Below are 57,671 nucleotides of genomic sequence, written 5' to 3'. Positions count from 1 at the left end.
GCGAATGGCTGGAGCGGGTTGCGTCCGCGGCGTCGGGGTTAGCCCGCGATAATCGCCGCGTCCGCGTCGCCGGCCAGCAACAAGTGGAGCAGTCCGGGGGCCGGGCGGGCGATGGCATGGATGCCGAGCGCTTCGAGCGCCGGCGTCGAGGCGCGATCGACGTCGTTCAGGCGAATGCGCAGGCGGGTGCCGTGTCGGCTTGCGGTCCGGATATTGTCCGGGCCGCCGAGCGCGGCGAGCGTGGCGGGCGTGAGTTGGACGTCGGTGTTGGCGATGCTGGTCGCGATCGACGCGTGCTGGTCGGCAACGGGCACCGAGCCGCTGGCGGCGATCGCATCGCGGATCTCCACCGCGACCGAGTCCGCGATCGGACCGAGGACGATCTGCAGCGCATTCGCCGAGGGCCGGATCAGGCCGCGCGCGCCGAGTGCCTTGAGCCGTGGTTCGTCGACCAGTTTCTGGTTCGCGACGATCAGCCGCAACCGCGTCGTACAGGCGCCGACACTGGTGAGGTTGGCAGCCCCACCCAGCGCTTCGGCGAAGGCCGCACCGCGTTCGCTCTTGGCGACGACAACGGCCGCGACCGGTACGTCACGCTCGCGGCCCGGGGTCGGCAAATCGAGGCGTTTGATGACGGTCCGGAACAGGACGTAGTAGATCGCGGCATAGGCGAGGCCGACCGGGATCAGCAGCAGCGGCTTGGTCGCCTTGCCGTAGTTCAGCACGTAGTCGAACAGCCCGGCCGAGAAGCCGAACCCGAGCTTCACGCGGAGCGCGTTCATCAGCGCCATCGACAGCCCGGTGAGCACCGCATGGATAGCGTAGAGCACCGGTGCAAGGAACATGAAGCTGAACTCGATCGGCTCGGTCACGCCGGTCAGCGCAGAGGTGAGCGCGAGGCTCAGCAGCATGCCGCCGACCGCTTTGCGACGCTCGGGCAACGCGGCGTGGTACATCGCGAGACACGCGGCGGGCAGGCCGAACATCATGATGGGGAAGAACCCGGCCATGAAGGCGCCCGCGGTCGGATCGCCGGCGAAGAAGCGGCGAAGGTCACCCGTCGTCCCGTGGTAATCGCCGGCGACGAACCAGACGATGTTGTTGAGCAGATGGTGCAGCCCCGTGACGAGCAGCAATCGGTTGAGCAACCCGAACGCGAACAGGCCGAACCCGCCGGCGCCGCTGATCCCGTAGCTCAGCGCGTCGATACCTGTGCTGAGCGCACCGAAACCGAGCCCAACGATCAGGCCGAGCGCAAGTCCCGCAAGCCCGCTGACGATCGGGACGAACCGGCGACCGCCGAAGAAGGCGAGATATTCGGGCAACGCGATAGTCGAGAAGCGGTTGTAGAAACTGCCGCCGATCAGGCCCGAGAGGATGCCGATCGGTACGTCGAGCCGCGCGATCGCCTTGGCTTTCCACGCCGCGGTGGCGAGCGCGATCGTGTCGCCGGTGAACCCCTTGAGCGCATCGACGGGGACGGTCATCAGGGCCTGCGCGCCCTGCGTCGTGACGAGGTAGCAGACGACGCCCGCGAGACACGCGGCGCCGTTGCCGTCGCGCGCGAAGCCAGTGGCGACGCCGATCGCGAAGAGCAGGCCGAGATGCGAGAAGATCGCGTCGCCGGCCGCGCTGAGCACCGCGATGTCGAGCAGGTCGGGCTGGCCGAGTCGCAGCAGCAGCCCGGCGACGGGCAGCACCGCGATCGGCAGCATGAGCGCGCGGCCGAGCGGCTGGAGGGCTTCGAGCAGCGACTTCATGGGCGGAACTCCCGGGCGAGCGTTCGCACGTCCGCGGCTGAAATGCAGTTGAGCGCGGCGGCGGCATGCGCGCGGCAGGCGTCGATCGTGAGCGTCGCGACCAGTGCCTTGATTTCGGGCACGAGCGCTGGTGCGGACGAGAGTTCGGTGACGCCGAGCCCGATCAGGATCGGCACGGCGAGCGGATCGGAGGCGAGGCTCCCGCACACGCCGGTCCATTTGCTGTGGACCGCACCGCCTTTGCAGGTCCGCGCGATCAGGCGGAGCACGGCGGGATGGAGCCCATCAAGGTCGCTCGCCACCGCCGGATTGCCGCGGTCCATCGCGAGCGCGTATTGCGTCAGGTCGTTGGTGCCGATCGAGAGGAAATCGGCTTCGCTGGCGAGCAGGTCGGCGGTGATCGCGGCGGCGGGCGTCTCGATCATGATGCCCAGTGCGATCGGATCGGTGTGGCCGGTCGCGGCGGCTGCGGCGTCGAGGGCGGTGCGGACCGCGCGGAGCTCGGCGAGGCTCGCGATCATCGGGACCATGATCCGGCACTGGCCGGCGGGGCGGACCGCGAGGATCGCGCGCAGCTGTGCGTCGAGCATCTCGGGATGCGCTAGGCCGACGCGGATGCCGCGCAGGCCTAGCGCCGGGTTTTCTTCGGCTGCGATGGGGAGGTACGGCGCGGGCTTGTCGCCGCCGATGTCGAGCAGGCGGACGATCAGCGGGCGACCGTCGAGGGTGTCGGCGATGCGCTGGTAATCGGCGGTCTGTTCCGCGACGCTGGGCGCGCTGTCGCGTTCGAGGAACAGGAATTCGGTGCGGAGCAGTCCGCAGCCTTCGGCGCCGTTGCGGACCGCGGCTTCGGCATCGTCGGCAGACCCGAGATTGGCGAACGCTTCGATCCGGACGCCGTCCTGCGTGCGGCATTCGCGCGCGGCGTTGGCGAGCGCGGCGCGGCGGCGTTCGGTCTGCGCGTCGAACGCGGTTTGGGCGGTCGCGATCGTTCCGGCATCGGGGGCGACGTGGAGCAGGCCGGCACCGGCGTCGAGGATCAGCGGGGTATCCGCGGCGATCTCAGCGAGTGCGGGGCCGACTGCGACCAGGGCGGGCAGGCCCATGGTCGCAGCGAGGATCGCGACGTGCGACGTCGGCCCGCCGCGCTCGACGCAGAAGCCGACGATCGACGCGGTGTCGAGACCGAGCAGATGCGAGGGGAGCAGGTCGTCCGCCAGCAGGATCGTGCCGGGCGGGAAGCTGAGGCGTTCGTCGAGGTCTTCGCCGGCGAGCGCGCGGAGCACCTGGCGTTCGAGATCGAGCATGTCGTCGGCGCGTTCGGCGAGGCGCGCGTCGCCGGTGGCGTGGAGCGCGTCGGCCTGCGCACGGATCGCGGTGCGCCAGGCGTAGGCGGCGCTGTCGCCTTGCGCGATCGCGGCGTGGGCGTCTTCGGTCAGCGTCGGGTCGTCGAGCAGCGCAGTATGCGCGGACAGGATCGCGCGCTCGGCGCCGGTCGCTGTGGCCGATTTTGCGGCGAGGCGGGTCGCGACAGTGGCGAGCGCTTCGTCGAGAGCGGCGCGTTCGGTGGTCGGGTCGGCGCCTTCGCGAATGACGGCGATCTCGGCGAGGCGGAAGAGGCCGGCCTGGCCGATCGCGATTCCGGGGGATGCGGTGACGCCGGGGAGGCGGCCGTCGGCGGGTAGCGTTGCAACCTGAGTTCGCGCAGCTGCCTGTTCCCCCGGGGAGGCGGGAGCCCAGGACCCAGCAGCGCCATCGTTCGTGACTCCTCGGCCCCCGCCCCCGCGGGGGAACGAGGATAGGGACGGTACTGCTGCCGGTGGCGCAATTCCGCCCGCCCCGGGCTTCTCGCCCATGCCGCCGAGGATCAGGTCGCCGATCGCGGCAAGCGCGTCGGCGGCGTCGGGACCGGTGGCGGCGAGCGTGATTTCGTCGCCGAGCTTTACGCCGAGCGCCATCAGCGCGACCGGGCTGCGGACGTTGCCCTCGCGCTCATCCTTAGTGATCTTAACGTCGGCAACGAACTTGCGCGCGATCTCGCCGATCCGCGCCGCGGGGCGCGCATGGATGCCGTGCACCAACGGCATGACGATCGTGCGGCGGACGGTGTCGCCCTCGACGATCGGCATGTCGGCGGCGTCCGCGCGAAGCTCGAGCGTCATCATCGCCGCGCCGACGCCGACCAGTCGATCGGTCTCGCGACGGACGATCGTGAAGCGTTCCGGGTTGGTGACGATGACCGGCGTGATCACCGCACGCGCCTCGCAGACCAGCAGGTCGAGGTCGAAGCGGATCAGCGGATCGCCGCGATCGACGGTCATGCCTTCGCTCACGCATGCGTTGAACCCGCGACCGCCGAGCGCCACCGTGTCGAGCCCGATGTGCATCAGTATCTCGGCGCCCTCGGCGGTGCGCAGCGTGATCGCATGGCCGCTGGCATGGACGCTCAGCACGACCGCATCACACGGCGCATGCAGGCAATCGCCGGTCGGGTCGACCGCGATCCCGTCGCCCATCATCCGTTCGGCGAAGACCGGGTCGGGGACGGCCTCGAGCGGCGATGCCCAGCCCTGGAGGGGCGACGTCAGGATGATCGGCTTCATGGTCTAGTTCCCCTGTATCGCGAGGGGGCCCGCCACCAGTCGTCCGCCGATCCAGGTGCCCGCGGGCCTTAGGTCGGCGGTGAGCGCTACCCAGTCAGCGCGCAAACCAGGGGCGAGCGCGCCGCGTTCGTGCGAAAGGCCCAGGAACGCGGCGGGGTAGGTCGCCGCCATCGCCGCGGCGGTCGGCACGTCGGCCTGCGTCCGCGCGACCAGGTTGCGGACCGCGCCGGCCATGTCGAGATCGGAGCCGGCAAGCGTCCCGTCCTCGCCGAAGCATTTGCCGTCCTCGACATGGATCAGCCGCCCTTGCAGGCGGAAATCCTTGTCGACAGCGCCGACCGACGGCATCGCGTCGCTGACCAGCATCAGCCGGTCGTGCGGGCGGGCGTTGAGCGCGAGGCGGAGCGCGGCGTCGTGGACGTGGAGGCCATCGGCGATCAGACCGCAATAGGCGCTGCGGTCGTCGAGTGCGGCGCCGACCACGCCCGGCGCGCGGTGCAGCAACGGCGACATCGCATTGAACAGATGCGTGATGCCCGTCATCCCGGCGGCGAGCGCAGCGACGATCGTCTCGTAATCGGCGTCGGTATGGCCGGCGCTGACGATCACCCCGCCTGCGACCAATCGCGCGATCGAGGCGGGATCGGTCAGTTCTGGCGCGAGCGTCACCATCACGCGGCCCTTGCGCGGCCGGATCAGCAGCTCGATCATGGCATCGTCGAGCAGGCGAAACTTGGCCGGGTCGTGAATGCCCTTGCGCGACGGATTGATCCAGGGACCTTCGATATGCGCGCCGACCACACCGGGAACGCCCGCCAGAACTGCGGCGTCCATCGCGTCGAGCGTCGCGGCGATCACGTCGGGCGTATCGCTGATCAGCGTCGGCATGAACGCGGTCGTGCCGTAGGGCGCGTGCGCCGCACCGATCGCGGCGATCCCTGCGACGGTCGGCTCGTCGTTGAGCAGAACGCCGCCGCCGCCGTTGACCTGGGTATCGATGAAACCGGGGAGCAGCCAGCCGCCTGCGAGGTCGATGGCATCAGTGGCCCGAGTGTCCACGCCTGTGATCGAGACGATCCGGTCGCCATCGATCGTGATCGTCGCACCGTTCAGCAGCGCGTCCGGGGTGACGATTGTGCCGTTTGCGAACTGCATCTGGAGGCCGCTCATACCGTCTTGGTGACCTTGCTCAGGTGGCGCGGCGCGTCGGGGTCGAGGCCTCGCCGCAGCGAGAGCGAATTGGCCATGCGGTAGAAGCTCTGGATCATGAGGATCGGTTCGATTGCAGGATGCGCGGTGAAGGCGGCGGGCGCGCTTGCCCCGTCAGCCTTGGCGTCCGCGAGGCACAACACGGCACCGCGCGCGCGGAACTCCGCTGCCGCGTCCCGCACGCCGTCGCCGGCGGTGTCCGATGTGGCGAACGCGATTACTGGAAAGCCGTCGTTGACGATCGCCATCGGCCCGTGGCGGACTTCTGCGGCGCTGAACGCCTCGGCATGCAGTGCGCAGGTTTCCTTCAGCTTCAACGCGGCTTCCTGCGCGATCCCGTAGCCATAGCCGCGGCCGATCACGAACAGGTTGTTGGCATCGGCGAGCGAGTCGACCACCGATGTCCAGTCCGCCTCGAACGCGCGCGACAGCAGCGTCGGCAGCGCGTCGATCGCCTCGGCAAGCGCCGCATTCGCCGACCACGCCGCGGTCAGCGCCGCGAACGCCGCCAGCGCGCAGATATAGGACTTGGTCGCGGCGACGGATTTCTCAGGGCCAGCCTTCAGCGCGATCATCGTATCGGCCATCTCGGCGAGCGGCGACGCCTCGTCGTTGACGAACGCGACGACATGCGCGCCCGCGTCGCGATATGCCGTTACGGTCGCGAGCAGATCGGGGCTGCGACCGCTCTGCGACACCGCGATCACGAGTGCGGTGCCGGGCGCCATCGGTGCGGCATAGACCGACGATACCGACGGCGCGGCGGAGGCAACGGGCACGCCGAGCAGCGTTTCGATCAGATATTTGCCGTAGGTGGCGGCATGATCGGACGAGCCGCGCGCGCAGGTGACGACCACGGCAGGGGGTGCGGCCCGCAGCCGTTCGCCCAGTGCCGCGAGCGCCGCGCGATTGGCGTCGAGCAGACGCGCAACGGCGGCGGCTGCTTCGGCGGCCTCGCTGAACATCAGCGTCTGCGGCAACGCCGCGGTGGTCGCGGTATCGATAGTCTCAGTCACGGTAAGCCCCCCGGCCGGCGTACGTGCCAGCGTCAGATGTCGTTCAATTCGGCGACGAGATCATATGCGTCGCCACGGTAGTAGGATTGGGTGAATTCGGCCGCACGCCCGTCGCGCAGGAAGCCGCGGCGCTCGATGAACAGACCGGCATGGCCTGCATCGACACCGAGCATCTTGGCGTGTTCGGGGCTGAAATGAACCGCGCGCAGGCGTTGCAGCGCGCGCACCGGACGGTTTCCCGCAGCTTCGAGCGCCTGGTAGAGCGAGGCGTCGACCGCGTCGATGGATGGCAGGCAATAGCCGGCGATGGTCGAATATTCGAGCGCCATCGCCACGTCGTCGGCATAGCGCAGGCGTTGGAACCTGTAGACGGTCGACCCCGGCGAAAGCCCGAGCGACAGCGATTCCTCGGGGGTTACCATGCCGGTGGTGCGGCTGACCCACGCACTGCTCGGCGTGCGACCGCGCGCGGTCATGTCTTCCGAGAAGGACGACAGTTTCGAGAAGCTCTTCTCGACCCGGGTGGCGACGAACGTGCCGGCGCCGCGGCGACGCGTGAGCAGGCCTTCCTCGACCAGTCCGCCGATCGCCTTGCGCACGGTGATGCGTGACACGTCGTATTCGACCGCCAGATCGCGTTCTGCCGGCAGCGCGTCGTCCTTTGCCAGCACGTTGCGGTTGATCGCGTCGCGGATCAGCTGCTGGAGCTGGACGTACAGGGGAGCGGGGTTGCCGTCCCGGAATCTGCCGATGCTCGTTGAAAAGGACATGAAGGCGACTTCCCCTGATGCCGGAGCGGACCTCGCATGAAGAGGGGGCCCAGCAACCGATTATTGATACGTTATGAATTGGTATTGTTCAAGTGTGTTTGCCAATACCCCTGCGCGCCGCGGTCTTGAGGGCGCGGACACTGGCTTCGTCGGTACGGCGGCGTCCCGGAGCGGTAAAGCCGAACCTGCGTTCTCGCGCCGTATCGACGCCACCGGTGTCATCGCCCGGATCGGCCACGCTGCATGATGCATGCACTTCGCCGAGGCCGATATCGAGGAACGCGCCGACATTGCTCGCGGTGATCCCGCTGCCAGGGAGGATGACGATGCGACCTGCCGCGCGCTGGTGCAACGCCGCCAGCATCGAAACGCCGTCGATCGCCCGGGGTTCGCCACCGGATGTCAGGATCCGATCGAAGCCCAGTGCGATCGCGGCGTCGAGGGCGTCGGGCATATCAGCGCACAGGTCGATCACGCGGTGCAGCGTCAGCGACAAGGGGGCTCCACGGATGTCGCCCAAAGCCCGCGCGTGCGCTACTAGCCGGGAAAGCAAGGCGATATCGAGCCGGTGGTCCGCGCTGCTGGCACCGATCACGACGCCGGCCAGCCCCGCCTCGGCGGCGGTGGTGATATCGTCGGCGATCATCGCGGCCTCGCGCGCGGCGTAGTGGAAACCCCCTTCGCGCGGGCGCGCAAGCATATGAACAGGGAGCGGCGTCGTTCGGGCCATCGCGATCAGCGACCGGGGCGGCGTCAGGCCACCCAGGCTAAGCGCAGCGCACAGTTCGATGCGGTCCGCGCCGCCGGAAACCGCCGCGTCGAGCCCTGCCGCGGTATCGACGCACACTTCCAGGATCATGACCCGGCCTCCCATTGGTCGCAACATTCTTGCGTTTGATCGATCGAATCGGCAGCTTCAATCCCTATTTTTCCCGGATTGGGTCAGCAATGGTACTATAACTTCTGATTCATGCTTTTTCGGGGTTCCTGCGGAGTTCGCCACGCCGAGTTTTCAAGCCGATGAAAACAAACGATATCCGCGATAGCGCCCAGCGTCACCCAACTGTAATTTTCAATGGATTCGGAAAATAAATTGGTTATATATCTGCGCCATCAGGTCGCGTTTGAAAGAACCAAAGCAATACCGCGCGGGAAATGATCGAGGCGGCGTGAATCGTTCACGCTGGGGTGGCGCTGCGGCGTCGATTAGGAAGGGGCTTTGACGATGGTTTTCGGTAAGCAGGTTTTGTTGGCATCGAGTGCCGTGATCTTCGTGGCGGCGACGCCCGCGGCGTTCGCTCAGGCCGAGTCCGCACCATCGACGGCGCCCGCCGCTGCCGCGCAGGATGCGGCACCCGCAGCCGCGCAGGGTGACGACATCGTCGTCACCGGTATCCGCGGCAGCCTGCGCAGCGCGATCGCCGTCAAGCGCAACGCCAACGCCGTCGTCGACGTGATCTCGGCCGAGGACATCGGCAAGTTCCCCGATCGCAACGTCGCTGAATCGCTGTCGCACATCCCCGGCGTCAGCATCGATCGTCGCTTCGGCGAGGGCGAGAAGGTCGCGATCCTCGGCACCGATCCCGCGCTGAACCGCATGCTGCTCGATGGCCACGCGCTCGCGTCGGCCGACTGGGGTGGCAACGACAATGATCCGTCGAGCCGCACCTTCAACTATTCGCTGCTCGCACCCGAGCTGGTCGACCGCCTCGAGGTCTACAAGTCGCCCGAGCCGCGCATCGAGGAAGGCAGCCTCGGCGGTACGGTCATCGTCCGCACGCGCCGTCCGCTCGACCTGAAGGCCAACGCGATCTTCGCGTCGGGCGGCTATTCGTACAACGACCGTTCGGACAAGGGCAATGTCCGCGGCTCGGGCCTGTACAGCTGGAAGAACAAGGACGAGACGTTCGGCGTCCTCGTCGCCGCGACCTACGACAAGCAGAGCTTGACCCGCGCCGGCGTCGAGTTCTTTGGCTACGACAACGTCGCACCGAATGCCGACGGCACCTACAACAGCCCGTTCGTCAACCGCGCCGCCGACGGCACGCTGAGCCTCAAGAGCCCCGGCGCGACGATCACCGGCGGCACGATTTCGGACCTTTACAAGGCGGCGTCGCCGTTCGGCATCAACTACGCCTATTTCCAGCAAACGCGCGAGCGCAAGAGCGTGTCGGGGACGGTCCAGTATCGGCCGACGTCCGACCTGACGTTCACGCTCAACGGCCTGCACATCAACGGCAACTACAACAACTACAGCCAGTCGATGTACACGATCCCCGGCGCGTGGACCGGCGACGTGCTGCAATCGGCGAACATCAGCAACGGCGTGGTCAACGCAGCCTCGTTCGGCGCGGCGCGGAGCCAGTCGGCGCAGCTCGACACGCTGGTGCGTAAAACCAAGCTGAAGACCGACAACATCAACTTCTTTGCTGATTACGAGGGCGATGGCGGCGCCAAGGTGTCGTTCGCGGGCGGCTGGAGCAAGGCGGTCGGCGGGCGTAATCCCGAATATCTGTTCAACGTCCAGACCAAGCTGCCCTACAGCTATGCCTTCACGAACAACACCTCGACGGTGAACTTCGTCGGCGATCAGACCAACCCTGCGAACTATTTCACCAACCCCAACAACAATCCCGCGCAGATCGAAGGCCGTCCGGTCATCATCAACGGGACGCAGCTGAACGCCGCGCAGATCGGTGGCCAGGATTTCAGCGTCACCACCGATCGCGACATCTTCGGCGGCTATGACGCGACCATCCCGGTTGAGTTCGGTCCCTTCAAGGAGATCATGCTCGGCAGCCGCGTGACCGATCACGTCAACCGGGTCGATGCGCGGGGCATCAACACGTACCTGACCAGCTCGCGGACGATCGCGCAGCTCGGCGCTACCGCGCTGGTCACGCCGGACGGCACGTTCGACGGCAGCGGCGGCATGGGCAATGCGACGTCGTATCTGAACCTGCCGCAGCAATCGGTGATCGATATCCTGTCGGGTGCGATCAACACGCCGCTCATCACCAAGGTCGGCGCGTCGACCAAGGTCCGGGAAACGGTCATCGCCTCCTATGCGCAGGCGAATTTTGACCAGGGCGGGTTCCGCGGTAACATCGGTGGTCGCATGGTCTACACCCGCGACATCTCGAACTATGCGACCACGCCGAGCGCGCAGGTCAACCCGCAGCCGGTGCCGACCCGCACCTCGACCGACTATCTGAAGTTCCTGCCGAGCCTCAACATCGCCTACTCGGTGTCGCCGACGGTAATCGTGCGTGGCGCGGTGGCCAAGGTGATCTCGCGGCCGCGCTATCAGGATCTCGCAGCGGCGACCACGCTCAACGACGTCACGCTCGACGGCGGCGGCGGCAACCCGAACCTGAAGCCGTATGAATCGACCAACTACGAGTTGACCGCGGAATGGTATCCGCGCTCGGGCACGCTGCTGGCGGTCGAGCTGTTCCGTCGCGACATCAAGAACTACATCATCAGCTTCCGCCAGAACGTCGACTATTTCAACGCGCTTCAGAACCGGATCACTCCGTACAACGTCAGCCAGCCGATCAACGGCGCCAAGGCCAAGGTCAACGGCGTGCTCGTTTCGGGCCAGGCGGAGATCTGGGGCGGGTTCGGCCTCCAGGCGAACTATTCGTACCAGGACAGCAGCACCTCGTCGGTCGACGTGACCGGCACGGAACTGAACCTGCCGTATCTGTCGAAGCACACGGTCAACGTGATCCCGTATTTCGAGAGCGGCCCGTTCCAGGCACGCCTGAGCTACAACTACCGCACCGCGTATTTCCGGACGATCGGTCGTCTGGGTTCGCGCGAGATGGTGGCACCGTACAACCAGCTCGATTTCTCGGCCGGATTCAACGTGACGCCAGCGGTGACGCTGTCGGTCAACGCGCAGAACCTGCTCGACGAGACCTATCTCCAGTATAACGCGACGCCGGATCGTCCGACCGCGTTCTACAAGAACGGCCGGACGTTCTCGGCATCGCTCTCGTTCCGGATGTAGGCTGGACGACGCGGCTGGCGACGATGTGGCGCGTATTGAGGCGCGCCACATTGTCGCGAACGAAAGTATAAAGTCACGGCATGATATCGGGATGTATCAGGACAATGCGGCGGCGGATCTGGCACAGAAGTGCCGGGTTCGCTTCGGCCGTCCTGATGCTGCTGCCGTCCCCGGTCTGGGCCGAGCGGATCGATCTCGATGCGGGCTGGACGTTCTGGCTGGCAAAGGACGCGCCGGCCGATCCGGCGTGGCTGAAGTCCGATCCCGCGAAGGTCGAAAGCGTCAGCGTCCCGCATAGCTGGCCGCTGTCGCGCGGTGTCGGGTCGGAGGGCGTCGGCTGGTATGCGCGGACGCTGGTCGTGCCCAAGGCGATCGTCGGCAAGCATCTCGAACTGCATTTCGACGCGGTGTTCTACGCGGCGCGTGTTTGGGTAAACGGAACGCTCGTCGGCACGCACGAGGGCGGGCACACCGCGTTCGATATCGACGTCTCGAAGGTGTTGAGGCCGGGCGCGAACCGGATCGTCGTCGCGGCCGATGACCGGCCGGGGTTCGTGACGATTCCTGGCTATGCGATGCGTCTCCAAGCCTCGGGGAACGTCTGGTACGACTGGTGGCACAGCGGCGGGATCACGCGCGACGTGTCGCTGCGGATAGCCGAGGGCGGGCTGATCCGCCGCCAGCGTATCCGCCAGGTCCTGAAGCCCGACAGCGCGACCGTCACGAGTGGCGTCGCGATCGAGAATGTCGATGCGACTCCGCACACCTATTCCCTGACGTCCGTCGCGATCGATCCCGATGGCCGCGAGGTCGCGCGCGGTGAAAAGAGCGTGACGGTGGCCGCGTCGTCGACCGCTACGCCCGACGCTGCGCTGACGATCGCCAGGCCGCAACTGTGGCAGATCGGTGCGGGGAAGCTCTACCGGATCGTCGCCGAACTGCGCGACGAGAAGGGCGTGGTGCTCGACCGGCGCGAGGTCACCGTCGGTCTGCGCACGCTCGCGCTCCGTGACCGGAAACTCTACGTCAACGGTGTCGCGGTGCGGCTGACCGGGGTGACGCGGCACGAGGATTCGCCGTGGGAAGGCGCCGCCGAAACGCGCGGCACGATCCTCCACGACATGCGCGATCTGAACGCGCTGCACGTCACGCTGACACGGCCGGTGCATTATCCGCAGCCGCAGAGCGTGTTCGACGCCGCCGACCGTGCGGGCATGCTCCTCGTTCCCGAAATCCCGATCTGGCAGATGACCGCGGCGCAACTGGGCGATCCGCGGCTGCTGGTGCGTGCCAAAGCGATGATGGCCGAGATGATCGCCGAGAGCGGCAATCATCCAAGCGTGCTCGCGTGGAGCGTGATGAACGAGAGCGAGGCCGCGACGCCGCAGGGGCTCGCGTTCGTGAAGGCGATGAAGGCGCATATCAACGCGATCGATCCGGGCCGGTTCGTGACCTTCGCGGATTCGCAGATCGCGGAGCGTGCCGTACGCGTGCCCGCCCTGGTCGAGGCGGATTTCGTGATGGCCAATGCCTATTTCGGCACCTGGAGCGGCGCCGCGGGCAAAGTCGGCCCGTGGCTCGACGCGTTCGACAAGGCGTATCCCGACCGGATGCTGGTCATCTCCGAATTCGGCTGGCCCGGGCCGTTCTCGCACGATTCCGCGAGCGCGGACGTCGCGCGCACCGAAAACCTCAAGGACCAGCTCGCGGCGTTCGCGACGCGGCCCTGGGTCGGCGGCGCGATCTTCTGGAGCTATGCGGACTACCGCTCGAACAAGAACCTGTTTGCCGGCATGGCCGATGGCTATGTCGATCACGGCCTCGTCGATGCGGATCGCCAGCGCCGCCCGAGCTATTTCGCGTGGGAAGCCGCCAACCGCGACGTCTCCGCGAAGGTCGACCTGACGATGGCGGGCGAGACGCCGACCGGCTTCACCGCCACCGTCATGGGCGCGGCAAAGGCTGCATTGCCGTCCTATCCGCTGGTCGGCGCGCGGCTGCACTGGCGCGCGATCGGCGGCGATCGCGTCGTGCTCGGCGAGGGCGAACAGGCGCTTCCGGTCATCGCACCGGGCGGCACCGCGACGGTGTCCGCGGCCTGGACCGGTCGTCTTACGCCCGTCACGGTGACCGTCGATATCCTCACCGCGGAGGGTGCCCGCGCAGGCGGCGTCGTCCGCGACTACGAACCGTTCAAGGCCGGCTCCGCCGTCTATCCACCCGATCCAGCGCAATTGCCGAAGGACCCTAAATGATCCGTCTCCGCCCTCTGGTGCTCGCGCTGCTGATGTCCTCGACCGCGGCGGTGGCCGAAGGGCCGAAGCTGATCCCGATGCCGGCGTCGATCGAGCCTCACGCCGGCACGCTGACGATCGGCGAAGGGGCCGGGATCGTCGCTACCGATGCCGGGACGAAGACTGCGGCCAAGCTGCTCGCGCAACAGGTCAAGGTCGTGCGCGGGCTCTCGCTCGCCAGCCACGCCGGCACCGGCCCGATCCGCTTCGTGCGCGATGCGAGCGTGGCGGGTGACGAGGCCTACACGCTGACTGTCGATGCGAAGGGCGTGACGATCGCGGCGAGCGGCGATGCGGGCCTCGTCCACGGCGCGATGACGCTGGCGCAGTTGCTCAGCCCCGATGCGGCGGTCGGCAAGCCCGTGACGCTGGCGGCGATGACGATCCGCGATGCGCCGCGCTTCAAGTGGCGCGGGCTGATGATCGATCCGGCGCGGCATTTCGTGCCGATGGCAACGTTGTACGCGATGGTCGATCAGCTCGCGGCGCAGAAGATGAACGTGCTGCATCTCCATCTGACCGACGATCAGGGCTGGCGCGTCGAGATCAAGCGCTATCCCGACCTGACCCGGATCGGCGCGTGGCGGACGCCGCCGTCTGCGGGTGGTGCGCCGGGCGAGAAGGTCGGCGGGTTCTACACGCAGGCCGAGCTGAAGGCGCTGGTCGCCTATGCGCAGGAGCGCGCGATCACGATCATGCCCGAGATCGACCTGCCCGGCCATGCGCAGGCGGCGGTCGCGTCGTATCCGGCCGAAGTCGGCGTGCTCGGCGATCGGCCCGCGGTCGGGCACGACTGGGGCGTGAACCCGTGGCTGTTCAGCCCGGAGGATCGCAGCTTGACCTTCATCAAGCACGTGCTCGACGAGCTGATGGAGGTGTTCCCGTCGCAGTTCATCCATCTCGGCGGCGACGAGGCGGTCAAGGACCAGTGGGAGCGCTCGCCCGCGGTGCAGGCCAAGATGAAGGCGCTCGGGTTGAAGACCGAGATGCAGATGCAGAGCTGGATGATCGACCAGCTCGGCGAGTATCTCGCCAAGCACGGCCGCCGGCTGATCGGCTGGGACGAGATCCTCGAGGGTGGCTTGCCGCCATCGGCCTCGGTGATGTCGTGGCGTGGCGAGAAGGGGGCTGTCGATGCGGCCAACCAGGGGCATGACGTGGTGCTGAGCCCGGCGCCGATCCTGTATCTCGACAGCTTGCAGAGCAATCGCAGCGACGAGCCGCCGGGCCGTATCTCGAACGGCGATGCGATCGTGCCGCTCGCGCGGCTCTACGCGTACGAGCCCGAGCCGGCGGGGCTGGCGCCCGACAAGGCGAAGCATGTGCTGGGCGCGCAGATCAACGCATTCAGCGAATATCTGGTGACGCCCGAGCAGCTTCAGCACGCGACCTTCCCGCGGCTGTCGGCGCTCGCCGAGCGGACCTGGTCGCCGAAGTCCGCGCGTAATTTCGACGACTTCGTGGCGCGGCTCGAGCCGCAGATGGGGCGTTATGCCCGCGCTGGTATCGCCGCGGCGGACAGCGCGTTCGCGGTCGACTTCGCGATCCAGGGCACGCGCAGCGATGCGTTGCGTCGCGGCAAGGTGCCCGTGACGCTGGCGACGCAGACCGGCTACGGCACAATCCGCTACACGCTCGACGGCAAGGCGCCGACCGCGCGGTCTAAGGCCTATGCCACGCCGTTGTCGCTCAGGCCGGGGACCACTGTCCGTGCGGCGGCCTTCACCAGCGACGGTCGCCCGACCGCGGAGCCGCGGCTGTTCGAGACGAGCCGGGTCGCGCTGCTGCGCCGGTCGAGTTCGGAGCTGGTCGCGTGCCCCGATGGCGCGATCGGGCTGCGCGTGCCGCTGACGTCGGAGGCGACGGGGAATACGCCGGTATTCAACGTCAACATCTTCGACACGTGCACGATGTACCCGGCCGCACCGCTGGATGTAGCGCGGAGCTTCACCGTCGATGTCGCGCGGTTGCCGCGGCATTACGGGCTGGCACATGACGAGAAGGCGCTGCGGCGGCATTATGCGGTGACGACGTACGGCGAGCTCGTGGTGCGCACCGGCGGCTGCACGGGCACGATCGCGGCGACCTTCCCGCTGCCGAACCCGGCGACGAGCCCGAACCGCATGACCTTCCGCGGCACGCTGCCCGAGGGGAAGGGCGATGCGGACATCTGCCTGTTGTTCACCGCGTCGATGGAGTCGCCGTTCTACGCGGTCGAATCGATGCAACTGTCGGAGAAGAAGTGATGCGGCGCACGGCTGTTCTGCTGCTCGCCGCGATCGTTGCGACGCCCGTCTGGGCGGCACCACGCACCAGCGTCGTGCTCGACAACGGCTGGTCGATGCGGATCGATCCAACCGATACCGCAGCAGCCAAGGCGCATCCGAAGGCGGCACGCTGGCTGCGGGCGACCGTGCCGGGCAGCGCGCAGACCGACCTGATGGCCGCGAAGATCGTCCCCGATCCGTACAAGGGCCTGAAAGAGGCGAAGATCCAGTGGGTCGGGCTGACCGACTGGCAGTATCACACCGACGTGCGCGCGACGCCCGAACTGCTGGCGCGCGATCATATCGACCTGGTGTTCGATGGCCTGGATACCTTTGCCGAGGTGCGGTTGAACGGGACCAAGCTACTCGCCGCGGACAATGCGCATCGGCGCTGGCGCGTACCGGTCAAGGCGGTGCTGAAGCCGGGGGCGAACGAGCTGCTCGTCACTTTTCGGTCGCCGATCCGGACGTTGCAGCCGATGGTGCTGAAGGCGAAGAACCCGCTGCCCGGCGAATATGATTCGATCTACGGCGACGAGCCGATGGGCAAGCAGACCTCGCCCTATATCCGCAAGCCGAAGTATCAATATGGCTGGGACTGGGGTCCCCGCATCGTCACGCAGGGGATCTGGCGCCCGGCGCGGATCGAGGCGTGGGACGACGCGCGGATCGAGGCGTTTCGGGTTACGCAGGAAGGGCTGACCAAGTCCGAAGCGCGGTTGTCCGCCGAACTCGACGTGGTCGCGGGCGAAGAGCGGCCGGTTACCGTGCAGGTCGCGGTCACGGGGCCAGACGGCCAAGTCACGCAAGCAGCGCGGACCGTCACCGTCGAGGCGGGCGCTAGCCACGTCGCGGTACCGGTGAGCGTCGCCAATCCGCAGCGCTGGTTCCCCGCGGGCTATGGCGCGCAACCGCTCTATACCGTGAAGGCGACGCTGACCGACGGAACCACGACGATCGACACCGCGCAGCGCCGCACCGGCCTGCGCACCGTCGAACTGCGTCGCGAAAAGGACGCACAGGGGCGGGGCTTCGCGTTCGTCGTCAACGGCATTCCGGTGTTCGCCAAGGGCGCGAACCTGATCCCGTTCGACATGTTTCCCGCGCGCGTGCCCGAGAGCCAGATCCGCACCGTGATGGCCGGCGCGCGCGACGCCAACATGAACATGATCCGCGTGTGGGGCGGCGGCTATTATCTCGACGATGCGTTCTACGATCTCGCCGACCAGATGGGCTTGATGGTGTGGCAGGACTTCATGTTCGGCGGCGCCGTCACGCCGCCCGATCGCGAGTTCCGCGAGACTGTCCGCATCGAGGCGGAGGAACAGGTCGACCGGCTCCAGGCGCATCCCTCGATCGTGCTGTGGTCGGGCAACAACGAAGTGCTCAGCGGCTGGGCGAACTGGTCCGACCGGATCGCGTTCAAGAAGGCGGTCGGCGCGGACGAGCAGGAGCGGATCGGCGTCGGCATGGCGGTGATCTTCGACCGCGTGCTGCGCGATGCCGCCGAACGCCGCGATCCCGACGCGGTCTATTGGCCGGGCTCGCCGAGCAGCAATTACGAGGACAAACCGGACATCGACCCGGACGGCGACCGCCATTACTGGGACGTCTGGGGCGGCAAGAAACCGGTCGAGGCGTATCTCGACAGCTGCCCGCGGTTCATGTCCGAATACGGTCTGCAGTCGATGCCCGAGATGAAGACGATCCGGACGTTCGCGACCGACGCCGACTTCTCGCCGACCTCGCCAGTGATGAAGGCGCACCAGAAGTTCCTGAAAGGCGAGGGCAACGACCGGCTGCTGTTCTACATCCGCGAGAAATACCGCGAGCCGCGCGACTTCGCCGAGTTCGTGTATCTGAGCCAGGTGATGCAGGCCGAGGGGATCGAACTCGCCGCGCTGCACCACCGCGCGTGTCGGCCGGTGACGATGGGATCGCTGTTCTGGCAGATCAACGACGTCTGGCCGGGGGCGTCGTGGGCCAGCATCGATTATTACGGCCGCTGGAAGGCGCTGCAATTCCGCGCGCGGCATTTCTATGCGCCGCTGGCGATCGCCGCCGAGCGCAAGGACGGCGCCACCAAGGTGAGCCTGATCTCAGACGCGACGGTGCCGACCGAGGCGAAGTGGCGCGTGCGGACGCTCGATGTCGACGGCAAGGTCGTCGCGACACGCGAGGAGGCTGCGACGTTGGCGCCCTTGTCCGCGACGGCGGTGGCGACGCTGCCCGATGCGACGCTGTTCGCGGGTGGCGATCCGACGCGGACGATCGCGGTGGCGGAGTTGCTGGTGGACGGCCGCGTGACGTCGCGCGTGCTGGTGTCGGCGGCACCCAAGACGATGACGCTCCCCGATCCGGGACTGACCGCGACCTGGGATGGTGACCGCCTGACGCTGACCGCCAGCAAGCTCGCCCGCGCGGTATGGCTCGATTTCGGCAAGGTCGAGGCGACGCCGTCCGACAATGCGTTCGATCTGCTGCCGGGGGAGAGTGTTACGGTGACTGTTGCTTCGAAGGCGTCGGCTGCGGTGCTGCGGCGTGCCTTGTCGGTCCGGACACTGGCCGGTGTCGCGGCGGTGAAGTCGTGATGCGCAACCATGCCACCACCGCCTCGTCATCCCAGCGAACGCTGGGATCCAGAGTTACGGACGACGACGCCCTTGGCTCTGGATCCTGGGTCGAGCCCAGGATGACGGAGGGGGGGAGGGGTCGCCTCTCGACCCGGCTTGCCCAACTCGCGTTCGTGCCCGGCCTGTTGCTCGCGTCGTCGGCGCTTGCGCAGACGGTCGATCCGGCGTTGCGGGGCATGACGCTCGACGAGAAGGCGGCGCAGTTGCAGAGCGTCGCGCCGGCGATCCCGCGGCTGAACCTGCCCGCGTATGATTACTGGAACGAGGGGCTGCACGGGCTCGCGCGCAACGGCGTGGCGACGGTGTTTCCGCAGGCGATCGGTCTCGCCGCGACGTGGGACGAGGCGCTACTCAAGCGCGTCGGCGACGTCGTGTCGATCGAGGCGCGCGCGAAGTCGAACGCGCTGCCGGCGGGCGACCGCGAACGCTATCAGGGGCTGACGATCTGGTCGCCCAACATCAACATCTTCCGCGATCCGCGCTGGGGTCGTGGACAGGAGACGTATGGCGAGGATCCGTATCTGACGGGGCGGCTCGGCGTCGCGTTCATCGGCGGGTTGCAGGGGCCCGACCTCGCGCACCCGAAGGTCATCGCCACGCCGAAGCATCTCGCCGCGCACAGCGGACCCGAGGCGGGGCGCGACGGGTTCGACGTCGACATCTCGCCGCACGACCGCGAGGCGACGTTCCTCCCGGCGTTCCGGATGGCGCTGACCGAGGGCAAGGCGCTGTCGACGATGTGCGCGTACAACGCGATCCACGGCGTTCCCGTGTGCGCGTCGGAGCCGTTGCTGACCGAGACGGTGCGGAAGCAATGGGGCTTCAAGGGGCTGATCGTGTCCGACTGCGATGCGGTCGGGAATATCTCGAACTACCATTATTATCGGCCCGATACTGCGAGCGGATCGGCGGCGGCGATTTCCGCTGGCATGGATTTCAACTGCGGGAAGACCTACGCGGCGCTTGGCGATGCGGTGCGGCGGGGGCTGGTGCCCGAGGCGACGCTCGACGCAAGCTTGGCGCGGACGTTCGCGGTGCGGCGGATGCTTGGCGGGGCGTTCGGGACGACGAGCCCGTGGGACAGGATTAAGCCGACCGAGTTCGACACGCCTGCGCACCGCGCGCTGGCGCTGGAGGCGGCACGGAAGGCGATGGTGCTCGTCCAGAACAACGGCGTGCTGCCGCTGAAACCATCGGCGAAGATCGCGGTGATCGGGCCGAATGCCGACAGCGTCGACGTGCTGGAGGCGAATTATCACGGCACGGCCGCGGCGCCGGTCACGCCGCTGGCGGCGCTGCGGACGGCGTTTGCAGGCGTACGGTATGCCCAAGGATCGAGCATCGCCGAGGGCGTGCCCGTGCCGGTGCCCGACACTGCGCTGTCGCTGCGCGGCGAGTATTTTCGGGGAAGCGATTTCACGGGTACGCCGGTGGTACGGGCGGATCGCACGATTGACTTCGACTGGGATCGCACCGCGCCTGCGCCGGGGATCGATCCGGCGGCGTTCTCGGTGCGCTGGACCGGCACGATCACCGCGCCGGCTGCCGGCGAGTATGTGTTCCGGCTCGACGTGCCGCGGTGTTTCGACTGCAAGGGGCATGATCCTGCGCGGTTGTGGATCGACGGCAAACCGGTCGCCGACGACGATGGCAGCGGCAAGAATGTCGAGGCGGCGGTAACGCTGGCCGCGGGCCCACATGCGATCCGCGTCGAACTGGCGCATAGCGGCGAGGATCAGGGGCTGCGGCTGACCTGGACCGCCCCGGCCAATGCGCAGGTTGCCGAGGCGGTCGCCGCCGCGAAGGACGCCGATGCGATCGTCGCGTTCGTCGGGCTGTCGCCCGCGGTCGAGGGCGAGGCGTTGCAGATCGAGGTGGCCGGGTTCTCGGGCGGCGATCGGACCGATATCGGGCTTCCCGCCGCGCAGGTGCGTCTGCTCGAAGCGGCCAGGGCGACCGGCAAGCCGCTGGTCGTCGTGCTGATGACCGGCAGCGCGGTGGCGATGACCTGGGCGAAGGCGCATGCCGATGCGATCCTGGTCGGCTGGTATCCGGGGCAGGCCGGCGGGCAGGCGATCGCCGATACGCTGGTTGGCAGGAACAATCCGGGCGGGCGACTGCCGGTGACGTTCTACGCAAAGACGCGCGATCTGCCCGCGTTCATCGACTACAACATGCGCGAGCGGACCTATCGCTACTTCACCGGCACGCCGCTGTGGGGCTTCGGGCACGGGTTGAGCTATACGCAGTTCACTTATGCCATGCCCAAACTCGCGCGCAGTACGATAGCCGCTGGCGAGAGCTTCACCGTCGAGGTGCCGGTGCGCAATGCCGGCAAGGTCGCTGGTGACGAAGTGGTGCAGGCGTATCTCGTGCCGCCGGAGCCGGCGGTGAAGCCGCGCTTCAACGATCCCGTCCTCCAGCGCCAACTGGTCGGGTTCAGGCGTGAGACGGTAAAGCCGGGCCAGACGGCGCGCGTGGCCTTTACGATCGATCCTCGCGGCATGAGCAGCGTCGATGCGGCGGGAACGCGCCGCGTCGTACCGGGCGAATACCGGCTGCATATCGGTGGCGGCCAGCCTGGCGACGGACCGGGTGTCGATACCGTCTTCACCGTGACGGGAACGCAGGATTTGCCGAAATGATCGATCGCCGGATGCTTATCGCGGGTGCTGCGGCACTCGGGCTCGCGGGACCGCTGCGGGCGGCCGCACCGCCGTTCGTCAGCAAGCGCCCGAAGCTTGGCGATCGCCGCTATACCAGCCACGCGGTCGAGGCGGAGGTCGCGCGCGTGTCGGCGAAGATCGGCGATTCCGAACTCGCGTGGATGTTCGGCAATTGCTATCCGAACACGCTCGACACGACGGTGTTCATGGGCGCGGTCGACGGCAAGCCCGATGCGTTCGTCATCACTGGCGACATCGACTGCATGTGGCTGCGCGACAGCTCGGCGCAGGTCCATCCGTATCTGCCGCTGGCGAAGCGCGACCCCGCGTTGCGGACGCTATTTCGCGGGCTGATCGCGCGGCAGGCGCGGTGCATCCTGATCGATCCCTATGCCAACGCGTTCATGCACCACCCCTCGGCGAAGACCAATCTGAGCTGGTCGCTGACCGACGACACGGTGATGAAGCCGGGCGTCGGCGAGCGCAAATGGGAGATAGATTCGCTCTGCTACCCGATGTGGATCGCGCACGCCTATTGGCAGGCGACCGGCGATACCGCGCCGTTCGATGCGCTGTGGGCGGATGGCGCGCGCGCGTCTATCCGGACGTTCCGCGAGCAGCAGCGCAAGGACGGGCCGGGGCCGTATCGCTTCCGCCGGTCGTCGCCGATCGTCGGCGAAAGCATGCCGCTCGATGGCTATGGTCCGCCGTCGCGACCGGTCGGCCTGATCCATTGCGGGTTCCGGCCGTCGGACGATGCGTGCGTGCTCCCGTTCCTGATCCCGTCGAACATCTTCGCGGTCCATGCGCTGCGGCAACTGGCGGAACTCGCGACACGCGCCCGGCCCGACGCGGCGCTGGCGGCGGATGCATCTGCGCTGGCGGACGAGATCGAGGCAGCGCTGCGGCTGCACGGCATGACCAAAGGCGCGGACGGCCAGCCGGTCTGGGCGTATGAGGTCGACGGCTATGGCAACGCGATCTTCATGGACGACGCCAACGTGCCGAGCCTGTCGGGGCTGGCGTATCTCGGCGCGGTGAAGGCCGACGATCCGCTCTGGCGGCGCACCGCGGCGCGCGCGTGGAGCAAGGACAACGCGTATTTCTTCACCGGCAAGGCGGCGGAGGGGATCGGCAGTCCGCATACGGGCTTGCGCGAGATCTGGCCGATGTCGATCGTGATGCACGCGTTGAACGCGCTTGAGACTGGCGACGACGCGACCGTCGCGCGGTCGCTCGCCGCGTTGAAGACGACGCATGGCGGCACCGGGTTCATGCACGAATCCTTCAACCAGGACGACGGCGCGAAATTTACCCGCGCCTGGTTCGCCTGGGCCAACGGGCTGTTCGGCGAGCTGGTCGTCGACATCGCCGCCAAAAATCCCGCCCTTCTAGGAGTCCGCGCATGATCTCCCGCCGTATGCTCCTCGCCGGTAGCGGCGCGCTTGCGCTGACCGCGCGCACGACCTTCGCCGCCACGCCGCGCACCACGACGGCGCCCGACCTGTTCGTCGGCACCGGCGGCCACGGCCACACCTATCCGGGCGCGACGCTGCCCTTCGGAATGGTGCAGCTCAGCCCCGATACCGATGTCGAGCGCTGGGATGCATGTTCGGGGTATCACCGCACCGATACGTCGATCATGGGGTTCAGCCATACGCATCTGTCGGGTACCGGGATCGGCGACATGCTCGATGTGCTGGTGGTGCCGAACCGGGGCCCAGTGCAGCTGATTCCGGGCACGCTTGCCGATCCCGATGCGGGGTATCGCCAGCGCTTCTCCGCCGAGCATGCCGACCCGGGTTATTACCGCGTGATGCTGGAATCGGGCGTGCGCGCGGAGCTGACCGCGACCGAGCGGACCGGCATCCAGCGCCACGTCTTTCCGGCGGGCGCGGGGCATATCCTCGTCAACCTGTCGCACCTGATTCTCGACAAGTCCGACCAGGGTGTGCTGATCGACGACGCGTCGCTGAATGTCGACGACACCGGCATGCTGACCGGCAGCCGGCGCGTGTTTCGCTGGGCGAAGGGCCGGCGGATCCACTTTGCGATGCAGTTGTCGCGCAAGCCCGATCGGATCGTGTTCTACGGCGATGGCGACGTCGCGCAGCCAGCGGGCGCGAAGGGCGTCGCGGGCAAGCGCGTCAAGGCGGTGCTGCACTACGACGACGCTGGCACTGCGCCGATCGTGATCCGCACCGGCATCTCCGCGGTCGACGTCGCGGGTGCGCGCGCAAACCTCGCCGCCGAGGCGCGGCATTGGGATTTCGACCGCTACCGTGCCGAGGCGACCAAGCTTTGGGCGCCTGCGCTCGCCGCGGTCACCGTCGAGGGCGGAACACCCGCGCAGCGCACGATCATGGCGAGCGCGCTGTACCATGCGCAGCTTGCGCCGACGCTCTTCTCCGATGTCGACGGACGCTATGTCGGGCTCGACCGGCAGGTGCACACGGTCACCGGCAAGGACCGTGCGTACAGCACCTATTCGATGTGGGACACGTATCGCGCGCTGCATCCGCTGCTCACGCTGATCGAGCCCGAGCGGACTGCGGAACTCGTCGGCGACCTGCTCCGGCAGACGCAGCAGAGCCCCTACGGGCCGCCGGTCTGGCCGTTGCAGGGGATCGAGACGGGGTGCATGATCGGCTGGCATTCGGTGTCGGTGATGGCCGAGGCGCGCGCAAAGGGCGTACCCGCGAACTATGCCGCGGCGTGGCCGAACGTGCGGCGCCGCTCGTTCGATTTCGCGATGCCCAATCTCGACAACAGTCTCGGGATCAAGCCGTACGACACGATGGGCTACATCCCCGCCGACACGGTGTTCGAGTCGGTCTCGCGCACGCTCGAATATGCGTATGACGATTACGCCTCGGCGCATCTGGCGGATGCTGCGGGCGCGACCGCCGATGCCGCACGGTTGCGCAAGCGCAGCGGCAACTGGCGTAACGTGTTCGATGCGTCGATCGGGTTCGCGCGGCCGAAGCTCGCGGACGGGACATGGACCACGCCGTACGATCCGATCGCGCTGGGTCATTCGAGCAAGTGGCGCGATTATACCGAGAGCAATGGCTGGCAGGCGACATTCCTCAACCAGCACGACGTGTACGGCCTGATCGCGGCGATGGGCGGCGATGCGAAGTTCGAGGCGAAGCTCGACGGGTTGTTCAACGCGCCGTCGATCCTGCCGAAGGACGCGCCGCCCGACATCAGCGGACTGGTCGGGCAATATGCGCACGGCAACGAGCCGAGCCATCACGTCGCGTATATGTACGCGTATTGCGGTGCTGCCTGGAAGACGCAGGCGATGGTCCGCCGGCTGCTGACCGAGATGTACAGGGACGATCCCGACGGCATCATCGGTAACGACGATTGCGGGCAGATGAGCGCGTGGTTCGTGCTGAGTGCGCTCGGGCTGTATCCGGTCGATCCGGTGAGCGCGAACTATGTGCTGGGCTCGCCGCTGTTCGACCGGGCCGAGATGCGCGTCGGCAACGGCAGGACGCTGGTCGTCGAGGCGCGCGGCAATGCGGCGGATCGGCCTTACGTGCAGTCGGTGACGTGGAACGGTCGGCCCTGGACGAAGAGCTGGATCGCGCATGCCGATATCGTCCGCGGCGGCCGGCTCGTGTTCGAGATGGGCGACAAGCCCAACCATAATTTTGGCCGTGCGCCTGCCGATCGGCCGCCAGCAACCACCGGAGTTTCGCGATGACCTTGGATATGAATCGCCGCGCGTTGATCGCCGGAACGCTTGCCACCGCTGCGGCTGGTCGGGCGAACGCCGCGGCCCCGGTCGGCGCACCCGCCCCCTGGGGTGCGACGCCTAGCGTCCGCCAACTCGCCTGGCACAAGCGCGAGCGCTACGGCTTCGTCCACTTCACGCTGAACACCTGGACCGACAAGGAATGGGGCTATGGCGACGAGGACCCGAAGCTGTTCAACCCGACCGCGTTCGATCCCGACCAGATCGTCGCGGCGGCCAAGAGCGCGGGGCTGACCGGCCTCGTCCTGACCGCCAAGCATCATGACGGCTTCTGCCTCTGGCCGACCAAACTGACCGAGCATTGCATCCGCAACAGTCCATATAAAGGCGGCAAGGGCGATATCGTCCGCGAAATGGGCGACGCGTGCCGACGCGGCGGGATCTCCTACGGCCTGTATCTGTCGCCCTGGGATCGCAACCGCGCCGACTATGGCACCCCCGCGTACGTCGAGTATTTCCGCGCGCAGCTGACCGATCTCTGCACCAATTACGGCGAGCTCTTCGAAGTCTGGTTCGATGGCGCGAACGGCGGCGACGGCTATTACGGCGGCGCGCGCGAGGCACGGAAGATCGATGCGCCGAAATATTACAACTGGCCGTCGATCATCGCGCTGGTCCATAAATTGCAGCCGATGGCGTGCACCTTCGATCCGCTCGGCGCGGATATCCGCTGGGTCGGCAACGAGGACGGCCACGCGGGCGATCCGTGCTGGCCGACCATGCCGAACCATCCGTATGTCCAGTCCGAGGGCAATTCGGGCGTGCGCGGGGCGCCGCTCTGGTGGCCGGCGGAGACCAACACGTCGATCCGTCCCGGCTGGTTCTATCATGCCGACGAGGATCTCCAAGTGAAGTCGCCGCAGCGGCTGATGCAGTTCCACGACGAGTCGGTCGGGCGCGGCACCAACATGATGCTCAACCTGCCGCCCGATCGCCGTGGGCTGATCGCGGAGCCCGATCTCGCGTCGCTGAAAGCGTTCGGCGATGCGTTGCGGGCGAGCTTCAAGACCGATCTGGCGAAGGGCGCGGTGGCGAGCGGTCCGTCGCGCGGGGCCCGGTTCGCGCCGGCCAACGTGCTTGACGGCAATCGCGAGACGTATTGGAGTGTGCCCGATGCGGTGAAGACGCCGTCGCTGGTGCTCGACCTGCCGCCGGGGCGCCGGTTCGACCTGATCCGGATCCGCGAGGCGCTCGACCTGGGTGTCCGCGTGACGAAGTTCGCGATCGATGTGGCGGACGCGAAGGGCGCGTGGGGCGAGGTCGCGGTGCACGAGTGCATCGGCGCGCAGCGGATCATCCGCCTGCCCGAGCCGGTGACGGCGCGGCGCGTGCGGTTGCGGATCGTCGAGGCGCCGGCATGCCCGGCGATCACCGAGCTGTCACTGTTCCTGAGCGTTCCGCCGGTCGCGATCGCGGCATCGCAGGCGAAGGGCAACAAGATCATAGCGAAGACCGGGTGGACGATCGTCAGCGCGATCCAGCACACTCTGGCGATGAAGGCGGGCAAGCCCGATTTCGAGGGGGAGAAATCATTGGCGGGTGTGGTGAAGCCCGGATTGCCCGGTGCGGAGGCGGTGCTCGACGACGACCTTGCCACCGTCTGGACGACGCCCGCGCCGACCCCGACGAGCATCGTGATGCTGATGATCGACATGGGCAAAGCGGAGCAGGTCGCCGGGTTCAGCCTGACGCCGACCCGCCAGGCGCTGCCCGACGCGGGCCCGCCGGGGCGCTACAGCGTCGAGACGAGCGAGGACGGCAGGACCTGGACGCCGGCGGACGAGGGCGAGTTCGGCAACATCGCCTATGCGCGCGCCACGCAGCGCATCACCTTCGCGAAGGCTCGGCAGGCGCGGTACCTGATGCTGGGGTTCACGACGGTGGCGACCGCGCAGCCGAAGATGGCGATCGCGGGGATTGGGGCGTTCCGGCCGTAAGGGTCGGAGCAGGCGGCACCACGTCACCGCTATCTCCGTTACCCCGGACTGGTTCCGGGGTCCACCGTTCCGCGGGCTCGATAAGCGTGATCAAGCGGAGCGGTGGATGCCGGAACAAGCCCGGCATGACGGGGGCATAGGGCGGTTTCTCTCAACCCCGTCATCCTGACGAAAGTCAGGATCCAGAGTACGGGACGGCACGCGTGTGGCTCTGGGTCCTGACTTTCGTCAGGATGACGGACGTTTGAGGAGGACCGCCTGTCGGCACAGGGCTGGGCTAGCCGGCTCCGATCGGGCATGGCTTCCCGCGACAACACGGGTGAGCGTACAGATGGACCAATCAGCTACCATGCCGCGGATCGCGGGGCCCGAGGATCATGTGGTCGTCGTCGGGGGCGGCTTTTCGGGCGCGTTGTTCGCGGTCAATCTGATGCGGCATGAGGGGCCGCGCGTGACCTTGATCGAGCGGCGCGACCGGCAGCTTGCGCGCGGTGTCGCGTATAGTGCCGCGCATCCCGATCACCTGCTCAACGTCCGCGCGGGGAACATGAGCGCGCTGCCCGACGATCCCGACCACTTCGTCCGCTGGCTGGAGGCGCACGGCAAGGGCGACCGCAAGACCTTCGTGCCCCGCACCACCTATGGCGCGTATCTGCGCGAACTGCTCGATGCGGCGATCGCGGAGTCGGACGGCCGGCTGGTGCATGTCGAGGGCGAGGTCTGCGCGATCGATCCGGTCGAGGGCGACGGCGTGACGCTGACGATGGCGGATGGACGCAAGATCGCCGCCGATACCGCGGTGCTCGCGCTTGGCAATTTGCCACCGCACACGCCGCCGGGGTTGAAGCCGGACGCGTTGCCGACCGGTGTCTATTACGCGGACCCGTGGGCGGCCAACCTCGCCGAGGGGCTTGGCGCGGACGATACCGTCGTGCTGGTCGGAACGGGGCTGACCGCGATCGACGCGGCGTTGCTGCTCGATGCGCAGGGGTTCGCCGGACATATCCTGGCGATGTCGCGGCGCGGGTTGTCGCCGCGACGGCATGTCGATGGCGCGCCTGCGCACCGCGGCGTTTCGGATAAGCCGCAGGGCGGGCTGACCGACCTCGTCCGCTATGTTCGTGCACGTGCCGCCGAAGAGGGCTGGCGCTGCGCTGTCGACGAGCTGCGGCCGGTCACGCAGATGCTGTGGGCGGCGGCGTCGCAGGAGGTGCGCGGGCGCTTCCTTCGCCATTTACGCCCGTATTGGGACGTCCACCGCCACCGGCTCGCACCGGCGGTGGCGGACCGGGTCGAGGCACTCGTCGCGACCGGGCGTCTGACCTTCACGGCGGGAAAGATCGTCTCCGCCGAAGCCGACGGGACGCAGGCAAAGTTGACGTGGCGGCCTCGCGGCGAGACCGACCCGGTCGTCACGCGCGCCGCGCGGATCGTCAATTGCACCGGGCCGCAGGGTGACCTGTTGCGCTCGGAAGAGCCGCTCGTGAAGCACCTGCTAACCGCCGGTGCGATCCGGCCCGATCCGTTGCGGCTCGGCGTCGACGTCGATGCGCAGTCACGCGCGATCCGTGCGGACGGGACCCCCGACGACAGGATCCACTGCATCGGGCCGATGACCCGCGGCGGGCTGTGGGAAGTCGTCGCGGTGCCCGATATCCGCGTGCAGAGCTGGGATCTCGCGCGCCGCCTGTCGAACGCGCAATGGGTTGGTGGCGAAGGTCTTTGACCGCGATCCGGCAGTTTTTTGCGGGCGATGCGGCGGGTGCCATCGTGCTGCTCGCCGCGGCGATAGCGGCACTGATCGTTGCAAATTCACCGTTCGCGCCGACGTACTTCGCGACACTGCACCACGTAGTCGGCGGGATGAGCGTCCATCACTGGATCGACGACGGCGCGATGGCGCTGTTCTTCCTGCTGATCGGACTGGAGGTGAAGAGCGAGTTCGTCTCGGGGCATCTCTCGACCTGGGGCGAGCGCATCATGCCCGGTGCGGCGGCGCTCGCGGGCATGGCGGTGCCGGCGGCCCTCTATGTCCTGGTCAACATGGGAACGCCCGCCAATCTGCGCGGCTGGGCGATCCCGGCGGCGACCGACATCGCGTTCGCGCTGGGCATCCTCGCGCTGCTCGGCTCGCGTGTGCCGACCTCGCTGAAGGTTCTGCTGACGGCGATCGCGGTGATCGACGACCTGCTCGCGATCCTGGTCATCGCGCTGTTCTACACCGGCCATATCGCGCTGCTGCCGTTGCTTGCGGCGGGCTTGGGGCTCGGCGTACTCGTCATCCTGAACCTGTCGGGCGTGCGGTCGCTGGTGCCGTATCTGCTGATCGGCGCCGGCATCTGGTACGGCGTCTTGCTGTCGGGCGTCCATGCGACGCTCGCCGGCGTGGCGGTCGCGTTGACGATCCCGCTGCGGACGGGGGACGGCCAGCCGCCGCTGAAACGTCTCGAACACGCACTCCAGCCCTGGTCGAGTTTCCTGATCGTGCCGGCGTTCGGGTTCGCCAACGCCGGCATCGCGTTCGGCGGGATGGTGGCGTCGGACGTGATCGCGCCGCTGCCGGTCGGGATCATGCTGGGACTGTTCCTCGGCAAACAGATCGGCATCTTCGCGACGATCCGCGGTCTCGTGACGTTCCGGCTAGCCGATGCGCCCAGGAACGCGAGCTGGACGCAGGTGTACGGCATGGCGGTGCTGTGCGGGATCGGTTTCACGATGAGCCTGTTCATTGGTGGCCTCGCCTTCGCCGGCGCACCGCACGCGATGGACGCGGTGAAGGTCGGCGTGTTCGCGGGTTCGATCCTGTCGGGCGTCGCCGGCTGGCTGATCCTTCGCCGCACAGCACAGTGAGCCAGTGATGCTGATCGGCACTGAGCAGGCACTACCCCGGCGGAGGCCGGGGCCCAGTTGGGCAACGATGCTATCGACTGGTGCGCTTTGTTACAGCGACCTTTCCACCTGGGCCCCGGCCTCCGCCGGGGTGGTGCATCTTTGCCAGTACGGTAGCCGTCGATAATTCCGACAATACTACGCGAAACATATGCTCCGGCCCGGCAATCGATCTCGAATTGCTACGTCACCGGAGCCTAATTGCCAGTCCTCGCGAACCGCCATCCTTTCGGCGGCACGCGCATGGGGACCGCAATGCACATTCTTCGTTTCACCGCCGCCGCCGGACTTCTCGCCGGTATCGCCACGCCCGCGTTCGCACAGGACACCGCGCCGCCGTCACCCGTGACCGTCTCCGGTTCGGTGACGCTCGCGACCGACTACCGCCTGCGCGGCGTGTCGCAGTCGGACAAGGACGGCGCGATCCAGGGCGGGCTGACGATTTCGCACGAGAGCGGCGTGTATGTCGGCGCATGGGGCTCGAACCTGTCGGGCTGGGGCACGTTCGGCGGCTCGAACATGGAGCTCGACCTGATCGGCGGCTACAAGCACAAGCTCGCGGACAACGCGACGATCGACGTCGGCCTGACCTGGTACATGTATCCGGGTGGCGCCTCGAAGACGGACTATGCCGAGCCCTATGTGAAGCTCAGCGGCACGACCGGTCCCGCGACACTGACCGCGAGCGCGTTCTACGCGCCGAAGCAGCAGGCGCTCGGCAAATGGTATCGCACCGGCGCCGACGCGGCGGCGGGTGTCTACACCAATCCCGGCGACAAGAAGGACAACCTCTACCTCACCGGCGACGGCGCGTTCGCGATCTCCGGCACGCCGGTCACCGCCAAGGCGCATATCGGCCATAGCTGGGGCAATGACGGGCTCGGCCCCAACGCGACCAGCGCGGCGCCGACCGGCGACTATTGGGATTGGTCGCTCGGTGCGGACACTACGTATAAAAACCTGACGCTGAACGTGAGCTATGTCGACACCGACATCACGCGTCGCAGTGCTGCGTATCTCCAGCCTAGCTTCAGCCGCGGCCAGGACGGAACCGGATCGATCGCCGACGGCACGATCGTCGCCTCGCTCACCGCCGCCTTCTGAAGGATCGACCGATGCAGGATCTACTCTGGATAGCGTTCATGGTCGGACTGGTGGCGGCGACGCTCGCCTATGTCCGCCTTTGCGACAACGCCTGAGCCCATGAGGACACCATCATGACCCTCGACCTCTGGCTCGCCGCGATCGTCGCGCTCGGGCTGCTGTTTTACCTCGTGGCGGTGCTCATCCGCCCCGAACGCTTTTAGGAGCGCGTCCTCATGACATTCGAAGGATGGATCCTCATCCTGGGCTTCGTCGGCATCCTGCTGGCGTTGACCAAACCCGTCGGCCTGTGGCTGTTCGCCTTGTACGAAGGTCGCCGCACCCCGATCCACGCAATCCTCGGCCCCGTCGAGATCGGCTTCTACAAGCTCAGCGGCATCGATCCGAAACAGGAGCAGGGCTGGCGCCGCTACGCGCTGCACATGATCGTGTTCAACGCCGTGCTGATGGCGCTGACCTACGCGGTGCTGCGTCTGCAGGGCGTCCTGCCCGGCAACCCGCAGGGGCTGGCAGGGCTCAGCCCCCATCTCGCGTTCAACACCGCGATCAGCTTCACGGCGAACACCAACTGGCAGAGCTATGCCGGTGAATCGACTATGTCGAACTTCAGCCAGATGTTCGGCCTGACGATCCACAACTTCCTGTCGGCGGCGACCGGCATCGCGCTCGCGTTTGCGCTGTTCCGCGGGTTCGCGCGTAGGTCGAGTGCGACGATCGGCAATTTCTGGGCCGACATGACGCGCGTCACGCTGTACGTGCTGCTGCCGATCTGCGTCGTCATTACGATCTTCTACATCGCCAGTGGCGTGCCGCAGACGATGGCCGGCACGGTCGACATCACCACGCTCGAAGGGCTCAAGCAGACGCTGACGCTCGGGCCGGTGGCAAGCCAGGAAGCGATCAAGATGCTCGGCACCAATGGTGGCGGCTTCTTCAACGCGAACTCGGCGCATCCGTTCGAGAACCCGACCGCGCTAGTCAACCTCGTGCAGATGCTGTCGATCTTTGTCATCGGCTTCGGCCTGACCTGGACGTTCGGCAAGGCCGTCGGCAACACGAAACAAGGCTGGGCGATCCTCTCGGCGATGCTCGTGCTGTTCCTTGCCGGCGTCACGATCACCTATGCCCAGGAAGCCGCGGGCAACCCGATCCTCCACCAGATCGGCGTCGCGGGCGGCAACATGGAAGGCAAGGAGGTCCGCTTCGGGATCGCCGCGTCCGCCCTGTTCTCGGTCGTCACCACCGCCGCATCGTGCGGCGCGGTCAACGCGATGCACGACAGCTTCACGGCACTCGGCGGCATGATCCCGCTGCTCAACATGCAGCTCGGCGAAGTCGTCATCGGCGGCGTCGGCGCGGGCATCTACGGCTTCCTGCTGTTCGCGATCCTCGCGGTGTTCGTCGCAGGGCTGATGGTCGGCCGCACGCCCGAATATGTCGGCAAGAAGATCGAGGCGCGCGAAGTGAAACTGGCGGTGCTGGCGATCGCCATCCTGCCGCTCGTCATCCTCGGCTTCACCGCGCTCAGCGCCGTGCTGACCGACGGGCTCGCCGGGCCGCTCAACAAGGGGCCGCACGGGTTCAGCGAGATCCTCTACGCGTTCACCAGCGCGGTCGGTAACAACGGGTCGGCCTTTGCCGGTCTGACTGCCAACACGCCCTATTACAACGGCTTGCTCGGGGTCGCGATGTGGCTCGGGCGCTTCTTCATCATCGTGCCGATGCTCGCTATCGCCGGTGGTCTCGCGGCCAAGAAATACACGCCGGAGAGTTCAGGCTCGTTCCCGACGACGGGCGCACTGTGGGTCGGCCTGCTGGTCGGGATCATCCTGATCGTCGGTGGCCTGACCTTCCTGCCGAGCCTCGCGCTCGGTCCCATCGCCGATCATCTCGCGATGATCAGCGGCAAAACCTTCTGACGGGACAAGCCAAAATGGCACGCACCCCTACCAAGTCGCTGTTTACGGCCGACTTGATCGTTCCCGCGATCGGCGACGCTTTCCGGAAACTCGACCCAAGGCAGTTGATCCGCAACCCGGTGATGTTCGTCACCGCCGTCGTCGCCACGCTGTTGACGATCCTCGTCAACGTCGGCGGCGACGGGCTGTCGGTCGGCTTCAAGATACAGCTGGTGATCTGGCTGTGGCTGACCGTGCTGTTCGGCACCTTCGCCGAAGCGCTTGCCGAAGGCCGCGGCAAGGCGCAGGCCGCGTCGCTCCGCGCGACCAAGGCCGAACTGACCGCCCGCCGCATGAAGGGCGACCAGGTCGAGTCCGTCCCTGCGAGCATGCTCCGCGCGGGCGATATCGTCCTGGTGACGATGGGAGACCTGATCCCGGCCGACGGCGAAGTCGTCTGGGGCGTCGCCTCGGTCAACGAAGCCGCGATCACCGGCGAGAGCGCGCCGGTGATCCGCGAGGCGGGCGGCGATCGCTCGGCGGTGACCGCGGGCACGCGCGTCATCTCCGACGAGATCCGCGTGAAGGTCACCGCCAATCCCGGCGAAGGCTTTCTCGACCGGATGATCGCGTTGGTCGAGGGCGCCGAGCGACAGAAGACGCCGAACGAGATCGCGCTGACGTTGCTGCTCGTCGGCCTGACGATCATCTTCCTGATCGCGGTCGGGACGATCCCCGGTTTCGCCAGCTATGCGGGTGGCCGCGTGCCGGTCGCGATCCTCGCGGCGCTGCTGATCACGCTGATCCCGACGACGATCGCGGCGCTGCTGTCGGCGATCGGGATCGCGGGCATGGACCGACTGGTGCGCTTCAACGTGCTGGCGAAGTCGGGGCGTGCGGTCGAGGCGGCGGGCGATATCGACGTCCTGCTGCTCGACAAGACCGGCACGATCACGATCGGCGATCGTCAGGCGAGCGAATTTCGCTCGGTCGGCGGCACGCGTGACGAGGACCTTGCCGAGGCGGCGTTGCTCGCCAGCCTCGCCGACGAAACGCCCGAGGGCCGCTCGATCGTCGTGCTGGCGCGCGAGAAGTTCGGGGTTACGACCAGCGAACTGCCGGGCGATGCGGAGGTGATTCCGTTCACCGCGCAGACGCGCATCTCGGGCGTGATCGTCGGTGGTTCGCTGATCCAGAAGGGGGCGGTCGACTCGATCTTGAAGGCCAATCCGGGGGCAGGGGCGACCGCCGCCGCGACCGAACTGCGCCGGATCACCGACGAGATCGCCCGCGCCGGCGGCACGCCGCTGGCGGTTGCCCGTGACGGCCGTTTGCTCGGCGCGATCTTCCTCAAGGACGTGGTGAAGGCTGGCATCCGCGAACGCTTCGGTGAGCTGCGCGCGATGGGCATCCGCACGGTGATGATCACCGGCGACAACCCGCTCACCGCCGCCGCGATCGCCGCAGAGGCCGGCGTCGACGACTTCCTCGCGCAGGCGACGCCCGAGGACAAGCTCGACCTGATCCGCAAGGAACAGCAGGGTGGGCGGCTGGTCGCGATGTGCGGCGACGGCACCAACGACGCGCCGGCTCTGGCGCAGGCGGACGTAGGCGTGGCGATGAACACCGGCACGCAGGCCGCGCGCGAGGCGGGCAACATGGTCGACCTCGACAGCGATCCGACCAAGCTGATCGAGATCGTCGGCCTCGGGAAGCAGCTGCTGATGACCCGCGGTGCGCTGACCACCTTCTCGGTGGCGAACGACGTCGCGAAGTATTTCGCGATCATCCCGGCGATGTTCGTCGCGCTCTATCCGGGGCTCGGCGTGCTCAACGTGATGCGGCTTGGGTCGCCCGAAAGCGCGATCCTGTCGGCGATCATCTTCAACGCGATCATCATCCCGATGCTGGTGCCGCTCGCGCTGAAGGGCGTGGCGTACAAGCCGATGGCGGCGGGCCCGCTGCTCGCGCGCAACCTGGCGGTTTATGGGCTGGGGGGGCTGATCGCGCCGTTCGTGGGGATCAAGCTGATCGACATTCTCGTCGGCGCGCTGGGGCTGGCATGATGACTGAGGCTAACCCGTGGCGTGCACATGCGCCCTCGCACCGACCCCCAACACCACCCCGGCGAAGGCCGGGGCCCAGGTGGAAAGGTTGCGGTAACGAAGCGCACCCGTCGTTAGCAACGTCACCCAACTGGACCCCGGCCTTCGCCGGGGAGGTGCCTGGCAGGCGTGGGAGAGATGCGATGCGTGCCGCCCTCACCCCAAAGCAATGTTCACCCGCGAAGGCGGGTGCCCAGACTGGGTCCCCACCTTCGTGGGGACACATGGAGACGACAGAATGAACTCCGATTTCACCTCCGCCCTCCGCCCGGCGTTCGTCATGACGATCCTGTTCGCGCTGCTGCTCGGGATCGTCTATCCCCTCGCCATGACCGGGATCGGACAGGCCATCTTCCCTAGCCAAGCGAACGGCAGCCTCGTCATGGCCAACGGCAAGGCGATCGGCTCGACCGTCGTCGGCCAGGCCTTCACCACCGACCGCTATTTCCAGACGCGTCCGTCTGCAGCGGGCAAGGGCTATGACGGGCTGGCCTCGTCCGGTTCGAACTACGGCCCGATCAGCCAGGCGCTCGTCGACCGCACCAAGGCCGACGTCGCCAAGCGTCGCGCAGAAGGCGTGACCGGGCTACTGCCTGCCGATCTCGCCACCGCATCGGGTTCGGGCCTCGACCCCGACCTATCGCCAGCCTCTGCCTACGCACAGGTCGATCGCGTCGCACGCACCCGTGGCCTTCCAGCCGACAAGGTCCGCGTGCTCGTCACCGCCAACGTCGACGGCCCGCTGCTCGGCATTCTCGGCGAGCCGCGCGTGAACGTCTTCGCCCTCAATCGCGCCCTCGACGCAACGCGTTGAACGACGACACGCGACCATCCCCCGAGGCCCTTCTGCGACAGGCGTCGCAGGAGGGTCGCGGCCGTCTGAAGATCTTCCTCGGCGCCGCCCCCGGTGTCGGGAAAACCTACGAGATGCTCTCCGAAGGCGCCGAACGTCGCCGCGCCGGCGTCGACGTCGTCATCGGCGTGGTCGAGACGCACGGCCGCGTCGAAACCGAAGCGCTCACGCGAGGCCACGAGATCGTCCCGCGAAAGGCCATCCCCTACGAAGGCCGCACGCTCGACGAGATGGACCTCGACGCCATCCTCGAACGCGCGCCCACGCTCGTCCTCGTTGACGAACTCGCCCACACCAACGCACCCGGCAGCCGCCACCCGAAACGCTATCAGGACGTCGAGGAACTGCTCGCCGCGGGCATCGACGTCTATTCGACGATCAACATCCAGCATATCGAGAGCCTCAACGACGTCGTCGCCTCGTTCACGCGCGTCCGTGTCCGCGAGACCGTCCCCGACAGCATCGTCGAGGCCGCTGAGATCGAAGTCGTCGACATACCCCCCGACGAACTGATCGAGCGGCTGAAGGCGGGCAAGGTCTACCTTCCCCACGAAGCCACGCGGGCGCTCGCGCACTTCTTCTCCAAGTCGAACCTCTCGGCCTTACGCGAACTCGCGCTCCGCCGCGCTGCGCAAGCCGTCGATGCGCAGATGCTCGAACACGTCCGCGCGCTCGGTGTCGGCGGCACCTGGGCGGGCGGCGAGCGGATCGTCGTCGCGATCAGCGAACTGTCCGGCGCGCTCGGCCTTGTCCGCGCCACCAAGCGGATCGCCGACGCGATGCACGCGCCCTGGACCGCGGTGTATATCGAGACGCCGCGCGCGCAGACCTTCGGCGAGCCCGAGCACCGGCAGCTTGCCGCGGTCTTCAACCTGGCGACGCAACTCGGTGGCGACGTCGCGACCGTCCCCGCGACGTCGGTAGTCGACGGCCTCAAGACTTTCACCACCGAGGCGCGCGCGACGCAGCTCGTCGTCGGCAAGTCGACCCGCTCGCGCTGGTTCGAACTCCGTCACGGCTCGGTCGTCGACCAGATGGTCCGCGAGTCGCCGGGGATCGCCGTGCATGTCCTGCCGATGGACCCGCCCACCGCGCCCCGCGGAACGCGCGTGCGGACCGGCGGATGGGGCAGCAAGTCTGGCTACGCGTGGACGACGGCGATGGTCGCGGGCATTACCGGCGTCGCGAGCGCGCTGTTCCACATCCTCAACCTCGGCAACGTCGCGCTGCTCTATCTGCTCCCGGTGATGGCCGCGGCGAGCCTGTTCGGCCTGCGCACCGGACTGTTCGCAGGCGTCGTTTCGTCGATCGCGTACAACTTCTTCTTCCTGCCGCCGACCGGCACGCTGACGATCAACAATCCCGAGAACGTGATCTCGATCCTCGTGCTGCTCGGCATCGCGTTCGTGACGAGCCAGCTCACGTCGCGGGTCCGCGCGCAGGCCGACATCGCCGCCGCCAGCGCCCGCACCAACGCAGCACTTGCCGGCTTTCTGCGCCAGCTGACGTCGCTCAACGACCCGGTCGCGCTGGCCCGCGCGATCTGCGAGGAAATCGGGCGGCTGTTCGGCGTGCGCGCGGTGATCCTCGTCGCGGAGGATCCGGGCCTCGCGGTGCAGGCGGCGAACGGCGCGGATTACCGGCTCGAGACGATGGAGATGGCTGCCGCGCAATGGGCCTACGACACTGGCACGCCGGCGGGCCGCGGGTCCAGCACGCTGGCGGCATCGGAGTGGTTCTTCCAGCCGCTGCGCTCGGGCGAGCGGACGCTGGCGGTGCTAGGGTTGGCTCGGGAAGCGGGTGGCGATCCGGTGCGGTCGGACCAGTTGCCGTTGCTCATGAGCCTCGTCGATCAGGCCTCCCTCGTGCTCGAACGCGCGCGGCTGGAAGTCGAGATGCGCGACGTCGATGCAGTGCGTGAACGCGATCGGTTGCGGCAGGCGTTGCTGTCGTCGGTAAGCCACGACCTGCGCACGCCACTGACGTCGGTGATGGCGGCCGCCGCCGAGTTGCACCGCGGCGTCACGCCGGAGCTGATCGACACGATCGAGACCGAGGCGGCGCGGCTCAATCGCTTCGTCGGCAACCTGCTCGATATGGCGCGTGTCGAGGCGGGCGCACTCCGGTTGCGGCTCGAACCGACCGATCTCACCGATGCGGTGGCGGGCGCGGTCCACGACACGAAGCGCGTGCTCGACGGCCATGCGATCGAGCTCGACGTCGCGCCCAACCTGCCTTTGGTCCGCGTCGATCCGCAACTGCTGCACCATTGCCTGCTCAACCTGCTCGACAATGCCGGGCGCTATGCCGATCCGGGGACGCCGATCGTCGTGCGCGCCGAACATCGGTTCGGGCTGCTCCGGCTGTCTGTGATCGACCAGGGGCCCGGCCTGCCACCCGGCCGCGAGAAGGAGGTATTCGAGACGTTCCGTCGCCTCGAAGGCTCCGACCGCGCGATCGGCGGCACCGGGCTCGGGCTTGCGATCGTGAAAGCGTTCGCCGAAGCGATGGGCATGACCGTCGAAGCCAGCAACCGCGAAGACCTGACCGGCGCACGGTTCAGCCTGTGCTTCCCCGTGGCCCTGCTCGTCCGCGACACCGATGGAGCGAATCTATGAGCGCGCAAACGGTCCTGATCGTCGATGACGAACTGCATATCCGGCGATTGTTGAAGAACACGCTGGAACGGGCGGGATACGGTGTCGAGGAGGCGGTAGACGCGCGCGAGGCGCTGCGGATTGCGGGGAGCCGGCCGTTGACCGCGGTACTGCTAGACCTGGGGCTGCCCGACCGCGACGGGCTCGAACTGGTGCCGCTGCTGAAGAAGCTCGGCGATCCGATCATCCTGGTGGTCTCCGCGCGCGAGGCGACCGACCAGAAGGTTGCCGCGCTCGACCTCGGGGCTGAGGATTATGTGACGAAGCCGTTCGATACCGAAGAACTGCTCGCCCGGTTGCGGGTGGCGTTGCGGGGGCGTGGTGAGGCGACATCGCGGCCGACGATCCTGCGGGCGCATGGGGTGGAGATCGACTTCGAACACCGCCTCGTCCGGCGCGGGAACGAGGAAGCGCATCTGACGCGCAAGGAGTTCGACGTGCTGTCGGCGCTGGCGGCGCATCCGGGGCGGGTGGTTACGCACCAGCGGATCCTCGAGGCGGCATGGCCTACCGACCACGACCGCCGCATCGAGTATCTCCGCATCGTCGTGCGTAACTTGCGGCAGAAGCTGGAGGGGACGGGGGGCGTCGGCACGGTGATCGCGAACGAACTTGGGATCGGATACCGGCTGCTCGTCGACGCCTGAGTTGAGAAAACTTGTTTTCCCGCGAAGGCGGGGATCCAGACTGGGCTCCCGCCTTCGCGGGAGAACAAGGAAGTGGTCGGTTCGCTGGTAAATGCGCGTAGCCAACCGTCACCAACGAAAGCTGGGGGATCCCCGCAACAGGTCACCCCTGCCGCGCGAGGTCCCGGCTTTCGCCGGGATGACGGGGTTGCGCACTATGTGAACACTATGGCTCCCCCCGTTATCGATCTCGAACGCTTATGCCGCATCCGATAGCTGGAGTGTCGCATGACCGACGCCCACCGCCTCCGCACCGATCTCAGCCTCCGCGCGAGCGGAATCCTGTCGCTCGCGATCGCCTTCACCGCGATCTACACGCTCGCCCGTCTCGATCAGCAAACCGGCGCACTCGCATTTCTGCTCGCCACGATCGGCTTCCTCTGCGCGAGTGCTGGCGCGATGTTGGTGGTCGTCGGTGGGCAAATCCACGACCCGGTCAGGATCAGCGCCCGCTGGCAACGCGCCGCGCGATAGAGCGCGCGCGCCGCGGGACCTGTCGACGCGCGCGTGTGCCGTCACTATGCTACCGCATTGCAGCATGATAACGACGAGGGAGCACTCTGCATGATCGGTCGACGCGAAGTAGTAACCGCGCTGGGTCTGTTGGGTGTCCTCCCGCAGGCCGCCGCAGCAATGCGTACGGTGCCCGGCAAGGCCGAGCCGTTCTCGTGGGATGCGCTCCAGCAGCGCGCCGCGACGCTGGCCACCAAGCCATACAGTGCCCCTGCCAAGGTCGCCGCAGCCGCCGCGATCGATTACGACAAGGTCGGCAGCATCCGCTTCCGCGCGGACAAGACGCTGGCGGGCGGTATCCGCCTGTTCCCGCTCGGTCGCTATGCGCCGATGCCGGTGGCGATCAACGTCGTCGAGGGCGGTGAGGCGCGCCGTATCGAATTTTCGCGCGACCTGTTCGAGGCGGAAGAGGGCCATGCCGCCGCGCTCGGCATCGCCGGGTTCCGGGCGATGGCACCGGGCGGGACCAGCGACTGGATGGCGTTCCAGGGTGCCTCCTATTTCCGCACTGCAGGCGCGCAGGACCAATATGGCCTGTCCGCACGCGGGCTCGCGATCAACACCGGGCTGCCGGGCCGCGAGGAATTCCCCGACTTCACCGAATTCTGGATCGAGCGGACCGGCGCGGACGCGTACACGATCTATGCGCTGATGGACGGCGCCAGCGTCACCGGCGCGTACCGCATCCAGTCGCGCCACGTCGCTGGCGCAGGCGTCGAGCAGCAGGTTTCGTCCGTGCTCAACGTCCGCCGCGACATCGAGCGGCTCGGCATCGCGCCTGCGACGAGCATGTTCTGGTACGGCGAAGGCAACCGCGCCGCCGCGGTCGACTGGCGTCCCGAAATCCACGATTCGGACGGTCTGGCGCTGCTCACCGGCGCCGGCGAACGCATCTGGCGGCCGCTCAACAATCCGCCGCACGACACGCTGGACAGTTTCGCGGATCAGGCGCCGAAGGGCTTCGGGTTGATCCAGCGCGACCGGAATTTCGATCACTATCAGGACGACGGTGCGTTCTACGATCGCAGGCCGAACCTGTGGATTCAGCCGCAGGGTGACTGGGGCAAGGGCGCAGTGATGCTCTATGCTTTCCCGACCAACAGCGAGACGGTCGACAATGTCGTCTCGTTTTGGACTCCGGCAGCGCCTGCGAAGGCGGGGCAGCGGTTGCAGTTCGATTACTCGCTGTCGTGGAAATCGACCGATCCGACCGCCGTCGCCGCGACCGCGCACGTCGTCGATTGCTGGCAGGGCGTCGCCGGCCGACCGGGCGCCGAGCCGGTGAAGGGCGCGCGAAAGCTTGTGGTCGATTTCATCGGTGACGGTCTTGCCGGCCTCGACCGGCAAAGCGGCGTGACCGCCAAGATCGACGTCGTCCGCGGCAAGGTGCTCGCCAATGCGGCCTATCCCGTCGTCGGCCAGAAGAACCGCTGGCGCGTCACCGCCGACGTGGCTCCCGATGCACAAGGACCGGCGGACGTCAGGCTGTTCCTCACGCGGGGCGGTCGTGCGCTCAGTGAAACTGTCCTTACGCCGATATTCTGATGCCCGCGCTTCCTGCAATGATGCCCGGCGAAACGCCGATCGAGATGCTACCGCAGCGTTTCGACGGGCCGCCGCCACCCTGGTCCGCACCCGAGCCGGGACCGGGGATGGTCGTGTCGTCCGACGACATGCTCGCGCGCCGGATCATGCTCGTGCTGATGACCGGCCTGCTGGCGACCGCGGCGTCGTCGGCAGTGCAGGAATCGCTGCTCGCGGATGGGCTGAGCTTCTGGGATGTGGCGTTGCTGGCGCTGTTCTTCCCGTTGTTCGCGTGGATTTCGTTTGGATTCATGAACGCCGCGATCGGCTTCGTGCTGTTGATGACCGGCGGGCATCCGGGGTTCGTGCCGACCCCGCGACAATCGGAACCGCTCGAGGGGCGCACCGCGATCCTGATGCCGGTCCACAACGAGGACATCGATGCGGTGTTCGAGCGGATCGCGTGGATGGCGCGCGCGATCGCCGCGGGCGGTGTCGCCGACCGGTTCGACATCTTCATCCTGAGCGATTCGGGCGAAGCGGCGGAGGCGGCCGAGGTTGCGGCGTGGGAGCGACTCGCGCCGACGCTCGACTGCGCGCTCTATTACCGTCGCCGGACCGAGAATGTCGGGCGCAAGCCGGGCAACGTCGCGGAGTGGATTCGGCGGTTCGGCGGCGGCTATCGCTACATGCTGATGCTCGACGCGGATAGCCTGATGGGCGGCAACACGATCATCGGCATGGCGCAGGTGCTCGAACGGCGGCCGGCTGTGGCGCTGCTCCAAACCGTGCCCGCGGTGATCAACGGCGTGACGTTCTTCCAGCGCTGGATGCAGTTCGCCAGCCGGTTGTACGGCCCGATCTCGACCGCGGGCCTCGTCTGGTGGTCGGGCTCGGAGGCAACTTTCTGGGGGCATAATGCGCTGATTCGGATCGAGGCGTTCGCGTCGAGTTGCGGGCTACCGGATCTGCCCGGGCGCGCACCGTTCGGCGGCGTCATCATGAGCCACGACATGGTCGAGGCAGCGCTGCTGCGGCGGCGCGGCTGGCGTGTGCACATGCTGATGACCGAGGAGACGTTCGAGGAATATCCCCCGACGCTGATCGACGCGGCGGTGCGCGACCGGCGCTGGGCGCAGGGTAATATCCAGCATCTGAGCCTGCTGACGTCGTCGGGGTTCCATTGGGTCAGCCGGCTGCAACTGCTGATGGGCGCGTCGGCGTTCATCACCTCGCCAGTCTGGCTGCTGATGATCGCGACGAGCGTGGTGCAGGCGCTGATCGGCGAGCGCAACATCGTCGAGGCGCAGACCTCGCTGCAGGTGCTGTTCGTCACGCTGTTGTTGCTGTTCGGACCGAAGCTGTTGAGCGTGATCTGGGCGTTTTCGAATGCGGAGCGTCGCGAGGGGTTCGGCGGGCGGCGCGGGATCGTCCGCTCGGTGCTGGTCGACGTGCCGTTCTCTATGCTGTCCGCGCCGGTGATCGCGCTGACGCAGACGATTGATCTGGCCGGGATCCTGATGGGCCGGAAGTCCGGCTGGGCGCCGCAGAACCGTGATGCACACGAGCTGTCGCTGGCGGACGTGATGCCGCGCTATCGCTGGCATGTCGGGGTGGGCGTGGCGCTGCTCGCGGTCACGCCGTTCGCGCCGGTCACCGCGGCGTGGCTTGCGCCCGTAACGTTGGGGCTGTTGCTCAGTCCGTTCCTGACGATGCTGACGGCGAGCGAGAAGGCGGGGCGGTGGGCGCTGTCGCACGGGATGTTCGTGGAACCCGGCGAGCATGTGTCGGTGCTGTCGCGACCGTCGTTGCCGGCGCACAGCGGCTAACCCAGGTCATCCTGACGAAAGTCAGGACCCAGGGTAATCGAGCGTCACCCGTCTTGGCTCTGGATGCTGACTTTCGTCAGGATGACGGTGGGTTACGCCCTGTGTCCGCTCAGCTCCGCCCCCGCGTCGACCGCGAATCGTCGGTTCCAGATCGTCGCCGAGGCGGACACCGCGGTCACCACTAGGAACGCCAGCGTGAAGTCCGTCAGCGCCGGCCTAGTCGCGCCGGTGCCCAGCATCCCGACGTGCAGCGACGCCGCCCCCACGCAGATGCCTAGCGACAGCATCAGTTGCTGGAACGTCGCGTAGAAGCTGGTCGCGCTGCTCATCCGCGACGACGGAATCTCGTCATACGCGATCGTGTTGTACGCCGAGAACTGGAACGACATGAAGAAGCCCGAGATCATCAGCACGCCGAAGATCGCGGGGATCGGCCAGTCGGGGCGGAACAGGCCGGCGACCGCATAGCCCGAACTCGCGCAGAGCCCGCCGACGATCAGGCTGTTGCGGAATCCAAAGCGCCTGAGCACGCGCGGGGCGAGGCTCTTCATCATCAGCGAGCCGATCGCGCCGGCGATCGTGATCGCGCCGCTCGCCGCCGCGGTCATTCCGAAACCCAATTGGAGCATCATCGGCAACAGGAAAGGCTGCGCGCCCTGCGTGATGCGGGTCAGCGATCCGCCGATCACCGACAGCCGGAAGGTCGGGATGCGCATCAGCGACAGATCGAGGATCGGATCGCTGCGGTGTTTCGCGTGGCGGATATAGGCAACGCCCGCGATCAGCCCGACGACGATCAGCACGATCGCACGCGAGAGTTCGCCGGTGCGGCTAGTCATCTCGAACCCGAACAACAGGCAGCCGAGCGACACGCCCGACAGGATGAAGCCGGGGACGTCGAACTTCGCCGGCCGGTCCTCGCGCACCTCGCCGATAAAGCGCGTCACCAGGATCACGCCGAGCAGGCCGATCGGCACGTTGAGGTAGAAGATCCAGCGCCAGTCGAGATAGGTGACGATCGCACCGCCGACCGGTGGCCCGAGGATCGGACCGATCAGCGCGGGCATGATCAGCCACGACATCGCTTGGACCATGTCCTCCTTGGCGACGCTGCGGAGCAGGACGAGGCGGCCGATCGGGATCATCATCGCGCCGCCGAGCCCTTGCAGGAAACGCGCGCCCATCATGAACGGCAGGCTGGTCGCCTGGCCGCACAGCATCGATCCGCCGACGAAAATGAGGATCGCCGCGCGGAAGATCGTGCGCGAGCCGAACCGGTCCGCGAGGCGTCCGCTCGCGGGAATGAAGATCGCGAGTGCCAGCAGGTACGAGGTCAGCGCCGAACTCATGCTGGTCGCGGGGACGCCGAAATCGCGCGCCATCGTCGGCAGCGCGGTAGCCAGCACGGTCGAGTCCATCTGTTCCATGAACAGTGCGCAGGCGATGATCAGCGCGGTGACGCGGTAGTTGCTTGGCGTATGCGGCAGTGCGTCCGGGTCCTTGGCGACGCGCGCGATGGTGTCCGCAGCGGGCATGATGCCGTCGCGGATTTCGCTGTTGATCGACGCCAGCCCGCGGCGGCGCAGCCTCAACTCTGCCACCCCCCGCCGAGCGCTTTGAAGACGTCGACCTGGCGATCGACCAGCAGCGCGTCGGATGCGGCGAGGTTGGCCTGCGCGGTGGTCAGCGCCGCCTGTGCGGTCAGCAACGAGAGGAAATCGGTGCGGCCGAAGCGGTACAGCGTCCCTGCTTGGTCTGCTGCGCGTGCGGCGCTGGACTGCGCGCGGCGGAGCGCTGCGTTGCGGTCGCCTTCGCGGGCATAGGCGGACAGCGCGGTCTCGGTCTGGCGGAGCGCTTCGAGCGTGGTCGAATCGAATTGCGCCAGTGCCTGGTCAGCGCTGGCGCCGGCCTGGGCGATTTGCGCGCGGATGACTGGGCGGTTGGGGAAGCTCCAGCTGATCAGCGGTCCGAGCCCGAGATGGAACGCGTTGGTCGAGCCGAGCGACGAGACCGGACCGGTGAACCCGGCCGAGCCGCCGAGGCTGACCTGCGGATAGAGGTTGGCGGTCGCCACGCCGATCCGTGCGGTCGCCGCGGCGAGCGTGCGTTCCGCCGCACGGATATCGGGGCGGCGCTGAATCAGCGCGCTGCCGTCGCCGATCGGCAGCGGGCGGGTAAGCGCGGGCGGCTTGGCGCAGGTCGCGACGTCCTTCGGATAGTCGGCAGGCGCGCGGCCCATCAGCGTGGCGAGACGGTAGAGCGCGGCGGTGCGCGTCGCGACCTGCGACGGGATCAGCGCTTCGCTCTGGTCGACCGCGGTGCGCGCCCGAGTCACGTCGAACGCGGTGCCACGACCGCCGCGTTGCAGGCGCTGCGTAACGTTCAATGTCTGGCGTTGCAGCGCGAGGATACGGTTGTTCGCGGCCAGCACCGAGTTGGCGGTGCAGGCGGTGGCATAGCTGCGCGCGGTCTCCGCCGCGACGGTCACGCGAACGTTGTCGCGCGCGGCGGCGACCGCCTCGGCATCGCCTTGTGCCGCCTCGATCGCGCGGCGGATACGGCCGGACAGGTCGAGTGGGTAGGCGAGCGTGATGCCGAGATTATAGTCGAGCGTGCCGGGCAGGCTGCCGCCGGTCGTGTACGGGCGGTCGAGCGAGGCACCGCCGCCGAGGGCGGTCGACAGCGTGCGGCCGGCGGCGACTTCGGCGACGACCGCGTCGGCGCGGCGCAGGTTCGCGTCGGCGGCGCGGAGATCGGTGTTGGCGGCGAGCGCTTCGGTGACGAATGCGTCGAGGCGGGCGTCGCCGTAGAGTTGCCACCAATGGTCGGGAAGCGGGGTGTCGGCGAACGCCTTCTCATGGCCGCTGTCGAATGCGCCTTGGGCGGAGGGACGGTTGACGACCGCGGATTCGGGGAGGGCGTAATTCGGGCCGGCGGTCGTGCAGGCTGCGAGGGCGAGTGAGGCGATGAACGTTGCGAGACCGCCGCGACTGACGTGCTTATTGCCCCCTCTTCCGTCATCCTGACGAAAGTCAGGACATAGAGCCACGCAGGACATCGCTTGTAACCCTGGGTCCTGACTTTCGTCAGGATGACGTCGGGGGGTGGGGCAAATGGAAGCGCGCATCATGCCGTCGTCCCCGGCGCTACGCGGGGCTGGACCGTCACCGTTGCGGTCCGTCCGACGATCAACTGCGTCCCCTTCGGCACCTGCGTCAGCTTCACGCGGACCGGAATGCGCTGCGCCAGTCGCACCCAATTGAACGTCGGGTTCACGTTCGGCAGCAAATTCGTCGTGTTGGTCCGCTCGCTGTCGTTGATCCCCGCGGCGATGCTGTCGACGCGGCCGTGCAGCGCTTGCGGTTCGCCCATCAGGTGGACGATCACCGGATCGCCGACGCGGATGCTGCCGAGCTTGGTCTCCTCAAAATAGCCTTCGACGCGGAGCGAATCGGTGTCGACCAGCGCCATCGCCTGCGCGCCCGTCGCGATATAGTCGCCGGGGTGGAGATCGAGGTTGGTGACGATCCCGTGCACCGTCGCGCGCACCGTCGTCCGCGCGAGGTTGAGCGCCGCGGTCGAGCGTGCGCTCTGCGCCTGCGCGAGTGCGGCCGACGCGGTGGCGACGCGCGCGACGTTCTGCTCGTGCGTTTCCTTGGCAACCAGGTCGCCCAAGGCAAGATCGCGCTGTGCCTCGCGGCGCGCCTGCAATAGCGTCGCACGCGCGCTCGCGATCGAGGCGTCGGACTGCGCCAGCGCCAGCTGGAAGCGCGGGCGATCGACCACGAACAGCACGTCGCCGGGCTTCACCGCTTGGTTGTCGTGGACCGCGACCTGCGTGACGAGCCCGGCGACGTCGGGCGTCACGCGGACGATATCGGCGCGGATCTTCCCGTCGCGCGTCCACGGATCGGTCTCGTAGTGCTTCCACAGCCAGATCCCAACGAGCACTGCCAGCAGGACGATCACCAGCGTGACGGCGGAACGGCCGAACGGCGCGAGCAGCGATTTGAAACGGGAAGCGGTCATGCGGAAGGTCCGGTGAGCAGGGCGAGCAGCCCGAGGATGAGGATGAACAGCGCGAGATCGACGAGCGGGCGATAGGTCACCACGCGGTAGAAACCGGCGAAGGCGAGCAACCGCGTCGCCAGTCCGGTGAGCAGGACGGCGGCGACAGCGAGCAGCAGGATGCTCGGCAGGAAGACGCCGCCGATCGAGATTTCGCCGGTCATGGGGTTGCTCCATATGCGGGCGCCTGGGGGAACAGGTTGCGCCGGAGCGAGGTCAAAGCCAAGACGCCGGTGCGGTGGCGGTCCGACATGCCGGCAGGCGTGCTGGTCGCAAACCCGGCCATCGCCGTGTCGATCCCGGCGAGCAGATCGGGCTCGGGGGGGGCCGGCCTGTCGGGGCGCAACGCGCGGTAATGCCTGCCGACTCCGCGCAGCACCGGGGTGATCGCCGCAGCCTCGCCGGGCGTGCCGTCGAGCCGCAACTGCTTGAGTTCGCCGACCGCGACGCCGACGCGCAGATCGGTCAGCGCGTCGAGCAGCGGCTTGCCCGGGTCCTCGCCCTGCGCTGCGAGCCGCGGTGCCAGCAGCCCGATCCGGTCGAGCATCCGCGCGATCCAGCCAGCGGCGTCGGGGCGGCCGGGCGAGTCGCTCCGCGACGCCAGTTCACGCCAGCCCGCGCGGATCAACCGCCGCGCGCTGGTGTCCGCGCCGATCGTCTGGAACAGCCCGACCGTGACGACCGCAAACAACGTGCCGACCAGCTGCGCGATGCCGCCGTTGATGAACGCGCTGAAATCGCTGCCGAAGCGATCGTTCAGCCCGACCGTGTTCAACCCGCCGAGCAGCGCGCCGAGCGTGACCAGCAAGGTCGCGGGGCGCGCGAGGTACATCCCGCCGATCAGCATCGGGGGGGCTAGCACCGCCATCAGCGTCACGAAATCGGTGACCCGGGGCAGGATCGCGAAGGCATAGACCGCGGAGATCACAAGGCCGATGATCGTGCCGTAGAAGAACGCCATGATCGACGGTGCGGGATCGTCGCTGTTGCCGAACAGCGCGCAACACACGCCCGCGATCAGCACCGCGCCCGCGCCGTCCGCCCAGCCGGTACCGATCCAGAAGATGCAGCCGAGCAGGATCGTCGCGATCGTGCCGAGCGCCGCCCGGAGCGCGATGCCGCGGTCGCGGTGTAGCGGGCGCTTGGTCGTGCGCGCCAGCAGCCGGGTCACGGCGGGCGTGACGGGCGTGCGCGACGGCGAACGCATCTGGTCGCGCAGGTCGCGCGCGTTGCGATGTGCGTCGATCAACTCGGCGAGCCGGGCGAGCAGGCTGAGCCGCAATGCGTCGCGCCAGATCAGCGTGTCGCCGACGGGTGGTTCGAGCGCCCTGGCACGGGCGATCAGCGCATCGGCGGTCTCGCGTCGTTCGGCGAGCGGCAGCGGATCGCGCAGCCAGTCGCGGACGTCCTCGATCAGCGCGATCGCTTCGGGGCGGGGGGCGTCGGCACCGCGTCGCAGCTCGACGATCCGGTCGTCGACCGCGCTCGCCAATGGTAGCAGCATCGACAGCTCGGCCTGGAGCGCGCGGAGCGTCCTGACCCGCGGCAACAGCCGAGCGGTATCGAACGGCAAATGGATGGAGAGCTGATGCAGCTCGTTGATGTCGAGCGCGAGCCGGCGGCGGTCGCGACCGAGTGCCGCATCGGACTCGCCCGCGAGCGAATCGCGCGACCAGCGCTCGGCATCGCCGAGGATCGCTTCGATTCGTCCGAGCAGTACCGCGGTCACGGTCTGCGGAAAGACGAAGCCGTGGATCAGGCTGCCGCAGAGGATCCCGATCGTGATCTCCTGGACGCGCAACGCCGCGGTCGTGAACACCGCACCGGGCGCCTCGACCGACGGAAAGCCGATGATGCTCGCGGTATAGCCCGCCAGCAGGAACAGATACGCGCGGGGGGTGCGGTCGAGCAGCGAGATATAGAGACACAGGCCTAGCCACAGCGCGAGACCGAGCGACAGGAGTTCGGGCGCGTTGACCAGATTGGGCACCAGCACCACCGCCGCGACTGCGCCGAGCACGGTGCCGGCGACGCGGAACACCGCCTTCGACAACACCGCGCCCGCCAGCGGCTGTGCGACGATGTACGAGGTCGTGACCGCCCAATAGGGGCGCGTCAGGCCGATCCTGAGCGCGATGTAATAGGCCAGCATCGCCGCGACGAAGCATTTGACCGTGAACAGCGCCTCCGTGCTGCCGAACCGCGAGAGCATCATCGCGCGCGATCCGCCTGGAAGCGCGCGCCGAGCCGTTCGGCCACGCGCAGCGCGGTGGCGAGGTCGTCGTCGGACACGCCGTCGAGCATCGCGTGGCGCAAGGTCGCGAACTTCGACTCGATCGTGGTGACGAGCGTCCGGCCGCGGTCGGTCAGGCGGATTCGGCTGACGCGTGCGTCGTCGGGGTCGCGGTGGCGTTCGACCAGTCCGGCGGCGGTCATCTGGTCGATCGAGCGGACCAGCGAGGCCTGCGTCACGTCGAGTTCGTTCGCGAGATCGGTCTGGCGGACGTCGTCGCCGAGCCGCCCGACCTGGACCAGCGCCCAGCCGGTCGACGCGGACACGGACATGTCGCTGAGCGCACGATCCGCCGCCTGCCGCCACAGACGCGCGAGCGGCATCAGCGTGCGGGCATAGGAGGCTTCGAGACGGGCGCGGGCGGAAGTCATTAGCGTGCTAAGTAATGACGTTTGCCGATGCTGCAATGCGGAATTGCGTGTTGGCGTGAAAAAAGGCCTGTCTTCCAACCCTTGGATCCTGCGTCCGGTATCCGAGTCCTTTATAGTCGTCACCGACCGGCGGTTCCGGATCCCTGTTCCTCATGCCAGACGTCTTCCCGAAGAGGTGGCTTGCTGCGACGCGGACGCGATCGCGAATTCCGGACCCGCTCGCTCCGCGCGCTTTTGCTCGAAAAGCGGCCTGTCCGAATACGCGACTTATTGGCTTCGCTATTTCGGCATGCAACTAGGTGTTCAGACTTGTCGGTCTAGCGTGCGCCATTCGCTGACCGACAACACCCCGAGGACGATCGATGCGCGCACCCCTGGTTTCCCGCCTGCTTCTTTTCGGTATCGCTGCGAGCGCCCTTGTCCCGGCCCCTGCGGCGGCGAGTTCGCCGGCGCTCGTCGGGCTCGAGCGCGCGCTGAGCAAGCTGGTTGCGGAACGTCCCGGTGAGTACGGCATCGCCGCGCTCGACCTCAGCGACGGCTCGACCGTCGCTATCAACGGCGACACGCCATTTCCGATGGCGAGTACGGTCAAGCTTGCCATCGCCGCCGCTTATTTGGCCGAAGTCGATCAAGGCCGACGCAGCTTCGGCGACGTGATCTACGGTCGTCCCGCCACCAAAGTCCTGGAACTGATGATCGTCCGCAGCGACAACATCGCGGCCGACCAACTGCTCGCCACGCTCGGCGGGCCGGTCGTCATCCAGCAGTGGCTGTCGTCGCACGACATCACCGGCATCCGGGTAGACCGGACCATCGCCCAGTTGCTGCGGGACCGTGGCCACCTTGCCGACAGCAAGGATGTCGCCACGCCGAACGCCATGGTCGCGCTGCTGAGCAAGCTCGACAACGGCACTGTCCTGACGGCGCAAAGCCGCATCTTCCTGTTCCAGCTGATGAGCCGCTGCGTAACGGGCACTCGCCGTATCCGCGCGCTGCTCCCGATCGGTACGCTGGTGGAGGACAAGACCGGCACGCTCGATGGGATCACCAACGATGTCGGGTTCATCACCATGCCTGACGGTCGGCGCGTGGCGGTCGTGGTGTTCGCACGCGGTGGACGCGATCGCCAACCCGTCATCGCCGAGGTTTCCCGCGCGATTTACGACCGCTTTGCGGACAGCGCCCGCAACGCACTTTCCCTGTTCATGAGCATGCGCTGATCCAAGCCAGGGTGACCGCCCACGGGCCGGTCGCCGTACGGTAGAACGTCGCTGCTAAACTTCAGAGCGTGTCATCGCCACGACACTGTGCCTACGCCATCCCCACGATGGCGGCGTTGCCTCAGCTTCTGTGCGGCACGACGTCTGAAACATATTCGTCACGGTTCCGTAGCAAGTACGACGCACTCGCGCCGTAACGGACCCTTCAGCGCGGTTGGAGCTATCGCGTTCAGGGGGTCTGAGCATCATGAAGAACGTGTCCGCGACAATGTTGTCGCTGTTGTGTGGCGTCGCCGTGACGGCGCTGATCCCTTGCGCTCCCGCCGCGGCACAGACGGCTATGGCCTCGGCGGTACTTGCCGATGCGCCGCAGGCGGAGGTTGGCGCTACCGGCGATGCGAAGGGCGATATCGTCGTCACCGCCACGACAACCCGCTCGGTGAGCCAGGTGTCCGCCGTGGAAATCCAGAAGGTCCTGCCGGGTATCAGTCCGCTGAAGGCGTTGCAGACGCTGCCCGGAGTCACGTTCCTGACCGCGGATCCATGGGGGAATAACGAGCAGAACATCTCGCTGTTCATCCACGGCTTCAACCAGCAGCAGCTTGGCTACACGCTCGACGGCGTGCCGCTGGGCGACCAGACCTACGGCAATTTCAACGGCCTTTCGCCACAGCGCGCGATCATCTCCGAAAACGTCGGACGGATCACGCTCGCGACCGGTGCAGGCGACCTCGGGACGCCGTCGACCAGCAATCTCGGCGGCACGATCGACGCGTTCTCGAGCGATCCCAAGCAGGATCTCGGGGCGACGATCCAGCAGGTCGTCGGCAGCTATTCGACGTCGCGCACCTATGCCCGGATCGACAGCGGCGACCTCGGCGACGGCACGCGCCTCTATGTGTCCGGCGTCCGCCAGCGCGCGCGTGCGTGGGACTTCAACGGCAGGCAGGGCGGCTACCAGGCAAACGCCAAGGTCGTCCATGACGACAGCAACGGCACGCTGACCGCCTATTTCGCCTATTCGGACAAGACCGAGCCGAACGAGGACGCGACGTCGATCGTCGTGCGGCCCGCCACCGGCACGACCGCAGCGATCGATAACCGCGGTGTCGCGCCCTATGTCCGGCCGTTCCTGTACCCCGACGCCACCAACGCGATCGCCTATTACAAGTCGGCGGAATATGCCGCCGTCAATGCCGCGCCCGGCGCGAACTATCGTAACTATTACAGCGATGCGCAGCGCACCGACTATCTCGGCTATGTGAAATACGACTGGAAGATCGCGCCGGGCCTGACCTGGTCGAACCAGGGCTATTTCCATCACAATGACGGCGTCGGCGTCGTCGCCGGGCCGGTGACGGCAGCCGGCCTGCCGACCCTGTTCTCGTTCTATTTTCCCGGCGCGCCGGGCAGCAGCCCGACCTCGGCCCCCAATCTCGCGCGGCTGTCGACGATCTTCGGCGGATCGGGCATCGCCACGCGGACGACCGAATACCGGATCGACCGGGTCGGGGCGATCTCGACCCTGCGCGCCGATATCGGCGACCACCAGATCGAGATCGGCGGCTGGTACGAGCATCAGAGCTCGTCGGCCAAGCGCCGCTGGTACGCCTTCGATGCGAACAACCCGTCGACGCCCTATGATCGCCCGCTCGATCTCGCCCAGCCGCTGATCACGCAATATCACAGCGAGATCCGCGTCGACGAAATCCAGACGCATATCCAGGATGCCTGGAAGATCGTCCCGACGCTGACGCTCCAGGCCGGGTTCAAGAGCACGTTCCAGAAAGCGAGCCAGACCGTCCCCGTGCAGCCGATCCCCGGCTCGTTCACCGGATCGCGCGAATTGCCGACCGGCAAGATCGACACCAGCCGCGTCTTCCTGCCGCAGGCGGGTGCGCTGTGGGAGGCAAGCGAGCACGAACAGGTCTTCGTCAACGCGCAGAAGAACATCCGCCAGTTCCAGACGAGCGCGGCGGCGGGCCAGTCGCCGTTCGCACTCGGCAGCCAGACGCTGTTCGAATTCTTCAAGGCGAACACCAAGCCCGAGACGAGCTGGACCTATGAGGGTGGTATCCGCACGCAGCGCAGCCTGGACTTCGGCCCGCTGACAGGCTTCCAGGGCCAGATCAGCGTCTATCACGTCGACTTCAGCAACCGGCTGCTGTCGATCAGCCCCAATGCGACGATCACCGCGATCGTCAGCGGGGCGACGATCCTGCAGAACGTCGGCAGCGTCAAGACGGACGGCATCGATGTCGCCGGCACGCTGCGCTTCGGCAGCGCGTTCTCGCTGTACAATGCGCTGTCGTACAACAACTCGCGGTTCGGCGATAATTATCTGAACGGCACGACGACGGTGCTGACCAAGGGCCGCAAGGTCCCGGGCGCGCCGGCGTGGTTGAACAAGACCGTCGCCACGCTGTCGGTCGCGCCGTTCGACGTGCAGCTGATCGGGGATTACCTCGGCAGACGCTATGCGACGTTCACCAACGACCTGTCTGTGGGTGGCTATTTCACCTTGTCGGGACGGATCGGCGTCGACGTGCCGCTCAGCCAGGGGTTCGTCGCCAAGAAGATGACGCTCAGCCTGAACGTGACCAACATCACCAACAAAAGGGCGGAGTCCACGTTGAGCGTCGGCGCGGCGTCCGGCACCTACAACTTCTTCCCGCTGGCACCGCGGCAGGTGTTCGGGACGGTCAGCATCGGCTTCTGAGGCGCGTATCCGGGATCGATGCCGTCGCGCGCATCCATCCCGGACAACCGCGGTCGGCGCCGGTTCCGTACGTCGAGACGGGCAGGGGGCAACCGGCCGCGGATGGCCGCATCATGTCGCCGACATGGGCGGCCGATAGAGCATGGCGACGTTGCATCGCTCGTAGCGCCTGCCGAATTCCTCCATGATCCCGGCGTCATGGACGAACCCGAGCTTCGCGTAGAGATGGATCGCCGCCGCACTTTTCGCATTGCTGAGCAGATAGAGCCGGTCGCATCCCAGCGCCTCGGCCCGCGCGATGATCGCGTGGAGCAGGAATTCGCCCGCCTTCCTGCCGCGCGCCGACTCCGACACCCCCATCTTCGTCAGCTCGAACTGCCGCTCGCCCGTTTTCTGCAACGCGCAGGTGCCGACGATGCCCAGCGTCGGATCCTCGACGAACAGGATGTCGCCGCCCGGCGCGATGATCCGTTCCTGCGGGTTCCTGAGCACGTCGATATCGGTCTGTTCGAGCCGGTACATGGCTTCGATCCATTCGGCGTTGATGCGGTAGAAATCGTCCGCGAGCGCATCGCTGAACCGCCGGATCGCGAGGCCGCCGCGCGGTCGTTGCTCCAGCGGCTGCTCGGCCAGCGCGCGCTCGGTCGCGTCGATCAGGCTCAGCAGCGCGGGGGCGTCGCACACTTCGTTCACCGCCGCGCGCAGGCGTGGCCACAGCACGGTATTGGCCAGGTCCATCGCCGCGCTGCCCTTGGCGCTCAGGACCAGTGTCTTGCTCCGCTGATCGCGCGCATCGCGGCTGGTCTCGACCAGCTCCATCGCCACCAGCCGCGTCAGTATCCGGGTCACCGCGGGCTGGCTGATCCCCAGCACCTTGACCGCGTCCCCGACCGTCATCGGGCCGCGACGATACAGCGCGGTCAGGAGCGGCATCTGGCTTGGCTGCGTCGGCAGCCCGCAATCGACCGCGATCCGTTCGGCGCCGCCCTGCATCCGCTCTGCAAGCCGCTTCAGACGACTACCCAGCATCACGGCGCCTTCGAGCGCCAATATATCATCCATGCCAGTTCCCCACCTATTTAGATAACACGATATATAGCGGGTTATGAGAAACTTTCCGGCGAAGTGCAACTGCGTTGTGGATGGAGAGAATGGCCATCAGGGAAGAACCACCGGCATCCTCTGGACAAGCTCCCGTACCGCCGTGCATCTGCTGGGCACCGGCATGAGGATGAGCGGATGATCTTACGCAGCGACGAAACACTCGATGTCGACGTAGCCGGCAGCGGCCCGATGCGAATGCACCTGTTCCGGCCCGCGATCGAGGGGCGCTTTCCGGGCGTGCTCCTGTTTTCCGAAATTTATCAGGTTACGGCGCCGATCCGTCGGCTGGCAGCGATGATCGCCGGCAACGGCTATGTCGTGGCCGTGCCCGAGGTTTATCACGACTATGAACCGGCGGGCACGGTGCTGACCTATGATCCGGCCGGCACGGATCGTGGCAATGCGCTCAAGATCGCCAAACCCGTCGCGGCCTTCGACGCCGATGCGGAGGCCGGCCTGACCGCGTTGCTTGCGCATCCGGCCTGCAGCGGCAGGCTCGGGACGTTCGGCGTGTGTCTCGGCGGCCATCTCGCCTATCGCGCGGCGCTGGATCCGCGCGTGTCCGCGTCCGCCTGCTTCTATCCGACGGATATCCATTCGGGCACGCTCGGCCAGGGACGGTCGGACGACAGCATGGCGCGCATGGCCGCGCTGAAGGCCGAGATCATGCTCGTCTGGGGGCGCCAGGACCCGCATGTTCCCTTTGCCGGTCGCGAGGCGATCCGCGCGCGGCTCGAGGAGGTCGGTGCGTCCTACGAATGGCATGAGCTTAATGCGCAGCATGCGTTTCTACGCGACGAGGGCCCGCGCTACGATCCTGCGCTGTTCCTGCAGGCGATGGCGCTGACGCTGGCCTTCTACCGCCGCGCCTTGGCATGACCCTCTAGGCTGGCGCCTGGCCCATCGATTCGTCGGCAGGTCAGCGCAGCGGGTGCTTCACGATGTCGTGTCGTCTGCAGTCTTGTCGGAGCGGCCGAACAATTTCCATCCCAGCAGTCCGGCGACGAGCAGACCGACGATCACCCAGGTGAGATTGCCGAGCAGGCTCGCGATCGTCTGAACCTGATCGCTGAACGCGCGCCCGAGCGAGACGTAGATCAGCAACCACAGCACTTCGCCGGCGACGTCGAGGATGACGAACCGCATCCAGGGATATTCGGTCAGGCCGCTGGTGACGTTGATCCACGGACCCAGCGGCCCGATCAGCCACCGGCTGAAGAAGATGCCCCACCCTGCCCATTTGCGCGAATAGGCCTCGGCCTGTTCGACCTTGTCCGCGCCGCCGATTCGCTTCGTCACGGCCGCGAGCAACGGTCGCCCGCCATATCGCCCGAACGCGTAGCCGATCTGATCGCCGACGATCGCGCCGGCGGCACCGGCAAACACGACCGGCCAGAAATCGAGCTCGCCCTGCGCGACGAACGACCCCATCGCCACCAACGTCAGCGAGCTGGGGAACGGCATGCCCGCCGCCGCGAGGATCATCGCACCGAAGAGCGCGGGAAGCCCGTAGGTGGTCAGCAGTTCGAGAAGCTGGTCGGTCATCGCGCGGGGGACGGCTTGGCCATGAACGATCGCGGTGGGGGGCCGGGGGGCGGATAGGGTGGACGCGCATGGACGATCGCGTAGGTCAGTTTCGCCTCGATCTGGGTCATCGAGCGCCCGCTGTCGCGTGCGATCCGGCCGAGGGTCCGATGATCCGGCTCAGGCGGCAGGTTCAGGGCCTGGTGCAGGACGTGCGGCGGGACGTGATAGGAATGCGCGACATAGCCGATCGTCATCCACCGCTCGATCGGCTCGTCGCGGTGCGCGTTCCAGTAGATCGCATCGCCGACCGTACGGACCGCATGATAGCCCGTGAATGCGACGACCGCGACGAACGCCGCGATCAGCAGCCGCCGCCAGAATCGGTCGCGTGTCGTTCCAGTTCGCTTCATGCGGGTGCGATAGGCGCGACGCGGGGTATGAGCAACGCCGGCCGCTTCGTCGCCCCTGGCTCACGCCGCGCTCCAGCGCAGGGCGTCGATCAGCACGCGCAAGGCCGGGGTGACCTGCCGGCTCGGGTAATAGAGATAGCAACCCGGGAACGGCGGAGACCAGTCGTCGAGCACCTGGATAAGCCGGCCGTCGGCAATCTCCTCGGCGACGTCGTGTTCCAGCATATAGCCCAGCCCGGCACCGGCGCGGACCGTCGCGGCCGCGAGCACCTCGTCGTTCACGATCAGCTGTCCGCCCGGGCGGAACCGGATGTCGCGACCCTCATGCTCGAACTCCCAGGGCAGCAGCCCGCCCCCGCCGAGCAGCCGGTAGTTGACGCAGTTGTGCGCCTCCAGATCGGCAGGGGATGCAGGTATCGGTCGGGTCGCGAAATACGCCGGCGTGCCGACCACCACCGTGCGCAGTGCCGGGCCGACCGGCACCGCCACCATGTCGCGGTCGACCGTCTCGCCGAACCGGATGCCGGCGTCGAACCCGCCCGCCACGAGATCGACCAGCCGGTCTTCGACGATCACCTCAACCGAAATCTCGGGATGCGCGCGCAGGAAGCCCGGCAGGGACGGGGCCAGCACCATCCGCGCGGCAGAACCGAAGGTGGTCAGACGGATCGCGCCCGACGGCACGCCGCGCCAGTCGGCCAGCGCCGACAGCCCGCGGGCGAGTTCGGCCAGCGCCGGATCGAGCGAGCGCAACAGGCGTTCGCCGGCCGCCGTCGGCGCCACGCTGCGCGTCGTGCGGGCGAGCAGGCGCACGCCCAGGCGCTGTTCCAGGCTGCGCATCGCATGGCTGAGCGCGGAGGGCGACAGGCCGAGTTCGGCGGCGGCGCGCGTGAAGCTGCGGACGCGCGCCACCGCCGCAAAGGCGGCAAGATCGTCCAGGTCACCACGCCTCATTGCTGCACGTC

Annotated in this window: 39 protein-coding genes; 23 read left to right on the top strand and 16 right to left on the bottom strand. The window is 67.4% G+C overall.

What is annotated here, in order from left to right:
* Positions 1-38: 38 nt before the first annotated feature.
* The 6 genes from nagE to O6Y00_RS06210 form a co-directional block, all read right to left on the bottom strand.
* Positions 39-1,760, bottom strand: coding sequence for an N-acetylglucosamine-specific PTS transporter subunit IIBC (nagE, locus tag O6Y00_RS06235; RefSeq protein ID WP_353441732.1), 1,722 nt, complete (start codon positions 1,758-1,760; stop codon positions 39-41).
* Positions 1,757-4,363: a phosphoenolpyruvate--protein phosphotransferase gene (gene ptsP, locus O6Y00_RS06230; protein WP_353441731.1), complete on the bottom strand. Its 2,607-nt coding sequence runs from the start codon at positions 4,361-4,363 to the stop codon at positions 1,757-1,759. The genes nagE and ptsP overlap by 4 nt, the downstream gene beginning before the upstream one ends.
* Before the next feature lie 3 nt (positions 4,364-4,366).
* Entirely contained in the window at positions 4,367-5,533 is a 1,167-nt protein-coding gene (gene nagA / locus O6Y00_RS06225) for an N-acetylglucosamine-6-phosphate deacetylase (RefSeq protein WP_353441730.1), read from the bottom strand.
* Positions 5,530-6,537 (bottom strand): SIS domain-containing protein, encoded by a 1,008-nt coding sequence (locus tag O6Y00_RS06220; RefSeq protein WP_353441849.1) that lies wholly within the window; start codon positions 6,535-6,537, stop codon positions 5,530-5,532. Before O6Y00_RS06220 ends, nagA begins: the two co-directional genes overlap by 4 nt.
* An 83-nt stretch (positions 6,538-6,620) precedes the next feature.
* Positions 6,621-7,358, bottom strand: coding sequence for a GntR family transcriptional regulator (locus tag O6Y00_RS06215; protein WP_353441729.1), 738 nt, complete (start codon positions 7,356-7,358; stop codon positions 6,621-6,623).
* A gap of 88 nt (positions 7,359-7,446) precedes the next feature.
* Positions 7,447-8,217, bottom strand: coding sequence for a copper homeostasis protein CutC (locus O6Y00_RS06210; protein ID WP_353441728.1), 771 nt, complete (start codon positions 8,215-8,217; stop codon positions 7,447-7,449).
* Between the two features lie 366 nt (positions 8,218-8,583).
* Between O6Y00_RS06210 and O6Y00_RS06205 the strand changes: the two genes are divergently transcribed.
* The 20 genes from O6Y00_RS06205 (at position 8,584) to mdoH (ending at position 42,994) form a co-directional block, all read left to right on the top strand.
* The gene (locus O6Y00_RS06205) at positions 8,584-11,373 is read left to right on the top strand and encodes a TonB-dependent receptor (protein WP_353441848.1); all 2,790 of its coding nucleotides are present in this window, start codon (positions 8,584-8,586) and stop codon (positions 11,371-11,373) included.
* A 155-nt stretch (positions 11,374-11,528) separates the two neighbouring features.
* Positions 11,529-13,628, top strand: a complete 2,100-nt coding sequence (locus O6Y00_RS06200; protein ID WP_353441727.1) for a glycoside hydrolase family 2 protein — start codon at positions 11,529-11,531, stop codon at positions 13,626-13,628.
* A complete protein-coding gene (locus O6Y00_RS06195) occupies positions 13,625-15,913 on the top strand; it encodes a beta-N-acetylhexosaminidase (protein WP_353441726.1) in 2,289 nt (762 codons plus the stop codon). The genes O6Y00_RS06200 and O6Y00_RS06195 overlap by 4 nt, the downstream gene beginning before the upstream one ends.
* Positions 15,913-18,525, top strand: coding sequence for a beta-mannosidase (locus O6Y00_RS06190; RefSeq protein WP_353441725.1), 2,613 nt, complete (start codon positions 15,913-15,915; stop codon positions 18,523-18,525). The genes O6Y00_RS06195 and O6Y00_RS06190 overlap by 1 nt, the downstream gene beginning before the upstream one ends.
* A gap of 155 nt (positions 18,526-18,680) precedes the next feature.
* The gene (locus O6Y00_RS06185; protein ID WP_353441723.1) at positions 18,681-21,212 is read left to right on the top strand and encodes a glycoside hydrolase family 3 protein; all 2,532 of its coding nucleotides are present in this window, start codon (positions 18,681-18,683) and stop codon (positions 21,210-21,212) included.
* On the top strand, positions 21,209-22,642 hold the full coding sequence (locus O6Y00_RS06180; RefSeq protein WP_353441722.1) for a glycoside hydrolase family 125 protein: 1,434 nt from the start codon (positions 21,209-21,211) through the stop codon (positions 22,640-22,642). The genes O6Y00_RS06185 and O6Y00_RS06180 overlap by 4 nt, the downstream gene beginning before the upstream one ends.
* Positions 22,639-24,948 carry a GH92 family glycosyl hydrolase gene (locus tag O6Y00_RS06175; protein ID WP_353441721.1) on the top strand — a complete coding sequence of 770 codons (2,310 nt, stop codon included), beginning with the start codon at positions 22,639-22,641 and terminating at the stop codon, positions 24,946-24,948. Before O6Y00_RS06180 ends, O6Y00_RS06175 begins: the two co-directional genes overlap by 4 nt.
* A complete protein-coding gene (locus O6Y00_RS06170) occupies positions 24,945-26,936 on the top strand; it encodes an alpha-L-fucosidase (RefSeq protein ID WP_353441719.1) in 1,992 nt (663 codons plus the stop codon). Before O6Y00_RS06175 ends, O6Y00_RS06170 begins: the two co-directional genes overlap by 4 nt.
* Before the next feature lie 331 nt (positions 26,937-27,267).
* Positions 27,268-28,662: an FAD/NAD(P)-binding protein gene (locus O6Y00_RS06165; RefSeq protein ID WP_353441718.1), complete on the top strand. Its 1,395-nt coding sequence runs from the start codon at positions 27,268-27,270 to the stop codon at positions 28,660-28,662.
* Positions 28,659-29,786: a Na+/H+ antiporter NhaA gene (gene nhaA, locus O6Y00_RS06160; protein ID WP_353441717.1), complete on the top strand. Its 1,128-nt coding sequence runs from the start codon at positions 28,659-28,661 to the stop codon at positions 29,784-29,786. Before O6Y00_RS06165 ends, nhaA begins: the two co-directional genes overlap by 4 nt.
* A gap of 294 nt (positions 29,787-30,080) precedes the next feature.
* Positions 30,081-30,929, top strand: a complete 849-nt coding sequence (locus O6Y00_RS06155) for a TorF family putative porin (RefSeq protein ID WP_353441715.1) — start codon at positions 30,081-30,083, stop codon at positions 30,927-30,929.
* A 113-nt stretch (positions 30,930-31,042) separates the two neighbouring features.
* On the top strand, positions 31,043-31,132 hold the full coding sequence (gene kdpF, locus O6Y00_RS06150; protein ID WP_055875324.1) for a K(+)-transporting ATPase subunit F: 90 nt from the start codon (positions 31,043-31,045) through the stop codon (positions 31,130-31,132).
* Between the two features lie 12 nt (positions 31,133-31,144).
* A complete protein-coding gene (gene kdpA / locus O6Y00_RS06145; protein ID WP_353441714.1) occupies positions 31,145-32,848 on the top strand; it encodes a potassium-transporting ATPase subunit KdpA in 1,704 nt (567 codons plus the stop codon).
* A 14-nt stretch (positions 32,849-32,862) separates the two neighbouring features.
* A complete protein-coding gene (kdpB, locus tag O6Y00_RS06140) occupies positions 32,863-34,893 on the top strand; it encodes a potassium-transporting ATPase subunit KdpB (RefSeq protein ID WP_353441713.1) in 2,031 nt (676 codons plus the stop codon).
* A 277-nt stretch (positions 34,894-35,170) separates the two neighbouring features.
* Positions 35,171-35,746: a potassium-transporting ATPase subunit KdpC gene (kdpC, locus tag O6Y00_RS06135; protein WP_353441712.1), complete on the top strand. Its 576-nt coding sequence runs from the start codon at positions 35,171-35,173 to the stop codon at positions 35,744-35,746.
* Positions 35,743-38,403 (top strand): sensor histidine kinase KdpD, encoded by a 2,661-nt coding sequence (locus O6Y00_RS06130; RefSeq protein ID WP_353441711.1) that lies wholly within the window; start codon positions 35,743-35,745, stop codon positions 38,401-38,403. Before kdpC ends, O6Y00_RS06130 begins: the two co-directional genes overlap by 4 nt.
* On the top strand, positions 38,400-39,089 hold the full coding sequence (locus tag O6Y00_RS06125; protein WP_353441710.1) for a response regulator transcription factor: 690 nt from the start codon (positions 38,400-38,402) through the stop codon (positions 39,087-39,089). Before O6Y00_RS06130 ends, O6Y00_RS06125 begins: the two co-directional genes overlap by 4 nt.
* Before the next feature lie 267 nt (positions 39,090-39,356).
* On the top strand, positions 39,357-39,602 hold the full coding sequence (locus tag O6Y00_RS06120) for a hypothetical protein (protein WP_353441709.1): 246 nt from the start codon (positions 39,357-39,359) through the stop codon (positions 39,600-39,602).
* 90 nt (positions 39,603-39,692) lie between these two features.
* Positions 39,693-41,186, top strand: coding sequence for a glucan biosynthesis protein (locus O6Y00_RS06115; RefSeq protein ID WP_353441708.1), 1,494 nt, complete (start codon positions 39,693-39,695; stop codon positions 41,184-41,186).
* The gene (mdoH, locus tag O6Y00_RS06110; RefSeq protein WP_353441707.1) at positions 41,186-42,994 is read left to right on the top strand and encodes a glucans biosynthesis glucosyltransferase MdoH; all 1,809 of its coding nucleotides are present in this window, start codon (positions 41,186-41,188) and stop codon (positions 42,992-42,994) included. The genes O6Y00_RS06115 and mdoH overlap by 1 nt, the downstream gene beginning before the upstream one ends.
* Before the next feature lie 92 nt (positions 42,995-43,086).
* Here mdoH and O6Y00_RS06105 read toward each other — a convergent pair whose 3' ends face one another.
* The 6 genes from O6Y00_RS06105 to O6Y00_RS06080 form a co-directional block, all read right to left on the bottom strand.
* Positions 43,087-44,586 (bottom strand): DHA2 family efflux MFS transporter permease subunit, encoded by a 1,500-nt coding sequence (locus O6Y00_RS06105; protein WP_353441847.1) that lies wholly within the window; start codon positions 44,584-44,586, stop codon positions 43,087-43,089.
* Entirely contained in the window at positions 44,583-45,962 is a 1,380-nt protein-coding gene (locus O6Y00_RS06100; protein WP_353441846.1) for an efflux transporter outer membrane subunit, read from the bottom strand. Before O6Y00_RS06100 ends, O6Y00_RS06105 begins: the two co-directional genes overlap by 4 nt.
* Before the next feature lie 158 nt (positions 45,963-46,120).
* Positions 46,121-47,023: an efflux RND transporter periplasmic adaptor subunit gene (locus tag O6Y00_RS06095; RefSeq protein WP_353441706.1), complete on the bottom strand. Its 903-nt coding sequence runs from the start codon at positions 47,021-47,023 to the stop codon at positions 46,121-46,123.
* Positions 47,020-47,226, bottom strand: a complete 207-nt coding sequence (locus O6Y00_RS06090; protein WP_056052175.1) for a DUF1656 domain-containing protein — start codon at positions 47,224-47,226, stop codon at positions 47,020-47,022. The genes O6Y00_RS06095 and O6Y00_RS06090 overlap by 4 nt, the downstream gene beginning before the upstream one ends.
* Entirely contained in the window at positions 47,223-49,277 is a 2,055-nt protein-coding gene (locus O6Y00_RS06085; RefSeq protein WP_353441704.1) for an FUSC family protein, read from the bottom strand. Before O6Y00_RS06085 ends, O6Y00_RS06090 begins: the two co-directional genes overlap by 4 nt.
* Complete coding sequence (locus O6Y00_RS06080; RefSeq protein WP_353441703.1) at positions 49,274-49,726, bottom strand: MarR family winged helix-turn-helix transcriptional regulator; 453 nt, start codon at positions 49,724-49,726, stop codon at positions 49,274-49,276. Before O6Y00_RS06080 ends, O6Y00_RS06085 begins: the two co-directional genes overlap by 4 nt.
* Positions 49,727-50,088: 362 nt before the next feature.
* On the opposite strand from O6Y00_RS06080, the gene O6Y00_RS06075 reads away from it, so the two are divergent.
* Positions 50,089-50,946 (top strand): serine hydrolase, encoded by an 858-nt coding sequence (locus O6Y00_RS06075; protein ID WP_353441701.1) that lies wholly within the window; start codon positions 50,089-50,091, stop codon positions 50,944-50,946.
* A gap of 247 nt (positions 50,947-51,193) precedes the next feature.
* On the top strand, positions 51,194-53,665 hold the full coding sequence (locus O6Y00_RS06070) for a TonB-dependent receptor (RefSeq protein ID WP_353441699.1): 2,472 nt from the start codon (positions 51,194-51,196) through the stop codon (positions 53,663-53,665).
* A 111-nt stretch (positions 53,666-53,776) separates the two neighbouring features.
* On the opposite strand, the gene O6Y00_RS06065 is transcribed toward O6Y00_RS06070, so the two are convergent.
* Positions 53,777-54,727, bottom strand: coding sequence for a bifunctional helix-turn-helix transcriptional regulator/GNAT family N-acetyltransferase (locus tag O6Y00_RS06065; RefSeq protein WP_353441698.1), 951 nt, complete (start codon positions 54,725-54,727; stop codon positions 53,777-53,779).
* Positions 54,728-54,904: 177 nt separating this feature from the next.
* Between O6Y00_RS06065 and O6Y00_RS06060 the strand changes: the two genes are divergently transcribed.
* Entirely contained in the window at positions 54,905-55,648 is a 744-nt protein-coding gene (locus O6Y00_RS06060) for a dienelactone hydrolase family protein (RefSeq protein ID WP_353441697.1), read from the top strand.
* A gap of 57 nt (positions 55,649-55,705) precedes the next feature.
* On the opposite strand, the gene O6Y00_RS06055 is transcribed toward O6Y00_RS06060, so the two are convergent.
* Genes O6Y00_RS06055 through O6Y00_RS06045 form a run of 3 tightly spaced genes read right to left on the bottom strand, consistent with a single transcriptional unit; the run spans position 55,706 to position 57,660 of the window.
* Positions 55,706-56,314, bottom strand: a complete 609-nt coding sequence (locus O6Y00_RS06055; RefSeq protein ID WP_353441696.1) for a DedA family protein — start codon at positions 56,312-56,314, stop codon at positions 55,706-55,708.
* Complete coding sequence (locus O6Y00_RS06050) at positions 56,311-56,706, bottom strand: hypothetical protein (protein WP_353441695.1); 396 nt, start codon at positions 56,704-56,706, stop codon at positions 56,311-56,313. Before O6Y00_RS06050 ends, O6Y00_RS06055 begins: the two co-directional genes overlap by 4 nt.
* 60 nt (positions 56,707-56,766) lie before the next feature.
* Positions 56,767-57,660: a LysR family transcriptional regulator gene (locus tag O6Y00_RS06045; protein WP_353441694.1), complete on the bottom strand. Its 894-nt coding sequence runs from the start codon at positions 57,658-57,660 to the stop codon at positions 56,767-56,769.
* Positions 57,661-57,671: the final 11 nt, after the last annotated feature.

This window comes from Sphingomonas faeni (assembly GCF_040407565.1).
Lineage (GTDB): Bacteria > Pseudomonadota > Alphaproteobacteria > Sphingomonadales > Sphingomonadaceae > Sphingomonas > Sphingomonas faeni_F.
This window is presented reverse-complemented; position numbering and strand designations above follow the sequence as displayed.

Bases quoted from the DNA above. Each gene is read 5' to 3' on its own strand.
- O6Y00_RS06170 (WP_353441719.1), top strand. From the start codon at position 24,945: ATGACCTTGGATATGAATCGCCGCGCGTTGATCGCCGGAACGCTTGCC.
- O6Y00_RS06200 (WP_353441727.1), top strand. From the start codon at position 11,529: ATGCTGCTGCCGTCCCCGGTCTGGGCCGAGCGGATCGATCTCGATGCG.
- kdpA (WP_353441714.1), top strand. From the start codon at position 31,145: ATGACATTCGAAGGATGGATCCTCATCCTGGGCTTCGTCGGCATCCTG.
- kdpC (WP_353441712.1), top strand. From the start codon at position 35,171: ATGAACTCCGATTTCACCTCCGCCCTCCGCCCGGCGTTCGTCATGACG.
- O6Y00_RS06055 (WP_353441696.1), bottom strand. From the start codon at position 56,314: ATGACCGACCAGCTTCTCGAACTGCTGACCACCTACGGGCTTCCCGCG.
- O6Y00_RS06050 (WP_353441695.1), bottom strand. From the start codon at position 56,706: ATGAAGCGAACTGGAACGACACGCGACCGATTCTGGCGGCGGCTGCTG.
- O6Y00_RS06205 (WP_353441848.1), top strand. From the start codon at position 8,584: ATGGTTTTCGGTAAGCAGGTTTTGTTGGCATCGAGTGCCGTGATCTTC.
- O6Y00_RS06190 (WP_353441725.1), top strand. From the start codon at position 15,913: ATGCGGCGCACGGCTGTTCTGCTGCTCGCCGCGATCGTTGCGACGCCC.
- kdpF (WP_055875324.1), top strand. From the start codon at position 31,043: ATGACCCTCGACCTCTGGCTCGCCGCGATCGTCGCGCTCGGGCTGCTG.
- O6Y00_RS06080 (WP_353441703.1), bottom strand. From the start codon at position 49,726: ATGACTTCCGCCCGCGCCCGTCTCGAAGCCTCCTATGCCCGCACGCTG.
- O6Y00_RS06175 (WP_353441721.1), top strand. From the start codon at position 22,639: ATGATCTCCCGCCGTATGCTCCTCGCCGGTAGCGGCGCGCTTGCGCTG.
- O6Y00_RS06070 (WP_353441699.1), top strand. From the start codon at position 51,194: ATGAAGAACGTGTCCGCGACAATGTTGTCGCTGTTGTGTGGCGTCGCC.
- O6Y00_RS06155 (WP_353441715.1), top strand. From the start codon at position 30,081: ATGCACATTCTTCGTTTCACCGCCGCCGCCGGACTTCTCGCCGGTATC.
- O6Y00_RS06195 (WP_353441726.1), top strand. From the start codon at position 13,625: ATGATCCGTCTCCGCCCTCTGGTGCTCGCGCTGCTGATGTCCTCGACC.
- O6Y00_RS06095 (WP_353441706.1), bottom strand. From the start codon at position 47,023: ATGACCGCTTCCCGTTTCAAATCGCTGCTCGCGCCGTTCGGCCGTTCC.
- O6Y00_RS06075 (WP_353441701.1), top strand. From the start codon at position 50,089: ATGCGCGCACCCCTGGTTTCCCGCCTGCTTCTTTTCGGTATCGCTGCG.
- O6Y00_RS06115 (WP_353441708.1), top strand. From the start codon at position 39,693: ATGATCGGTCGACGCGAAGTAGTAACCGCGCTGGGTCTGTTGGGTGTC.
- kdpB (WP_353441713.1), top strand. From the start codon at position 32,863: ATGGCACGCACCCCTACCAAGTCGCTGTTTACGGCCGACTTGATCGTT.
- mdoH (WP_353441707.1), top strand. From the start codon at position 41,186: ATGCCCGCGCTTCCTGCAATGATGCCCGGCGAAACGCCGATCGAGATG.
- nagE (WP_353441732.1), bottom strand. From the start codon at position 1,760: ATGAAGTCGCTGCTCGAAGCCCTCCAGCCGCTCGGCCGCGCGCTCATG.
- O6Y00_RS06215 (WP_353441729.1), bottom strand. From the start codon at position 7,358: ATGTCCTTTTCAACGAGCATCGGCAGATTCCGGGACGGCAACCCCGCT.
- ptsP (WP_353441731.1), bottom strand. From the start codon at position 4,363: ATGAAGCCGATCATCCTGACGTCGCCCCTCCAGGGCTGGGCATCGCCG.
- O6Y00_RS06120 (WP_353441709.1), top strand. From the start codon at position 39,357: ATGACCGACGCCCACCGCCTCCGCACCGATCTCAGCCTCCGCGCGAGC.
- O6Y00_RS06165 (WP_353441718.1), top strand. From the start codon at position 27,268: ATGGACCAATCAGCTACCATGCCGCGGATCGCGGGGCCCGAGGATCAT.
- O6Y00_RS06065 (WP_353441698.1), bottom strand. From the start codon at position 54,727: ATGGATGATATATTGGCGCTCGAAGGCGCCGTGATGCTGGGTAGTCGT.
- O6Y00_RS06180 (WP_353441722.1), top strand. From the start codon at position 21,209: ATGATCGATCGCCGGATGCTTATCGCGGGTGCTGCGGCACTCGGGCTC.
- O6Y00_RS06210 (WP_353441728.1), bottom strand. From the start codon at position 8,217: ATGATCCTGGAAGTGTGCGTCGATACCGCGGCAGGGCTCGACGCGGCG.
- O6Y00_RS06060 (WP_353441697.1), top strand. From the start codon at position 54,905: ATGATCTTACGCAGCGACGAAACACTCGATGTCGACGTAGCCGGCAGC.
- O6Y00_RS06090 (WP_056052175.1), bottom strand. From the start codon at position 47,226: ATGACCGGCGAAATCTCGATCGGCGGCGTCTTCCTGCCGAGCATCCTG.
- O6Y00_RS06045 (WP_353441694.1), bottom strand. From the start codon at position 57,660: ATGAGGCGTGGTGACCTGGACGATCTTGCCGCCTTTGCGGCGGTGGCG.
- O6Y00_RS06125 (WP_353441710.1), top strand. From the start codon at position 38,400: ATGAGCGCGCAAACGGTCCTGATCGTCGATGACGAACTGCATATCCGG.
- O6Y00_RS06220 (WP_353441849.1), bottom strand. From the start codon at position 6,537: ATGTTCAGCGAGGCCGCCGAAGCAGCCGCCGCCGTTGCGCGTCTGCTC.
- O6Y00_RS06085 (WP_353441704.1), bottom strand. From the start codon at position 49,277: ATGATGCTCTCGCGGTTCGGCAGCACGGAGGCGCTGTTCACGGTCAAA.
- nagA (WP_353441730.1), bottom strand. From the start codon at position 5,533: ATGAGCGGCCTCCAGATGCAGTTCGCAAACGGCACAATCGTCACCCCG.